Source organism: Puniceibacterium confluentis (assembly GCF_007923445.1).
Lineage (GTDB): Bacteria > Pseudomonadota > Alphaproteobacteria > Rhodobacterales > Rhodobacteraceae > Puniceibacterium > Puniceibacterium confluentis.
This window is the reverse complement of the sequence record NZ_VOJI01000022.1, coordinates 1-48,231: the sequence shown is the minus strand read 5'-3', so window position 1 is coordinate 48,231 and position 48,231 is coordinate 1. Positions and strand designations below refer to the sequence as shown.

Sequence of the window (48,231 nt, the reverse complement as noted above, 5' to 3'; positions counted from 1 at the left end):
CGCGCGGGCTGCGGGCTGCGGCGCGGCGCGGCTGGTGCGGCCGCCGGTGACGGCTGTGGCGCCGCCGTGGTTTCCACATCCACCGTCGGCAGGACGATCACGCCTCCGGCGGTGTCCTGCCCGTAGGCAGCTCCGGCAAAACAGGCCAGCGACAGCGATGCCCCCAGCAGGCCGGTGTTTGTCAGGATGCGGGCGCGCCCGCCTTGGCGTGCACGTGGTGCGTCGGTCGAATTGCGCATTTCTGGTCCCTCGGTCTTGTTATGGAATGACAGCTCCGGGCAATGCCGGGCTCGCGCAGGTGGCTGTCTGGACCGAAACGTCTGGAGGGCTGCACGCGATTGCAGGGACCGCTTAGTTTACTATTTTAGTCATGTAAAGGCCGTCAGAATTTTTTCCGAACTATTGCTGAGGGTTGGCACGCCGATAGCGTTACCCCGGCGGAATATTGTGCCGATGCCCAATTGCTGTGCAGACGGCAACGTTGTGTCGCTTTTCGACCTACCGACATTCGGAAAGAGTGTCGCAGCAATGCCGCGATTTGCAGGCATCGTCGGGTCCGGGTCTTTGCCACTTGTGGCGGTGCCGCTTTATCCCTACTGTTTCACTAAGGTAATAATCCCCATCCCAGCCACCTTTCGGAAGCCAGGAGTTGAAACCCGCGAAAGGAGTGCGCGATGACCCTGCGCCATAGCCTGCCAGAACCCGAAGATGTCCATTGGACGGACCTGCTGTTTGCCGCGTTTTCCGGCTGGAGCCTGACCGAGCAATCGCTCGAATCGCTGATCGACCGGATCGGGCGTGTCACATGAATGCTGTGCCGCGGACCGCCCCGCTCGGAACCGTCGTGCCTGACGACGTGCCCACATTCGATGTACGGGATCTGATCCAGGACGGGATACAGGCCCGACTGGTGCTTGACGGGCAAACCTATACCCTGCGCATCACCCGCGCTGGCAAGCTGATCCTGACCAAGTGATCGGTCGCGGTCCGGGCGCGAATGTCGCAGGTGCCCGGGCTTTTCCAGCCCACCGCAATGCAGATATGGTCGCGCCATGATCCTGCGCGCGCTTCGCATCGTTCTTTGCCTTGGTGTCCTTGCGGGCGTCCTGCTGCCGAAGACATCGGTGGCGCTGGTGCAGCTTGGGCTGATCCGGGGGCAGGTTCTGGTGATCTGCACCGGGCGCGGGCTGGAAACCGTGGTGCTGGACCGGGACGGCCGCCCGGTCGGGATCAGCCATGCCGATCATCCCTGTCTGCTGACCCATGCCGCCGATACCGCGACTGCCGTCCTGCTGCCGCCGATCACGGTCGGCTTTGCGATGCTTGGACCACTGCCCCATGCGGCGGATCATCCCCCGGCGATGCGCCGTCCGCATGATGCCTGCCCCAGGGCCCCTCCGGTCGTCTGATGTCAATGCAACAGACAACCCACCACGCCTTTCGCGGGGCCGGACTCCCCGGACCGCACCCACCGGAGACACCTGATGAAACTGCTTTTTGCCGCCGCGCTGCTCTGCAGCCTGCCCGCCCTCACCCTGGCCCAGGAATACACCCTGGGCCCGATCGCGGTGGACCACCCGCATGCCTTTGAAGCCCCGCCCGTGGCCCGGACACTGGCGGGCTACATGAGCATCACCAACCACGGCACCCACCCCGACACCCTGATCGCCGTCGAAGCCGATTTTCCGCGGGTGACGGTGCACCAGTCCCAGGACTCGGACGGGGTCGCCAGGATGAGCCCGGTCGAGAGGCTGGACCTCGCGCCCGGCCAGACCGTGACGTTTGCCCCCGGCGGCCACCACGTGATGTTCATGGGGCTCGACGGCAAGCAACTCGACACCGGCTCCGAGATCGCGGCGGTTCTGGTGTTCGAAAATGCCGGTCGACTCGACGTTGTGTTCAGCATCGAGGCGCGCCCCACGGCCGACGGCGGTCACGCCTCACATTAACGGGGGTGCCACCCGGCACTTGATGGCCAAGGCGGTCCTGGCTGGGGTCCGGTTTCGCGCACAACTGAGTGCGGGACAGAAACCGGATCCGCCGAGAAGGTGAGCGGCGCCGGCCCATACCGGAGACACCTTCGGACCGACCGCATCGGCTCTGGACAAGCGGCGCGCTCGGGCGGTTTCCCGGCCCCGGCATTGTTACAAGACACCGGCGCATGTAACCGCCCCCGGCGCACAGGCCACCGCGCCTCGGGTCGGCACGCCGCCCGGCAGGTGATGCAGACAGGGAACCCCGCCGACACTGGCACAGCCCGCCTCCGGCATTTCCACACACACCGGTAGCGAACGCCGCGATACGGTCAGCCGCCGGGTCCAGAAGCCGTCTTTGCCCGTCCTGCGGCTTTTCCGGCCATTTCCCCATGCGCCGTTACGCTGTCGCCGTGCAGGTCGGCCCAAGCCGACAGCAGGGTCTTGACCGGGCTGCCGGAGGTGTGTGTCGGCGGGTCGGTCTCGTTTCCACGCTTCCAGCCATCCGCCGAATGCACCCGGTCACTATCTGCCAGTCCGGGCGGCAGCTCGCGTGATTGGCAAAATGATCTCGTGACCCTCCATTTTATGTATATACATATTCGAAGCCGCTCGGTATGATGACGGCGAAAACTGGCAATTGGTGAGCGCAAATGACCAGCAACAGCACTGTCTTTGTTGATGTAAACGCCGCGACGATGGGCGAATCGCAACCGGCCTATGGTCTGATCGAAGATGCCGCCATAGCGGTGTCGGGCGGGATCATTGACTGGGTCGGGCCGCGCGCAGACCTGCCCACGCGTTTCGACGACCACCCCCTGACCCGTCTCGGCGGCCGCCTGGTCACCCCAGGGCTGATCGACTGCCATACCCACATCGTTCACGGCGGAGACCGCGCCGTGGAATTCGAGATGCGGTTGAACGGGGCCAGCTACGAAGAGGTCGCGCGCGCGGGCGGCGGCATCGTGTCCACCGTCACCGCCACCCGCGGCGCCACCGAAGCGACATTGCTGGCAGACGCGCTGCGCCGGGTTGACGTCCTGATTGCCGAAGGCGTGACCGGCATCGAAATCAAATCGGGCTATGGCCTGGATATCGAAACCGAACTGCGCATGTTGCGCGTTGCCCGCGCCGTCATGCAACACCGCCCAATCCGGGTGAAGACCACGTTTCTCGGGGCCCACGCGACCCCTGCCGAATACGCCGGGCGTGACGATGCCTATATCGACGAGGTGTGCATCCCGGCGCTGCGGGCGGCCCATGCAGAGCGGCTTGTCGATGCGGTCGACGGCTTCTGCGAAGGCATCGCCTTTCAGCCCGAACAGATCGCGCGGGTGTTCGATGTGGCGGTCGCTCTCGGCCTGCCGGTCAAGCTTCACGCCGAACAATTGTCCAACGTGGGCGGCGCGAAGCTTGCGGCCAGCTATGGCGCGCTCTCTGCGGACCATATCGAATATCTCGACGAGGATGGCGTCCGTGCCCTGGCCGATGCCGGAACCGTTGCGGTCATCCTGCCGGGGGCGTTTTACACCCTGCGCGAAACTCAGGCGCCACCGATTGACCAGTTGCGCAAACACGGCGTCCCGATGGCGCTGGCGACCGATATCAACCCCGGCTCATCGCCACTCAACTCGCTGCTGCTGACACTAAACATGGGCTGCACCCTGTTCCGCATGACACCCGAAGAAGCCCTGCGCGGCGTCACCTGCCATGCGGCGCGCGCCCTTGGCCTGACCGACACCGGCACCATTGCCCGCGGACTGCGGGCTGACCTCGCGGTCTGGGATGTCAGGCACCCCGCGGAACTGGCCTACCGCATCGGCTTCAATCCTCTGTATTCACGCATTTTTGGAGGCACGTCATGCCGACATTGACCCTTGCGCCCGGCGCCGTCACTCTGGATGACCTGGCGCAGATCTTCTGGAACGAGGCACCGGTGCGGCTTGATCCCGCGTGCCATCCGGACATTGAGCTGGCCCATGCCCGCATTGCCAAGGCCGTCGCCGGAACCGATGCCGTCTACGGCGTGAACACCGGTTTCGGCAAACTGGCCTCGGTCAAGATTGCGGCGAAAGACACCGCAACGCTACAGCGCAACCTGATCCTGTCGCATTGCTGCGGTGTGGGCCCCGCAGTTCCGCGACGGCATGCGCGTCTGATGATGGCGCTCAAACTGCTCAGCCTCGGGCGGGGGGCCTCAGGGGTGCGGCTCGAGGTGGTGACCCTGATCGAAGCGATGCTGGACAAAGGCGTGACGCCGGTGATTCCGGCGCAGGGCTCGGTCGGGGCCTCGGGCGACCTGGCACCGCTCGCGCATATGGCGGCGGCGATGATGGGCCATGGCGAGGCCGAAATCGGCGGCAGGGTGATGCCCGGCGGTGAGGCGCTGGCGGCCGCGGGGCTGACCCCGGTGGCGCTTGGCCCCAAGGAAGGGCTGGCGCTGATCAACGGCACACAGTTTTCCACCGCCTTTGCCCTCGCCGGACTGTTCGGCGCCTGGCGCGCGGCGCATTCGGCGCTGGTGACCTCGGCGCTGTCGACCGATGCGATCATGGGCTCGACCGCGCCGCTGCAACCCGAGATCCACGCCCTGCGCGGCCATCGCGGCCAGATCGAGGCGGGCGAGACCATGCGCGCGCTGCTGGCGGGATCCGAGATCCGCGACAGCCATATCGTCGATGATGCCCGGGTGCAGGATCCTTATTGCATCCGCTGTCAGCCGCAGGTGACGGGGGCGGCGATGGACGTGCTGCGCATGGCCGCGACGACACTGGAGATCGAGGCCAATGCGGCAACCGACAATCCGCTGGTGCTTGTCGGCGCCGATCTGATCGTCTCGGGCGGCAATTTCCACGCCGAACCGGTGGGTTTTGCCGCCGACATGATCGCCCTCGCCATCGCGGAAATCGGCGCCATCGCACAGCGCCGCGTCGCCCTGATCGTCGATCCGGTGCTCAGCTTCAACCTGCCCCCCTTCCTGACGCCCAATCCGGGGCTGAATTCTGGGTACATGATTGCCGAGGTCACGACCGCCGCCCTGATGAGCGAGAACAAGCATCTGGCAAACCCCTGCGTGACCGACAGCACGCCGACGTCGGCCAACCAGGAGGACCATGTCAGCATGGCCGCGCACGGGGCGCGGAGGCTGGGCCCGATGATCGAGAACCTCAACCGCATTCTGGGGGTCGAACTGCTCTGCGCCGCGCAGGGCATTGATTTCCGCGCGCCGCTGGCCACCAGCGAAACCCTGCAACGCGTCGTGACCCGGGTGCGTCAGGACGTTGCCACACTTGGCGAGGACCGCTACCTGGCACCGGATCTGGAGCGTGCCGCAGCCATGATCGCCTGCGGAGATATCGTCACCGCCGCGGGCGTCGACATGCCGGAGCTGGGCGCATGATGCCGGTCGAAACCCGCCGGGGCGACAGCCCCATCGTTCTCGGGCTTCCACATACCGGAACCTTTGTGCCTGACAACATCCGCGCGGGTCTGAACAGTCGGGGAAGAGGACTGGACGACACCGACTGGCATATTCACACGCTCTATGACGGGCTGTTGGCCGGGGCGACCACAGTTCGCGCCACCTTCCACCGCTATGTCATCGACGCAAACCGCGACCCGTCCGGAGACTCGCTTTATCCCGGACAGAACACGACCGGACTGGTGCCGCTGACGGATTTCGACGGGCGCGACATCTGGGACCATGCGCCGACCGAGGCAGACATCGCAGAACGGCGCAAAACCTTTCATGCGCCCTATCACGCGGCGCTGCAGGCCGAACTGAGCCGGGTGCGCGATCTGCACGGCGTCGCGATCCTTTATGATTGCCACTCGATCCGCTCGAACATCCCGTTCCTGTTTGGCGGCACCCTGCCCGACTTCAACATCGGCACAAATCTGGGCAGCACCTGCGCCCCTGAAATCGAAACCTCCGTGCAAGCCGCCTGCGCCGCCGCAAAGGGCCATACCGCCATCACCAATGGCCGTTTCAAGGGCGGATGGACCACGCGCCACTATGGCCGCCCCGCCGAGGGCCTGCACGCCATTCAGATGGAACTGGCACAAAGCACCTATCTGCGCGCCGAGACCGCGCCCTGGGCCTATGACCGCACCAAGGCCGCGCGCCTGCGGGCACATCTGAAAATCATTCTGACGAAATTGGCCGATCTGGCCCCGACCTTGAAAGGCACATCATGAGCGATCCGCGCAAGAACACCCGTGACGTTTATCCTGCCACCGGCACCGGGCTGACAGCCAAAAGCTGGCTGACCGAAGCGCCGCTGCGGATGCTGATGAACAACCTGCATCCGGATGTCGCGGAAAACCCGCATGAGCTGGTGGTCTACGGCGGCATCGGACGCGCCGCGCGGACCTGGAAGGATTTCGATCAGATCGTCGCCTCGCTGCGCGAGCTGGAAGAGGACCAGACGCTGCTGGTGCAATCGGGCAAGCCAGTCGGCGTGTTCCAGACCCACAAGGACGCGCCGCGCGTGCTGATCGCCAACTCCAACCTCGTGCCGCACTGGGCCACCTGGGACCATTTCAACGAACTGGATAAGAAGGGTCTGGCGATGTACGGCCAGATGACTGCCGGGTCGTGGATTTACATCGGCAGCCAGGGCATCGTTCAGGGCACCTACGAGACCTTTGTCGAGGCCGGGCGCCAGCATTACGGTGGAGACCTCACGGGCAAATGGATCCTCACCGGCGGTCTTGGCGGCATGGGTGGCGCGCAGCCGCTGGCGGCGGTGATGGCCGGGGCCTGCTGCCTGGCAGTCGAGTGCAACCCCGACAGCATCGATTTCCGTCTGCGCACCCGGTATGTCGACGAGAAGGCCGAAACGCTGGACGAGGCGCTGGCGATGATCGACCGCTGGACCGCCGCCGGCGAGGCAAAGTCTGTCGGCCTGCTGGGCAATGCGGCGGATGTGTTCCCCGAGCTGGTCAGGCGTGGCGTGCGCCCGGACATCGTCACCGACCAGACCTCGGCGCATGATCCGGTCAACGGCTACCTGCCGCAGGGCTGGACCATGGCGCAATGGAAAGACAAACGCGAGACCGCCCCCAAGGAGGTCGAGAAGGCCGCCCGAGCCAGCATGAAGGTGCAGGTCAAGGCGATGTGCGACTTCCACGCCAACGGCATCCCCACGGTCGACTACGGCAACAATATCCGCCAGATGGCGCTGGAAGAAGGGCTGGAGAATGCCTTTGACTTCCCGGGGTTTGTGCCCGCCTATATCCGGCCGCTGTTCTGCCGGGGCATCGGCCCGTTCCGCTGGGCGGCTTTGTCGGGCGATCCGGAGGACATCCACAAGACCGACGCCAAGGTGAAGGAGCTGGTGGACGATCCGCATCTGCACAACTGGCTGGACATGGCGCGCGAGCGGATCGCGTTTCAGGGCCTGCCGGCGCGGATCTGCTGGGTTGGCCTGGGCGTGCGTCACAAGCTGGGGCTGGCCTTCAACGAGATGGTGCGCAATGGCGAGTTGAGCGCGCCGATCGTGATTGGCCGCGATCACCTCGATTCAGGCTCCGTCGCCTCCCCCAACCGCGAGACCGAGGCGATGAAGGACGGCTCGGACGCCGTGTCCGACTGGCCCCTGCTCAACGCCCTGCTCAACACCGCCTCGGGCGCGACCTGGGTATCGCTGCACCACGGCGGCGGGGTTGGCATGGGGTTCTCGCAGCATTCCGGCATGGTGATCTGCTGTGACGGCTCCGAGGATGCCGACCGCCGCATCGCCCGGGTGTTGTGGAACGACCCGGCCACCGGTGTGATGCGCCATGCCGATGCGGGCTATGACGAGGCGCTGGAGTGTGCGCGTGAAAACGGGCTGAACCTGCCCGGGATTCTGTAGCTCAGGGTATCCGCTGCCCTGCGCCCGGGACAGGTCCGCAGCCCGGGCGCGCTGGCTGCCAGGAATTTCACATTGGCGAAAAGTCCCTGACCTTCAGCGACTTGCGAGACGGTCTTTCAGCAAGTTCAGAACTGCATCCCTCGGCACGTCCGCCGTCACGAAGGCAGAGCCGATGCCGCGTGCCAGAATGAACCGAAGCTGACCGTCGACCACTTTCTTGTCCTGTCCCATCAGCTCCAGCAGCGTGCCCGCGTCCGGCAATTCGGCGGGAATATCGGCAAGATCGGTCTTCATGCCCATGGCCGACATATGCGCGCGCACCCGGCTGGGCACCTCCTGGGCACACAGCCCCAGACGCGCCGAAAGCTCGAAGGCCAGCGCACAGCCGATGGCCACCCCCTCACCATGCAACAGCCGGTCAGAATATCCCGTCGCGGCCTCCAGTGCATGGCAGAAAGTATGCCCAAGGTTGAGCAAAGCCCGGTCGCCCTGCTCGGTCTCGTCGCGGACCACGATCTCGGCCTTCATCTCGACGGAACGGCGCACCGCATAGGCGCGCGCCTCAAGGTCCCCGGCCGCCATGGCCGGGCCGTTCTGTTCGAGCCAGTCAAAAAACGCCGCGTCGCCCAGCAGCCCGTATTTGACCACTTCGCCACACCCGGCCAGAAAGTCGCGCGGGGCCAGCGTGCCGAGGGCGCCGATATCGGCCAGAACCAGCGCGGGCTGGTGAAAGGCACCGATCAGATTCTTGCCCTGTGGCGCATTGATTCCGGTCTTGCCGCCGACCGAGCTGTCGACCTGCGCCAGAAGCGAGGTCGGCATCTGCACAAACCGTACCCCACGGCGCAGCACTGCGGCGGCAAAGCCGACCAGATCTCCGATCACGCCCCCGCCCAAGGCCACGACGACATCGCGCCGCTCGATGCGCTGCTCCAGCAACCATTCCACCGTGCGGGTGAACTGCGGCCAGCCCTTTGTGGCCTCTCCCGCGGGCAGGATCAGCGCTTCGGACTCGATGCCTTCGCCCGCAAGTGCCGCCCGCACCGTTGCCAGGTGCAGGGCAGCGACATTCGCGTCGGTCACAATGGCGACCCGGGGCCGGTGCAGCAGCGGTGCGATCTCGGCCCCCGCACGCCCCAGAAGCCCGGCGCCTATCCGCACGTCATAGGCGCGATCGCCAAGAGGAACATGGACCGTATCGCTCATTTGCCAGTCTCCAGCACATCGGGCCGCGTGAGCAGCGAATCGAACACTTCCCGGGCCATGTCCTCGACGGAATATCGGGACCGGGCCCGCACCGACAGATCGGCCAGCGCATAGACCGGCACCCGGGCGTCATACAGCTTTTGCAAGGTGCCGCGCGGGTCGGCTGTGCGCAGCAGCGGTCGGCTGTCCTTGTGCCGCACCCGGCTCCAGAGCAGGGGCATGTCAGCGTCCAGCCAGACCGAAATCCCCTTGGCCGAAATCATCCTCTGGTTGGCATTGCTCATGAAGGCGCCCCCGCCGGTCGACAGCACCGACGGCGGTGCCTCGAGCAGCCGGTCGATCACCTGGCTTTCCTTGGCCCGGAAGAACGGCTCGCCATCCCGCTCGAAAATTTCGGCGATACTGCGGTTGGCCGCTTCCTCTATCGCGGCGTCCGAATCACGAAAGGGAACCTCAAGCAGACCGGCCAACGCCTTGCCCACTGCGGATTTGCCCGCGCCCATCATCCCGACCAGAACAACCGTTTTCTTCAGTTGTGCCCGCATTGCCCTTGTTCTTCGGCTTTCAGCCGCCAATTTTAACATACGCTGCGTGAATGACGTGATCTTGTGAAAAAGGCTAGGTATAAGTTGGAAAAAACACGGGGCATGGGATCATCATCGAAATGGGGCGACTTCTCAAATGGCTATTCTACCTTCTGGTCCTCGCCACGCTTGTGCTGGCGGGCTATGCCTATATCGGCCCGTTCTTCGGGGCTGACTTCTCGCCGCCACAGACCGAAATACGTCAGCCGGTCACCCTGGATGCGAATTAGCGCGGCCGCCCTGATCTTTTGCGGCGCCCCCGCGCTGGCACAGTCGCCGCTCTCGGCGATCGACTGGCTTGAAACGCCGACGGCGGTTCCGCAGATCCTCGGGCCGCGGCTGAATGACCCGCAGATTGCCAAACCGGCCCGCCCCGGACCCGACACTGCGGCGGACGAGCCTCCCACCGCCTCGTCTGTCACCGTGCCCGAGGTCGAGGTACAGTCGTTGGGCGCCCCCAATCCCGAAGCTGTCGGACTGTTGCCGATGCAGGTCACCGGCCTGCCGCTGAGCCTGTGGAAGACATCGGACATCCCGACCCTTGTCGAACTGATCACCGCGGTCGATCCCGCTGTTCCGGAACTTTCCGCCCTGCTGCACACGCTGCTGCTGGCCGAGGCCGACGCGCCGCTGTCCGCCCAGCGTGGCGCGCCCCTGCTGGCGGCGCGTCTCGACCGGCTGATGGCCCAGGGCGTGGTCGAGCCGGCCGAAGCGCTGATCGAGCGGGCCGGTGCCGCAACTCCGGCCCTGTTCGAGCGCTGGTTCGACCTGTCGCTTCTCACCGGGCATGAAAACGCCCCCTGCGAGGCGCTGGCTGCGCAACCCTCGCTCAGCGAGGATCTTGCGACCCGGGTCTTCTGCACGGCGCGCACCGGCGACTGGGTCGTCGCGGCAACGGTTCTGGACACCGGGCTGGCGCTTGGCACGCTCAGCGCCCGGGATGCGGATCTGCTGGCACGGTTCCTCGACCCGGAGACCGCCGAATCCCGCGCCCCGTTGAACCCGCCTGCCCGCCCCAGCCCGCTGACCTTCCGGCTGTTTCAGGCCATCGGCGAGCCCCTTGCCACCGCCCCGCTGCCGCGCAAGTTCGCCACGGTCGACCTGTCCGGCGACACCGGCTGGAAAGCCCAGCTAGACGCGGCGGAACGGCTGGCCCGGGTCGGAGCCATTTCCGAGAACCGGCTGCTGGGGATCTACACCCAGCGCAAACGGGCCGCCTCGGGCGGGATCTGGGACCGGGTCGAGGCGCTGCAACGTTTTGACACCGCCATGACCACCGGCGACCCGTCGGCGATCGGCAGTGCGCTGGAAAAGGTCTGGCCGCAGATGAGCGCGGCCGGCCTTCTGGTGCCCTTTGCCAACCTCTACGGTGCCCGCCTGCTGTCCTATCCCTTGACCGGCCGGGCGCTGGACATGGCGCGCAAGGCGGCGTTGCTGTCGCCCGACTACGAGGAGGCAAGCGTTCGCATCGGCACCCCGACACCGGAATACACCTTGCTGGGGGCCATTGCCCAAGGCACCGCGCCTACAGGATATTCGGATCAGCCGCATGCCGAGGCACTTGCGGCAGCCTTTGGCGATGCGCCGCCGCCACAGTCCCTGCGGAGCCAGCTGAGCGAAGGCCGCCTGGGGGAGGTGATCCTGCGCGCCATCGCCCTGTTCTCCAGCGGGGCTGACGGCAATTCCGACGATCTGGCCGATGCCCTGGCCACGCTGCGGTCAGTCGGGCTCGAGGATACCGCGCGGCGTGCCGCCCTGCAGTTGGTGATCCTGCAGGACGAAGGCGCGCGCAGATGAACGACCGGCACTGGATCTCGGCTTTTCTCGAAGCTCAGGCCGCAGAACGCGGTGCCGCCCACAACACCCAGCTGGCCTATGCCCGTGACCTGCGCGACTACGCGGACTGGCTGACGGCGCGGGGCGACAGTCTGGCCGGGGCCTCGCGCCAACAGGTTGAAAATTACCTTGTACACACCGACGCACAGGGCCTGTCAAAAGCCACCCGCGCCCGCCGGCTTTCGGCGATAAAGCAGCTGTACCGCTTCACCTTCGAGGAAGGACTGCGCCCGGACAACCCGGCGATCCAGATCAGCGGTCCGGGCCGGGACAAGCGCCTGCCCAAGACACTGTCCACCGAGGAAGTGGACCGGCTGCTGGACGCCGCCACCCGGCACGGACGCACCCGCGAGGACTGCCTGCGCAACACCTGTCTGATGCAACTGCTCTACGCCACGGGTATGCGGGTGACCGAGCTTGTGTCCCTGCCGCTGAGCGCGGCCAAGGGTGATCCGCGCATGTTGCTGATCCGCGGCAAGGGCGGCAAGGAACGCATGGTCCCGCTCAGCCCGCCGGCACGCGAAGCGCAGCGCCTGTGGCTTGCGACGCGGGAAGAAATCGAGACCGCCGCCCGCGCCAAGGGCAAACCGAACTCTGCCTTCCTGTTCGCATCGCGCGGCAAGGCCGGACACCTCACGCGCCACGCCTTCTATGTCCTGATCAAGGACATCGCCGTGGCGGGCGGCGTGTCACCCGCCAAGGTCACGCCACACACGTTGCGCCATGCCTTTGCAACGCATCTTCTGGCCAATGGCGCCGATCTGCGGGCGATCCAGACATTTCTGGGCCATGCCGATGTCGCGACAACCGAAATTTACACCCACGTGCTCGAAGAGCGGTTGCGCGAACTGGTGCTGGAACACCACCCGATGGCCAAGGACTAGAGCCCTTGCGCCGTGCCGGACACCCGGCCGGGCGTCCGACGGATATGCAAACCCGATGAATTGCCACAGCCTGCCCCTTGATTGACTGGCCAAGCGCCACCATAACCCACCAAAGCATAAGGACTGCACACACATGGACCTCTCTGCCCTGGATTCTGCCTTCTGGGTCACCGCATCGGCGATCCTGGCGCTGCTGGTGCTCTCGGGGTTCTTTTCCGGATCGGAAACCGCGCTCACCGCCGCATCCCGGGGCAAGCTGCATGCCGCGATGGACAAGGGCTCCAAGGGCGCCGAGCGCGCGCTGCGGATCACCGAAGACAACGAACGGCTGATCGGCTCGGTCCTGCTGGGCAACAACCTGGTCAACATCCTTGCCACCTCGCTGGCCACTGCCCTGTTCACCCGGGTCTTCGGCGATTCCGGCGTGGCACTGGCAACGCTGGTGATGACCCTGCTGGTGCTGATCTTTGCCGAGGTGCTGCCCAAGACCTACGCAATCACCAACCCCGAAGTTGCAGCGGCCCGGGTCTCACCGCTGATTGCAGTGGTGATTCTGGTGTTTTCCCCGATGGTCAGCGCCGTGCGCCTGCTGGTGCGCGGAGTGTTGCGGATCTTTGGCGTGCGCACCGACCCTGACAGTCACATCCTTGCCGTGCGCGAGGAAATCGCCGGCGCCCTGCAACTGGGCCATTCCGAAGGCGTGGTTCAGAAAGAGGACCGCGACCGCATCCTGGGCGCGCTGGATCTGGGTGACCGCACCGTCGAGGAGATCATGCTGCATCGCTCGGCGATCGAGATGATCGACGCCGACAACGACCCCAACGAAATCCTGTCGCAGTGCCTGGAAAGCAACCACACCCGCCTGCCGGTCTATCGCGACGATGTCGAGAACATCATCGGCGTGATCCACGCCAAGGATCTGCTGCGGGCGATGTACAAGCTGATTCAGGGGCCGGACGCAGCCAAGGACGGCATCAAGGGCTTCAAGATCGCCGATGTGGCGATGAAACCCTACTTTGTGCCCGATACCACGTCGCTGGATGACCAGATGCGGCAGTTTCTGCGCCGTCGCACACATTTCGCGCTGGTGGTCGATGAATACGGCGCGTTGCAGGGGCTGATCACGCTCGAGGACATCCTCGAAGAGATTGTCGGTGAGATCACCGACGAATTTGACCCCGCCGCGGAAAATCCGATGAAGAAGAGCGATGACGGCCACTACTGGATCGACGGCCAGATGACGATCCGCGATTTCAACCGCGCCACCGACCTGTCACTGCCGGATGACGAAGCCAATACCGTCGCAGGGCTGGTGATTCACGAGGCACAGATGATCCCGACCGTCGGCCAGGTGTTCAGCTTTCACAACTTCCGTTTCGAGGTCACCGGCCGCGAGGGCAACCGCATCACCCGGCTCAAGGTGCGGCCGCTCTGAGCGCCGTCACCTCCTGTTCGGCGGGGTGGTTGAAGTCGAGGACGAGCCTGTAACCCTCGGTGCCGGCCTCCAGCGTCATGGTGCCGTTGATCTGTTCCGCGGCAGTTTCCATCAACCGCTTGCCGATGCTCACAATTTCCGATTCCTCCGCCTGCACGGCCACAGCGGTGCCCACGCCGTTATCCTGGCAAACCAGCCGTAACGCGCCGTTTTCCAGCTGCAGCAGTTCCACCCGGATGCGCCCGGGGCGTCCGTCCGGAAAGGCGTGTTTGATCGAATTGGCGCAGAATTCCGAGATGATCATGGCCAGGGTCGCAGCTTTGCGCGAATCCGTGCTGACCTGGGCAATGCTGGTTTCGATGCGCACATTCACCGTCGCGGAGCCCTGCAACAGCCGCGCGACGCGATCAAGGTAACGATCCAGCCGGATCATGTCGAAATCACGGGTCTGATACAGTTCGGAATGCAATTGCACGATGGCGTCGACGCGGCGCCCGATGGCCGCCAGCGCATCCTTGGTTTCCGGCTGCCGCGACCGGCTCGCATACAGGCGGATAAAGGACATGACCGTCTGCAGCGAATTCTTGACCCGATGGTCAATCTCGTCGCGCAGCACCGCTTCGGTGTGCAGGGACCGGCCCAGTTCCAGCTGTCGCATCACCTGCCCGGCCAGCACCCGCAGCGTCTCGCGCTGAAGATCGTTCAGTTTGCGCGGCTTGATGTCCAGAACGCACAACGTCCCCAGCTTCAGTCCGGACTCGGTCAGCAGCGGCGCGCCGGCATAGAAGCGGATCGGCTGGTCCAGTTCCACACACAGCGGATTCGTCGCAGTGCGCGGGTCCTGCAGGGTGTCTTCGATTTCGAGCAAACCTTCCAGCAGGATGGCGTGGCTGCAAATCGAATGGGTCAGCGGTGTCTGGTCGTCTTCGAACCCGAACCGCGCCTTGAACCACTGCCTGTCACGGTCGACAAGGCTGACCAGAGCGACCGGCGTCTCGCAGATCCGTGCGGCAAGTTCCACAACCTCTTCGAAACCCTGTTCCGGCGCAGAATCCAAAACTTGAAAGCTGTCCAGTTCGGCCAGTCTCTCGGTTTGAGTCGAGGGTGGCGGCGCGATCATGAAAACCTCGAACGTGTCTGTAGGCGAAAGGCGCACAAAGAGGCAAATTTTTCCGCGATGTCAATTCAAAATGGGGAAACTCATCCCGTCGGCGGGGGTCAACCGACCAATCAAGCCCAAATTCCGGGATCCGGCACGGGCGCGGCCTGACGGAAGCGGGAAAGCGTCAGGCATCACTCCCTTCGGCAGGCGCGCCTTGATGTCCCGGCGGCGTGCCAGGTGATTTGGCGCCAGGACGCCGGAATTTCGCCGGAGCAAACTGCGGCTGTCCCGGCCTCAATGGCTTTGCCCCGTTCCGGAAAGACGCCGGGTTCGCTGGTCGCCCTGTCACCGGGCGGAACGTGCCTCATCACCTGCGCACTGTCGGTGCGCGGTTGTCGCCGACGCCGACGCTGCGGGCATGGGCGCAGGACAGGCTCGCGTCGCACATCGAAGCCCCTGGCGAGATGCGCAACGCGACTTGGTGCGGGCGGCGCTGTTTGACGCGGACGGGGCGCGGATGCGCGGCTAAGGTGCGGCCATGACCGTTGCTATCCTGATTCCCGCTGCCGGCTTCGGCACCCGCATGCGCGGTGCCGACAAGCTGCTGCAAATCGTTGACGGCGTGCCGCTGCTGCGCCGTCAGGCGGCACGCGCACGGGCGGCCGCTCCGCTTGTCCTCGTCACGCTGCCGAGCCTGGACGGCCCCCGGGCCGAGGCGCTGTCCGGACTGGACCTGCGGTTGCTGGCGGTGCCAGATGCCGCCCAGGGCATGGCCGCCTCGTTGCGGCGCGGAGCGGCGCAGGTGCCGACGGATTCGGCGGTCATGATCGTTCCCGCGGACATGCCTGATCTGACCTCCGACGATTTCACAAAACTTATCCGGGCCTACTGTGCGGACCCGGTCAGGAACCTCTGCCAGGGCACCGCTGCGGACGGCACCCCGGGCCATCCGGTCCTGTTTCCGCCAGATTGCCTTGCCGCCTTTGCGGATCTGAGCGGAGATCAGGGCGCGCGGGACATCCTGAGCGCCAACAGGCACCGGTTGCGCCGCATCCCATTGCCGGCCCGCAATGCCCTGACCGACCTTGATACGCCCGAAGCCTGGGATCACTGGCGCGCGGGTCGCTCGGAACCGTGACCTCGGCATACACATCCCCGTCTGGTCATGGAATCCATGCGCGTCCATCATCCGCCGAGAGATCTGCATGAAAAACGGGGCGGAAAGACCGCCCCGTTTCTCGTCCCGTTCCGGCTGAGGGTCACAGCCGGAACAAGTCTGGAGTGCCTGCGTACCGATGACCCTTACTTGGTAATCAGGTGTGCCTCGTGCTTTTTCAGCGACCGGCGGGCGGACTGGTAGGCATTCAGCCCCTCGGCATGTTCCAGTTCAGGGAACAGTTCGAGGATCTCGTCGCGCTGCGCGTCACCGATGCCGTTCAGGCTGTAGTCACCGGGCTGGAAGCTTTCGGTCCAGGCGCCGTTGGACAGGACCACTTCGTGACTGTCGAACATGAAGTGGATGTAGCTCACCCCAAGCGTGCCGACCTCGTCCACACCCTCAAGTCCGGTGAGGTGCTTGGCCGCGGCCAGCACTTCGCGTTCCTCGAAGTAGAGCGCCGTCTTGTCGTTGTTCACCAGCACCCGGTGATTGGGCGAGAGCAGCAGATCATGTTCGGGCAGACCGTTGCCGAGCGATCCCTTCTGAACCAGGATCGGGCGCATGTGCGGCTTGCGTGACAGCATATGCCCGGTCAGATCCTTGCGACCGACCCAGCGGATTTCCTGAATGCCGTTGTCCCGGGTGATGATCCTGTCGCCTTCGCGCAGATCCTCGACCAGACGCTCGCCCTGGGGCGTGGCGATCAGGGTTCCCGGGGTGAAACAGGGCACGACCTCTTCGATGTTGAAGAAGTCCATCGTGCCGGTGACGGTTCCCGAGCCGTTGAGGAATTCAACCGTGCCGTCGATGCCGTTGGGTTCGCGGTCCGGGCCGTCGTCATCCAGCCTGACGTTGGTCAGGCGCCAGTCGACGCCTTCGGCACCGACGCCGCTGAGGTCGAGGATGTCATAATCGTCGCCTTCGCTGCCGCCATGTACCACGTCGCCGGTGCCATCGGCCGCCGAGTCCACGATGATCACATCGCGATCCGCACCGCCGTCGATCGAGTCGACACCGGCGCCGCCGTTCAGGGTGTCGCCCCCCTGACCGCCGATCAGCGTATCGTTGTCGTTGCCGCCGTTAAGGATGTCTTCGTCGATGCCACCATCAAGATAGTCATCGCCAGAGCCACCAATAAGAGTGTCATCATCGTCGCCTCCGATAAGGGTGTCGTTGCCGAGACCGCCAAAGATGCTGTCGCGGTCGTTCTCGGTATTAACGTCCACTGCATCGATTTGTTCCAGGAAGGCAGGCGCCGAGCCGTCGATGTAATCGTGGCCCTGGCCGCCATCCAGCGAATCCGAGCCGTGGCCGCCGAGGATGCTGTCATCACCGTTGTTGCCACGGATGGTGTCGTCGTCGATGCCGCCGTCCAGCGTGTCGTTGCCGTCACCACCGGTGATGCTGTCCGCGTCGTCGCCGGTCTCGATGTAGTCGTCGCCGCCTTCGCCATGCACGGTGTCCATGCCGTCGGTGGTGTTGGGATCAGACAGGAACGTGGTTCCGCCGATGGTCAGCGGCATGCTGGGATCGTCACCGACATAGTCCGAGAAGGTGTTGACGCCGGCAATGATCGTGTCATTGCCCTGGCCGCCGGTGATGCTGTCCGCGCCCTGTTCGTCGGTGATCAGGTCGTTGCCGCCGCCGCCGTCAATGACATCGTCGTCGATGCCACCTTCCAGCGTATCGTCGCCCGCACCGCCGATGATCGTGTCGGCGTCATCGCCACCGTCAAAGCTGTCCGGGCCGTCGGTGCCCGTGAAGGTGTCGATGTTGTCGGTGGTGTCCGGGTCCTGGTCGAGACCGTCGAGCGGGTCAAAAGGCTGGTCCACGGCGGGCACCGGAAAGACGTCGGTGTCGATGCGCGGATCACCCGACTCTGGCGGCGAGACCGTCACAACCCAGTCGCCGGTGTCGGTACCACCCTGGCCGTCACTGATCGTGTAGGTGATCGTGTCGTCCCCGGTGAACCCGGCGTCCGGCGTGTAGGTCACAGTGCCGTCGTCATTGATGGTGGCGGTGCCGTTTGCCGGGTCGCTGACCAGGGTCACGGTCAACGGATCGCCGTCCGGGTCCGTGTCGTTGGCGGTCACGTCCTGAGTCAGCGGCACCCCGACAGCCGTCACGCCGGTGTCGTCGAACGCCACCGGGTCCTGGTTGCCGTCGTCATTGGCCACGGTGACAATCAGAACCGCGCTGTCCGACAGGCCGCCGTCATCGGTGATGGTATAGCTGACGGTATCGTCCCCCAGGAAGCCGTCATTCGGCGTGTAGGCAACGGTTCCGTCGCCGTTGTCGGTCACGGTGCCGTTCGCGGCCGTCAGCGAGGTGATCGTGAACGGGTCGCCGTCCGGGTCGCTGTCGTTGAACAGGACCGGAATGTTGGTCGTCACCGCAGGCGGGGCGGTGCCGGTGTCGTCATTGGCAATCGGCGGCCGGTTGCCGGTATTGTCCAGTCCGACCGAAACCGTGACCATGCCGGTGTCGGTGGCTCCCGCGGGATCGGACACGGTGTATTCAAAGGTGTCGGTGCCGGTGAACCCGGCGTTGGGCGTATAGGTAAAGGTGCCGTCACCATTGTTCGTGACCCCACCGTTTGCCGGTGCGGTGTTGCCGGTGATGGTCAGCGTGTCGCCATCCGGATCACTGTCGTTGCCCAGCGCGTCGACAACAACATCGGCATCGACATCGGTCGACACTTCGTCATCGACGGCAACAGGCGGGTTGTTGCCATTTTCGGCGTCCACCGTGCTGAATTGAATGTCCGAAATCAGCGCCCCCTGCGACTGGTCGCCGCCGTTCTCGTAGATCACTTCGATCCGCGAAATCGGGCCGGCGATCTCGACCAGGACGGACCCGGCCGGTTCGTCGAAATCGGTGATCGACGTGCCGATGGCCGTGTTGCCCGACACCGCTGCAGTGCTGGCGGGGGTGAGGCTGACAGGCACGGGGTTGCCCGCCGCGTCATAGGCGAGAACGGTCACATTGTCCTCGAAGCTGAAGGTCGCCGGATCCGCGGGGCCGAACAGGTCCTCACCGGGGCCGCCGTCAACGTCGTTCAGACGAAAGCTGACGTTCTGGATCGAGCTGGAGTAGAGCGCCGTGTCGGTCGCGCGGAAATCAATCACCGTGCGCGATGTCGGCGAGACCACACCGCCGCCTGCACCGCCTTCTCCGAACACCTTGAGATGCGAGTTGGGATCAAATGTTTCGCCCGGAGCGACATAGCCGTCGGCGCTGAACGTGAAGGCCTGCGACCCCAGATCCTGCCCGGTAAAGGTCACATCCGCGGCGACGCCACCGGTTTCAATCGTGACAGAGCCCCCGCCGAATGCCGTGTCGGGCATGTCGGTGCCGTACGGACCCAGCGAACCCCAGTCTAATACCAAATCAGCCATATTCTAGACCCTCTTAAAATTCAGACGGGGCGTGCCCGTTGCCGCAGCAGCGCGGCGGCAATGCACGCGCATCACCAGTTTCACTTTGCTCGTCATCCCAGAGAAATGCGGTGTAACGCGGCGCATCCTTGCTGAAATCAGCAGGAAACAGCACCATAGCGGCTTTGCCGGCATTCACCGGTCCACGCGTCACCTCGCATCCTCGCAGATGCCTGACAGTTCAGCGGCCGCCCCCGTGGCCAGCAGACTTCACCCCCCCAGTGGGCTTGGAAAGATTAATACTTGCGAGGCTGCCGCGCACAAAGCAGAAAATGACGAGACCTTGTTCCCGCTGGTGCTGCCGGTGCAGCAAATGAGCGGGTTTTGGCCCGCTTTTTCAGTGCTTTCCCCCGGCATTGTTTCCAAACACCCAGCCCTTACCCGCGAATAATCGCGAAACAGGCAGGAAATCAGGAGCCGAAAGCGCCCTTTGCTGTCGAAGGCGCCCGGATTATCCTGAAAACCGCAACAATCCGAAGCGCGCGAATTGTGGCACTGGCGTGCCGAGCGGCTTTTTCAAATGTGGCGAGGTTTGTGTCTGGGCAAGAACCAATCACAGGGCCCCGACTGGATTGATGCGGCGACCATGGGCGATATGGTGAACGGAACTCGAATCATTCGACTCAAACTGACGCAATTTCGCCATGAACCCTCTGACACAAAGCTGCCCGATTCCGCACTGCAGAAAGTGCGCACGGGCGGTTTTCCAGGATCGGGATCATGTTCACGGGTCGCCGTCTGCCCCGGGGCCTTCACGCGGGTGAAAGTCGTCACGAACCGCAGCCTTTGGTCGGTAGTGTCAGAACGCCACAACGATTCGATGATGCCTTGGCGGCCGTTTTCGATTAATGTTTCGATCTAAAAGGGAGGAAGAAACATGTGCCAGGTCTTTGCGGGACAGGATCCCGAACGCTATGCCTCGACCACGCGACGATTGCGGCTGAACGGCCAAAGCACGTCCATCCGGCTGGAAAATGCCTTTTGGGCCATCCTTGATGAGATCGCCGAACGGGACGGAACCTCGACTCCTCTGTTCCTGTCGACGCTGCACAGCGAAGTGCTCGAACTCAAGGGTGAACCACAGAACTTCAGTTCGGTTCTGCGCACCACATGCCTCATTTTCCTGTCGAAACAGACTGTTCCGGACGGGTCAAAATCCGAGGACGTGATGATCGCGGCCGAGTGAGGCCAGAGTAAAAATCTCTTTGTCGGACAATGTAGTAATTCCCTACTACCCGACCCGTTTTCTCGGCCTCTAACGTGGATTGCAACAACCACATCAAGGGGGCGGACATGGCAAAGGCCATCCACAGCATGATCCGCGTTCTGCACGAGGATCGTGCAGTCGCATTCTACGATACGGCCTTCGGCCTCAAGATCGCCGACAGGCTGGATTTTGACGACTTTACCCTGATTTACCTGTCAAACCCCGAAACCGGGTTCGAACTTGAACTGACGGTGAACAAGGGCCGCACCGAGCCCTACGACCTCGGGGATGGCTATGGCCATCTGGCCGTGTCGGTCGCGGATCTCGATGCCGAGCACGCCCGTTTTCAATCCGCAGGGCTGAACCCCCGCAAACTGGTGGAATTCGCGCCCGGCGGCACCCTGGTGGGGCGGTTCTTCTTTGTCGCGGACCCCGACGGTTATCAGATCGAGGTGCTCGAACGCTCGGGACGTTTCAAATGAGACATTTCTAAACGGGCGCCGGGCGCGCAGGAGGATCGCGCCCGGTGCCATCGGTCATAGGGAGGAACCGGAGATGACCAAGACAACAGACCTGAAGGGGCTGACAAGGCGTCAGCTTCTTTCGCGCGGTGCGGCCGCGGGGGCGAGCTTTGTGATCGGGACAAATTTTGTCTCGGGGCGCGACGCCGCCTGGGCCACCGAACTGAACGCACTGAAACCCGACACCATGGCGACGCTGATCCAGATGGCGCGCGACATCTATCCGCATGACAAGGTGGCGGACGAATTCTACGCCGCCGCGGTCAAGGGGTATGACGTCCCCGAGGCGGTGGACGAGACCGAGGCCGGGATCGCGATGCTGAACGGTGTCGCCCAGGGCAAGGGGCATGACAGCTACCTCGCAATCGGCTGGGAACGCGACCGCGTCGACATCCTGCGCAGCATCGAGGACTCGGCGTTTTTCCAGAAGGTGCGCGGCGGACTGGTGACCGGGCTCTACAACCAGAAAGCGGTCTGGCCGATCTTTGGCTACGAGGGCGAGTCCTATTCGCAGGGTGGCTATATCAATCGTGGCTTTGACGACATCTCGTGGATCGGCTGAGGGAGGACGAACAAAATGGCTGCACCTTTTGACAAGACAGACGACAGCGTCGTCGTCATCATCGGCACCGGCGCAGGCGGGGGCGTTCTGGCCAACGAGCTCGCCCAGCGCGGTGTATCGGTGGTATCACTCGAGGCCGGCGGGCGCTATCTGCCCGAGGACTACATCAATGACGAATGGGACAGCTTCGGGCAGCTTGCCTGGCTCGACCCGCGCACCACATCGGGTGACTGGCGCGTGGCCCGGGACTTTTCCGGCCTGCCCGCCTGGATCGTCAAGGCTGTGGGCGGCACCACCACCCACTGGGCCGGGGCGTCGTTGCGGTTTCAGGATCACGAGTGGAAGGCCAAGAGCACCTATGGTGACGTGCAGGGCGCGAACCTGCTGGACTGGCCCATCGACGGCGCCGAAATGGCGCCCTGGTACGAAAAGGCCGAAACCAAGCTGGGCGTGACCCGCACAGGTGACCGCGCGGGCCTGCCCGGCAACAACAACTTCAAGGTGTTCGAGGCCGGGGCCAAGAAGCTGGGCTACGAAGAGGTCCATACCGGGCGCATGGCGATCAACTCGGCGGATTACGACGACCGCATGGCCTGCCAGCAGACCGGGTTCTGTTTCCAGGGCTGCAAATGGGGCGCCAAGTGGTCCGCCGCCTATACCGACATCCCGCGCGGCGAGGCGACCGGCAACCTGGAGGTGCGCGAGCGCGCCCATGTGCTGCGGATCGAGCATGGCGAGGATGGCCGTGTCAACGCCGTGATCTACGCCGACAAGGACGGTGTCGAACACAAGCAGATGGCGCGGGTGGTCTGCGTCGCCGGCAACTCGATCGAAAGCCCCCGGCTGCTGCTGAACTCGGCCTCGGCGATGTATCCCGACGGGCTGGCCAACAGCTCGGGCCAGGTCGGGCGCAACTACATGCGCCACCTCACCGGCTCGGTCTACGGTGTCTTTGACAAGCCGGTCAAGATGTGGCGCGGCACAACCATGGCGGGCATCATTCAGGATGAGGCGCGGCACGATCCGCAGCGCGGCTTTGTCGGCGGCTACGAGCTCGAGACGCTGGGTCTGGGTCTGCCCTTCATGGCGGCCTTCCTTGATCCGGGCGGCTGGGGCCGCGAGTTCACCTCGGCGCTGGACAGCTACGAGAACATGGCCGGGATGTGGATTGTCGGCGAGGACATGCCACAGGAAACCAACCGGGTGACACTGAACCACGACGTCAAGGATCAGTTCGGCATGGCTGCGCCGAACGTGCACTACTCGGACCATGCCAATGACAAGGCGATGCGCACCCATGCCTACGCGCGCGGTCAGGCGATCTATGACGCGATGGGGGCGACCCGCACCCTGCCGACGCCGCCCTACCCGTCTACTCACAACCTCGGCACCAACAGGATGTCCGAGAATCCCCGTGACGGTGTGGTGAACCGCAACGGGCGCAGCCATGACATCGAGAACCTGTTTGTGTCGGACGGCTCGCAGTTCACCACCGGAGCGGCCGAAAACCCGACACTGACCATTGTCGCCCTGGCGATCCGTCAGGCCGACCATATCGCCGGGGAACTGAGCAGGGGCAACCTGTAACTCACCGGCGTTTGCACCGGAGGCGGGCCGTCCGCAGCGGCCCGTCACCAGCCACTGGGGGAGGAGAGAAACAATGACCAAGCTGCTGACTTCGATCGCCGCACTGGCGATGACCACAGGCTATGCCGCGGCCCAGAGCGCCGATCTGCCTGCCAACATCGAACGGCTGCAAAGCATGCAGTCCACCGGCGTCAAGGATTTCGCCGTTGTCGACCAGTCCGGCACCTATGCCGACGGAATCAAGAAGACGCTCGAGCGGATCAAGATGCCCGACGGGTTCAAGATCGAGCTCTACGCCATCGTTCCGGATGCCCGCCATATCGCGGTCGGCCCGCAGGGGGTCGTCACCTTTGTCGGCACCCGAAAGGACAAGGTCTGGGCCGTCACCGACCGCAACAAGGACCGCGTTGCCGACGAGGTCAAGGACTTCGCCCCGTCGCTGACCTTCACCATCCCCAACGGCGTCTGCTTCAGCCCGGACGGGTTCCTCTATATCGCCGAGCAGAACCGGGTCCTGGTGTTTCCCGCCGCCGAGTTCTTCTACGAGTCGCCCGATGTCGCGGTCGGTCAGGTGGTGCCCCAGGGCGAGCTGATCCCTGCCTCTGAGGAAAGCTTCAACCACACTGCCCGGGTCTGCGACATCGGCCCGGACGGCAAGCTCTACATCTCGCTGGGGCAGCCGCACAACGTCGCCCCGCCCGACAAGCTCGAGCTTTACGACGAGACCGGCATCGGCGGCATCATCCGCATGAACACCGATGGCACCGGGCGCGAGGTCATCGCGCGCGGTGTGCGCAACTCTGTCGGTCAGGATTTCGACCCGGCAACCGGCGATCTGTGGTTCACCGACAACCAGGTCGATGGCATGGGGGACGACATTCCGCCGGGTGAGATCAACCACATGACCGAGGTCGGGCTGCATTTCGGCCACCCCTGGTATGGCGGCGGCGACACCCGTACCAACGAATACAAGTCCGAAGAGGTCCCGGTGGACGTCACCATGCCGGTCTCTGCAACCGTCGCCCATGCCGCCGATCTGGGCATGGTGTTCTACACCGGCAAGCAGTTCCCGGCCAAGTACCAGGGCGCGATCTTTTCGGCCCAGCACGGCTCGTGGAACCGCACCACGCCGGTGGGTGCGCGGGTCATGGTCTCGACCGTGGATGCAGAAGGCACTGTGACCACCGTGCCCTTTGCCGAGGGCTGGATTGACGAGAACGGCGAATATCTTGGCCGTCCGGTCGATGTGGCCAATCTGCGCGATGGCTCGATCCTGGTGTCCGACGATCTGGCCGGCGCGCTGTACCGGATCAGTTACGAGCAATGATCAGAGCGCTGTTCCTGGGCCTCGGCGGGGTGATCCTCGCCGGGGCAGTGTCCGCCGAAACCGCCGCGGATCCGGCGGAGGGTCGCAAGCTGGCCGGTCAGTGCCGCACCTGCCACGGCATCGACGGCTTTGCCAAGATCCCGATTGCCCCGCATATCGGCGGCGAGCCCGCCGGTTATCTCGCCGCGCAGCTGACCGCCTTTCGGGACGGCAGCCGCACCCACGAGATGATGAGCGTTGTGGCCCAGTCGCTGTCGGATCAGCAGATCGCCGATCTGGCCGCCTGGTTCGCCAGCCACACCGCGACCGCAACGCTGACCGCCGATGCCTCGGACGCTCCTGACCTGTGTGTCGCCTGTCACGGCGCGGATGGCATCGGCCAGATGGACGACGTGCCGAACCTGGCCGGCGAGACCAACATCTATATCGAAACCCAGCTCAAGGCGTTCCGGATCGGCAAGCGCACGCACGAGGTGATGTCTGCCATCGCCGCCGACCTAACAGATGCCGAGATCCGCGCCGCCGCCGACTGGTACGCCGCGGTCAGGATCGAGATTTCGACCGCGCCGTGATCCCGGTCGGCACCGGACCCGCCGCTGGCTGCGGGCGGCGGCGCTGTGCCGACTGCGGCCTTGCCCGCGGGGCGGTCTGCGCCGGACGGCACGGTTGCCGTCTTTCCGTTGCAACCACGCCTATCTGAACGTCCCCGGCATCAAGGCCCGTGGCAGCCACAGGGCGATTTCCGGAAACAGGATGATCAGGATCAGGATCAGCAACATCGGAATCAGGATGATGACCACGTCGCGCATCACCTGTACCACGTTCATCCCGCCAATCGCCGCCGAGATCAGCAGGCACAGGCCGTAGGGCGGCGTCACCAGCCCAAAGGCCAGGGACACGATGCCGATGATCGCAAAGACCACCGGGTGGATCTCTGCCGCTGTCGCCACCGGCAACAGAACCGTGCCCAGAATGATGATGGTGGGGATCGCGTCGATGAACAGCCCGAAGAACAGGAACAGGCCGGCAATGACCATGGCGGTGCCAAAGCTGCCGAACTCAAGCGTCGTCATGAAGGTCACGATCAGACGCGGCACATTGAAAAACGCCAGCATCCAGCCAAAGGCCGAGGCGGTGCCAATGGCGAACAGGGAAATCGACGCGAACCGGCCCGTGTCATAGAAGATATGGCCCAGATCGCGCACCGTCACCGTACGGTAGACGAACATGCCGAGGATCAGCGCATAGGCCGCCGCGATGATCGCGCTTTCGGTCGGGGTCACGATGCCGCCGACAATGCCGCCAATCACCAGAACCGGGGTCATCATCGCCAGGCCGGCACCGCGCAACGCGTGCCAGAACTCTGCCCAGTTGGGGCGGCCTGCGGTCGGATAGTTGTAGACCTTGGCATAGCCATAGACCGTAGCCATCAACGCAAGTCCGATCATCAAACCGGGAATTGCACCGGCGAGGAACAGCGCGCCGACGGAGACCTGCATCACCCCGCCCCAGACCACCATCAGGATGCTGGGCGGAATGATCACCCCCATCACCGACGAACAGGCCGTGATCGCGATGGCAAAGCGGGTGTCATATCCTTCCCTGACCATCGCCGGGATCAGGATCTTGCCACAGCCCGCCGCATCGGCGGTTGACGAGCCGGAGATGCCGGCAAACAGCATCGACACCGCCACGTTCACATGGCCCAGCCCGCCCGGCATCCAGCCGGTCAGCACCCGCGCCAGTTCGATCAGCCGGTCGGTAATCTTGCCCGAATTCATCAGGTTCGCTGCCAGCAGGAAGAAAGGCACCGCCAGCAGGATGAAGGAGTTGTAGGACTGGAACATCCGGTCCAGCACGATGAACGGGGTCAGGCGGATGTCGAGCAGAACGATCGGCACAGTTGCAATGCCCAGGGCAAAGGCCACCGGCACCCGGATCAGCACCAGGAACAGAAACCCGCCGACCAGAATGGCACAGGCAAGGCCGGTTGAAACGATCATGAGGTCACCTTCCCGGATGTACGGTATTCGCCGAACGCTTCGGCAAGTCTGTAAAGGGCGAACACCGCCCAGACCGCGCCGGAAATCGGTACGGAGATGAATGTCACCAGCTTGTTCACCTGCATCATCACCGACTTCTGCAGGGCGCCGAATTCGGCGTATTCGATGCCGTACCAGGCAAAAACGATCCCGAAGGCGGCAATCAGCACCAGCACCACAGCCTTTTGCAACAGGATCGAAAGGGGCCGGGTCGCATCGGGAATGACACGGACGTCGAAATGGCTGCCGTCCCAGACCGCGATCATGGACCCGATCATCACCACCCAGACAAAGATGAATGTCGAAAGCTCTTCGGTCCAGAGATAGACCGGGATCACTCCGGTATAGCGGGCCAGCACCTGCATTCCGACCGGAATGGCAAGGGCGGCCACCAGCACCCCCAACAGAATCCGCAGACCCTGGCAAAATGTCTCGAGTACTCGCCCCATATTCACGCCCTTCATGGTGTTTGCCGCTTTCCGCCCCGACAGGACGCACCCCGGGAGCAGCTCCCGGAATGCGTGCTTTTCAGATCGGCATGCTTACTTGGCGCGAATGGCGCTCAGCAGGTCCGTCGCACCGATTTCCGCCGCATAGGCATCCTGAACCGGGACGACCATTTCCAGCAGCATTTCACGGTTCTCGAAATCCTGCACCTGCAGCTGACCGGCGTCGACCATTTCCTGAAGCTTCAGCGCATCTTCGCGGGATTCCAGTTCCCGCCCGAAGGCCCCTGCCTCGGCGCCGGCCTTGAGCACGGCCGCCTGCAGATCCTCAGGCAGCTTGCGGAAGGTCTTGCCGCTCATCACGATGGGGCGCACGGTGATGGTGTGCTTGGTCAGGGTGAGGTTCGGTGCAACTTCGTAGAACTTGAGGTTCTGGATGCTGGCCGCCTCGTTTTCGAAACCGGCGATGACCCCGGTCTGGATCGCGTTGTAAACTTCGTTGTAGGCGATGGCCGATGGGGCCGCTGTCAGGGCCGAAAAGATCTGCGCCTGGATCGGGGCGCCCATGACGCGCATCTTGTGGCCGTTCAGTTCGTCCAGATTTCCGATCGGCTGGCTGGAAATCAGGTTGCGGACGCCGCCGCCGGTATACCCGACCACCATGATGTCGGCTTTTTCCAAAAGCTCGTCTTCCAGCGGCTTGAGAACGTCGCTGGACAGCACCGCCTCCCAATGGGCCGGATCGCGGAACAGGAACGGCATGTCCATCAGCGGAATGGACGGTGCGAAGGTGGCCATGTTGGACGGTGCCATGATGGTATAGTCAATCGCGACGCCCTGCTGAAGGAAGGTCACGTAATCGGATTCGACACCAAGCTCGCCGTTCAGGCGCAGGTCGAATGCGACTTCGCCGTCATAATTTTCGTCCACAAGTTCGGCAAACTTGACCATCGTCTTTGTAAAGGCGTGGTTTTCATCAAACATGCTTGCGCCACGCAGCGTCACGTCCTGCGCGCTGGCGGCGGAAATTGTTGCGGCGACGACAGCGGCAAAGCCGGCGCCCTTCACCAGACCTTTGGCGGCGTTGAATAGTTTCATGTGTTCCTCCCTGGAAACGTTTCGTGGCGTGCGTGATGCGTTCAGGCACAAGACGTCGGTATTGTGAAGTCTGCCTGGCCGTCCCGTTCTGCGACGCTGGCACTTTGCAGAATCTCCCGCAATTCGGTTCTTACCAGAAGGTATTCTAGTATACTAGTTATTAATAATGAGAAGTGTGGACGTGCCTTACTGGGTCAAGGGCCCGAGGGCGGTCGCGGCATGCCGCCCGCCTGGCGCCACCAGAAAACGCAAGAAGCCCGACGCCGACATCGGCACCGGGCGATTTCCGTCGTTGCTCCCGGCGGGGCGGTTCACTGCACCGGATTATACAACCTTGACCGAGAGATCGTTCAGTCCGGCGATCGAGACAAGCATTTCGTCCCCGCGCGCCACGGGACCCACACCCGACGGAGTACCGGACATGATGACATCGCCAGCCGCCAGTTCGAAAAAGTCGGAGAGATAGGAAATCATTTCGGGAACCTTCCAGATCATCTGGTTCATGTCCCCTTCCTGCCGCACCTCGCCGTTGATCTTCAGCGCGACCCGGCCGGTGTCCAGATGCCCGACATCCGCAACCGACTGGAGCGGCCCGACCGGGGCCGAGCGCTCGAACGCCTTGCCGATTTCCCAGGGGCGTCCCATTTTCTTGGCCACGCCCTGAAGGTCGCGCCGGGTCATGTCCAGTGCAGGCGCATACCCCCAGACGTGGTCCAGCGCATCTTCGACCTTGATGTTCGTGCCACCGGATTTCAGCGCCACCAGCAATTCGATCTCGTGGTGCACGTCGTCGCTTTGATCCGGGTACGGAAACGATCCGCTGGAATCCAGGTTGTCCGGGTTCTTCTGAAAGAAAAACGGCGACTCGCGATCCGGGTCATGCCCCATCTCGACGGCATGGGCGGCGTAATTCCGACCAATGCAATAAACGCGGCGCACAGGGAACGCACCGCCCCCGGCGACGGGAATCGATGCGACAGGGGGCGTTGGTATAACAAAATCAGACACTTATATCCTCCCAGAGTTATCTTTACAGCAACTTGATAGCCGGGCTCTCGCGACAGATCAATCCCAACCAATCCGATTTTGGTTGATATACATGGTTCGATCAGCAATGATTTTCACAGTTGCCTTGGAATCAGGCCGAAATTGATCAACCATTGGGAGTGACGATGCTCCAGTCGAACAAGCCTTTGAAAGCCACGCAGTCCATCAAGCGGGTCCGCAGCTTTATTGTCGATGGCGGGTATGAGGCCGGCGACCGCCTGCCCGCCGAGCGCGAGCTGACCGAGCGCCTCTCGCTGACCCGGACGGAACTGCGCAAGGCCCTTGACGCACTCGAGCGTGAAGGCGCACTCTGGCGGCGTGTTGGCAAAGGCACCTTCGTGTCAGACGGTGCTCATGGGGACGAGCCTGCGGACACCATAATCGAGCTCGGCCGCAAGCTGACCCCGTTCCGGATGATGCGCGCGCGCCTGGTCATTGAACCGGCTATTGCCCGCGAGGCCGCGGTAAACGCTTCGGGCGAACACATCCGGCTGATGCAGGCCGCAATGGCGCGTGCCCGTGCCGCGACAACCTGGGCTGAATACGAAGAACAGGACGATCTGCTGCACCACCATATCGCCCGGGCGAGCGACAACCTGCTGCTCGTGTCGCTGTTCGAACAACTCAATCTGGTGCGCCGCGCGGTGTCCTGGGGAACTGTGGTGCGGGCCTCGACCCGCCCTGCACCGTCGCACACCAGCTTTGCGGAACACGATGCCATTGCAACGGCCATATCAGAGCGCAACCCCGAGGCCGCCTACGAGGCAATGCGCACCCATTTGCGGTCCGTTTCGGACCGCCTGTTTGCAGACGTTTGAAACACCACGACAACGACCGGGGACAATAACAAAAAACCCATACCCCGGCACACTTGCAAAGACCAATGTTCAACGGGAGGAGAACCATGAAACACTTTGTCAAACACCTGGCCTCGACCATGCTGGCCGCACCGCTGGTCCTGGCGATGGCGGTCACGGCCCAGGCCGAAACCCTCAAGATCGCGCTGGCGGAAACCCCGTCCGACGAGCTGGCCGCGTTCTTTGTGGCGCTCGACCGGGCCAAGGCCAACGGACTGGACTACGAATGGACCGCGTTTTCCGACGAGGAACTGGCGATCCAGGCCATTCTGAGCGGCCAGATGGATATCGGGTTCGGCACGCCCTACTCGGCCATGCAAAGGTCGCGCGCACCGCTGCGCATCATCTTTCAGCTCTCGAAACTGAAGTTCTTCCCTGTGGCTGTCGAGAAATACACCGACCTCAAGCAGCTGGACGGACAGCCGATCATGCTGCATTCGCGCGGCGGTGGCACGGATTCGATTGCCAACGTGATCGAAGAACGGGTCGGGATCAAATTCGGCGACCGCTCCTATGTGCCCGGGTCGGCAAACCGGGTGGTGGCGATGCTCGCCGGTCAGGCCGAGGCCACGATCCTGGACCTGTCCAACAAGAACAAGATCATCGCTGAAGCCGATGACCGCTTCAATGTGCTGCCGATGTTCGACGTCGACGCCAGCGACGAGGCGCTGTTTGCCAACCTCGACTGGATCAAGGCCAACAGCGAACAGGTTGACATCCTTGTCGCGGCGCTGCTCAGCGTCTGGCGCGACATGGCCGAGGACCCGACGATCATCAGCCGGGAAACCAATCCGGACGGCCCCATAGGCCAGTTGCCGGCTGAAATTCTGGCCGAACTGGACGGGTTCTACACCGAAGCGGTCGAAGGCGGGCTCTATGATCCCAATGGCGGCGGGCGCAAGGCGGCCATGGCCGATCTTGAATGGTACACGGCGGCCGGCCAGCTGGATGGCAACCCGGCGGACATGAACATCGAAGACTTCTGGTATCTCGCGCCGCTCGACGCCGCGACCCAGTAATCACCAGTGCTCACCGGCCGCGCCCTGCGGCCGGTGAGCCCCGGGATCACTCATTCAGAGAGCCGATATGACAAACCGATCCTTGATGTTGAAACTCCTGTCCGCGTTTCTGGTGTTCGGTGCCTGGGAAATCGCGGGTCGGATACCGATCAGCTATGCCTTTCCGACCTTTGTTGAATCCATGGCCGCGCTGGCGCGCATGACCTTTGACGGCAGCATTTTCCATGCCTATGGCGAAACCCTGAAGCCGCTGATCGTCGGAGTGGCAATCTCGACCGTGCTGGGCATCGGGCTGGGTCTCTGGATCGGCCTGAGCGAACGGTTCGAGTGGCTGTTCTCACCGATCTTCATCGTCATGCAGGCCGCGCCGCTGGCGGCCCTGATCCCGCTGCTGGTGATGGCCTACGGCATCGGCCTGACGTCAAAGGTGTTCGTGGTCTGCATCATGGCAATGCCGGTGATCGTCCTGAGCACCAGCAGTGCCGTGCGCAACACGCCTGCGTCGCTCAAGGAGATGGCGACATCCTTCCTTGCCAGGGATCACCACGTTCTGCTGAAAATCGTCATTCCCGCCGCCTCTCCGGTGATCTTTTCCGGGCTGCGGCTGGGGGTGTCGGCGGGGTTTATCGGTGCCATTCTGGCCGAGCTGAAAATCACCCCGACCGGAGTGGGCGACATCATCACCTACAGCCGTTCGATCGCCGACTATCCCAGCATGTATGCTGCGATCTTCTCCATCATCGTGCTCGCGGTTCTGTTCCTGAACCTGCTCGAGAAAATCGAAAACCTGCTCTTCAAAGGAAATGATCGTGGTTATGTCACAGACTAACAAAGCCTTTTCGGATGCCCGGCCGCTGGATCAGGAAATCGCCGTCTCCGTGCGCGGTGTCTCAAAGAATTACGGGTCGGTTGTCGCGCTCAAGGATATGACACTGGAATTCCCGCGCGGGCAGCTCACCTCGCTGCTCGGGCCTTCGGGCTGCGGCAAGACCACCCTGCTCAAGATCATTGCCGGACTGCTGAAGCCCGACTCGGGGGAGATCATCGTCAACGGCAAACCCGTGGTGGGCCCCGGCCCGAACCGATCCTTCGTGTTCCAGGATTTTGCGCTGCTGCCCTGGGCCAACGTGATGCGCAACGTGGCCTTTGGCCTGGAATTGCGCGGCGTCGCCAAGTCCGAGCGCGAGGCCAAGGCGGCAAAGTACATCAAGGATGTCGGCCTTGGCGGTTTTGAAAAGGCCTACCCGCACGAACTCTCGGGCGGGATGCGCCAGCGCGTCGGCCTCGCCCGCGCCCTGGCCGTGGATTCCAGGGTTCTGCTGCTGGACGAGCCGTTCTCGGCGGTCGACGAACAGACCCGCCGCAAGTTTCAGGAAGACCTGCTCGCGCTGGTGGCCAACGAGAACAAGACCTTCATCTTTGTGACCCATTCGATCGAAGAGGCGGTCTATGTCTCGGACCAGATCGCCATCCTGCTGCCGCGTCCCAGCCGGGTTTCGGAAATCATCCGCCCGACCAGTTTCCGTTCGAAAGGTGTCGAGAACATCCGCCGCGACCCGGAATATCTCGACATCGTCGATGAAATCTGGGCGTCGCTGCGCAGCTACGTCGAATAGGAGAGCACCATGTGGATCAAGGGATACAAGCTGCCCGCGATGTCGTCGCTGCTGATCTGGGGGCTGCTGTGGGAAATCATCGGCCAGCTCGACCTCACGTTCTTCGTGCCGCCACTGTCCAATGTTTTTGCGACCCTGTTCGTGATCATCGGCTCTCCGGCATTCCTGAACGCCCTTTGGGAAACCGCCCAGGCCTTTCTGGCCGGGGTGTTCTTTTCCATCGTCATCGGCATCCCCGTCGGGATCTTCATGGGGCGCAGCCGCCTGCTCGACGAGCTGCTGTTGCCTTGGGTCAACATCTTTGTCAGCGCGCCATTGACCGCGCTGGTGCCGGTGTTGATGGTGCTGTTCGGCTTTGGCATGAAGTCGATCATCATCACGACCACCCTGTTCGGGATCTGGATCATCATCCTCAACACCCGCGCCGGCGTGCGCCAGATCAACCGGTCCCTCGTCGAAATGGCGACAAGCTTTGGCGCATCGCCGCTGGATGCCTTTGCCAAGGTGTATTTCTGGGCCGCCTTGCCGGAAATCCTCGGCGGCGTGCGCATCGGGGTGATCCGGGCGGTCAAGGGCGTGATCATCGGCCAGTTGCTGATCTCGATCGTCGGGTTCGGCGCATTGTTTGAACTCTACGCGTCCAACTTCCTGATGAGCCATTTCTGGGCCGTGCTCATCGTGCTCTTCGCCCTGGCCTTTTCGATCTCGGAATTCCTCGGATACCTGGAACGGAAGGTGTCCTACTACGCGGCAAGCCGCTGAGGCAAAGGCGCGGTCCGGCGAGGTCGGCGGCGGTCGGTGCTCAGCGCAGCATTTGCAGGCGGAAGGGACCGGTCTTCAGGTCGATTTCCGCCAGCGAGACCTTGCCGTCCGGCCCCGAGACATAGGTAAGGTCCATGCCGAGCCTGGTGATCCGGATCGGCGACAGATGCCCCGGACCGGCGATCACCCGGTACGTGCCGTGGCAGGTCCGGCGGGGCCCGTTGACGTCCGACGACGTGAAGGAAATCTCGACAACCCGCCGACCATCATAATAGCGCAACGCTTCGGGACAGGTGCCGGCCGACACGATGCGGTCCAGCGCCATCGCCGGGTCGATCACCCCGGCGGGGACCTTTTCGGGGTTGGACAGCGCTGTCCGTTCGCCCGGCGGCGCGACATCGGTCTGAACCACCCGGCCATTTTCCAGCAGAAACGAAATCACCCGGTTCTTGCGGCCGGTGGCGCTGTGGCTTTCATACTGCTGCACAGCGCGCCCTTCCGCGGTCTGCGCGGGCTGCGACACGCTCTGAAACTTGCCGTCAGCCAGCCCCAGCGGCGTGTTGTCCAGAAGCGCAAGAAGGCTGCCCTGAAACCCGGTGCTGCGCCCGTTTGACCGCAGATCGAGCCTGCCCATGTCGCGGCCATCGAGCAGCAGCCGAAAGCTGGCGGATTCCGCCAGGCCGGAGGTCGCAGACCCCAGCAGGCACAGGACACCGATGCACACCAGCTTTCGCAACATCATGCTCTCCACATGTTTACCCGAGCGCGACGCGATCCCCCGGCCCTGCCGGACCCATATCACCGATGCAGCAGGATGTGGACAACCCGGTTGCGGTCGCACCGCAGCCAGCCGACCCGGTCCTGGGCCGCGCGCCTCGGCGAGGTGAACATTCGACATAACGGATTGGAAAAGGATGGTGGTCCCGGCGCGATTCGAACGCGCGACCTCTCGCTTCGGAGGCGAGCACTCTATCCAGCTGAGCTACGGGACCATCTGACTTCGGGTGTCTCATAGCAGACCCGAAACGGTCCCGCCATCAACATCCCGATGTATATCTTACCTTTCAACGCTTGCAACCACTGCCTTGCGCCATCTGGCGGTGCGGCCTTGTCCAGCCGGGCCGTGGGTGCCTGAGCGGCGTCATAGGACAAAGTCACAGCGCTCGCAATCAGAAATCTGCCGCGGCGGTGCTAGGCGAACAGCTCGTGCGCCAGCTCCAGCGCGTCGATCAGCACATCGACCTCTTCCAGCGTGTTATATAGCCCGAACGACGCACGGCAGGTGGCAGTCAGCCCGAGGTGATCCATCAGCGGGCCGGCGCAGTGCTGACCGGCACGCACTGCCACCCCCTTTTTATCCAGAATGGTCGAGATGTCGTGCGCATGCGCCGCGCTGTCGAGGGTAAAGGAAAAGATCGCCGCCTTGTCCGGCGTAGTGCCCTGCACCTGCAACCAGTTCAACCCGTCCAGCCGGCTACGGGCATAGTCGCGCAACTTCCCCTCGTGCGCGGCGATATTCTCCATCCCCAGAGCCATCATGTATTCCAGCGCCACACCCAGACCGATGGTCTGCACGATCCCCGGCGTGCCGGCCTCGAACTTCATCGGCGGATCGTTCCAGGTCACCTCGTCCTTGTGGACCTCGCGGATCATATCGCCGCCCCCAAGGAAGGGGCGCATCTGATTCATGCGCTCGCGGCGGATGTAGATCGCACCGGACCCGGAGGGCCCGTACAGCTTGTGGCCCGTTATGGCGTAGAAATCACAGCCGATGTCCGGCACATTCACCGGCATGTGCACGGCGGCCTGCGAGCCGTCGACCAGAACCGGCACCCCCTTGGCACGTGCGCCCTCGCAGATCGCCTTGACGTCCACCACCGTTCCCAGAACGTTGGACACCTGCGTGACGGCCACCAGTCTGGTCCTTGGCCCGATGGCGTCGATCACCGCCTGCGGATCAAGCGCCCCGGTGCTGTCCACATCCACCCATTTCAGCACCACACCCTGCCGTTCGCGCAGGAAATGCCAGGGCACGATGTTGGCGTGGTGTTCCATCACCGACAGCACGATCTCGTCGCCGGGCTGCATCTGCGGCATGGCCCAGCCGTAGGCCACGAGGTTGATGCCTTCGGTGGTGCCGGAGGTAAAGATGATCTCGTCCTCGTCCGCCACCCCCAGAAAACGCGCGATCACGCCACGGGTGGATTCATATTTCTCGGTCGCAAGGTTCGACAGATAGTGCAGCCCGCGATGCACGTTGGAATATTCTTCGGAATAGGCCCGCGTGACCGCATCAATCACTATCTGCGGTTTTTGCGCCGAGGCGCCGTTGTCCAGATAGACCAGAGGCTTGCCGTTCACGCTGCGGCTCAGGATCGGAAAATCCCGGCGGATTTCTGTGACGTCATACATACCCGTTCAGTCCCATTGTCGTGGCCCCAATCAGGGACAGAAAAAGAGCAAGGCCAAGGGCCGTGCCCGTGACCCCCAGCAGCAGCACCAAAAGCGCGCGCAGCGGGCTGGCAAAGTGGTGCGCCTCGTCAAGAAAATGCACCAGGATCCACACCCCCGCCGCCGAGGCCGCGACCACCAGCAGAGCCGCCAGCCCGGTGCTCAGCGGCACAATCACCAGCATCGCGACCTGCACCACCAGGCGCAGTGCCTGCATCCAGATCAGCAACAGGGCAATGTCCTCGATCCGGGCCCTGCCGCCCAGCGCCCGGCCGGTCCAGGTCAGCGCCAGCACCGTGGCCCCCAGTGCGCCGCTCAGGGTGAGCAGAAAGATCACCGGGCTGATCATCACCAGACCCGTCCCCGCCGCAGAGGGCGACAGCAGGGTCGCAGCGCCAAAGACCAGCGCATTCAGCACCACCACCAGGGCAAACCCCAGCAGCAACACCTCGTGGCTGGGCCGCAGCGACAGCAAAAGCCGCGCCACCTCGCGCGGGGCAATGACGCTGTGCCATCCCAGTTGCAGCAGGGCGCCCGGTTTCATGACACCGCTCCGGTCCGGCGCTCGGATGCCAGCAGGCAGCTGATCCAGAACCAGAGGAACACAGCGCACCACAGGATACCGACCAGGGTCAGCGCCGCGCCCTGCCCGACCAGTCCGGCCACCAATCCGTTCAGCAACACCAGCGGCGTCGCTGCCAGCAGGCTCCAGAACAGGGCCAGCCGCGCGCCGTACCAGCTTCCCCTGCCGCCGAAGGCCCTGGCGACCAGATGGCTCAGCGCCGCCAGACCATAGAGCAGCAGCGGCGCAAGAAAGATCCAGCCGAACAGCGCGCCCGCAAGCAACTCGTTCAGTTCGCGGCCCTCAAGGTGCGCCTGCCGTGACAGGGCCGGCCACTGCGCAACAAAGATCAGCCCACAGGCCGCCATGAGGATCGCAAGCGCGCGGTCCTCCCGCGGGCCAGACGCCAGCAGCCGTCGCATGACAGCACCCGGCCCCCGATAGGAGGCCGCAATATCACGGGTGACCGGCATCCCGTCCTCAGCTGCGCCGCCGAAGGAGCCAACCCTCGATCCGGGCATTGATCTCGTCCGCGAGCGCCGCGTCCTCGATTTCCATCACCGCCTCGGCCAGAAAGGCGATGGTCAGCAAGTCCGTCGCCTGGCCCTCGGGCACGCCACGCGACCGCAGGTAGAACAACCCCTCTTCGTCGATCGCACCCGAGGTCGAGCCATGCGAGCAGGCCACATCATCGGCATAGATCTCAAGTTCCGGCTTGGCGAGGAACTGGCTGTCCCCGTCCAGCAGGAGACTCTGGCTGATCTGATAGCCGTCGGTCTTCTGCGCGTCCTTCTTGACCAGGATCTTGCCCTGAAAGACGCCGGTTGCGCCGTTGCGCAGCACCTTCTTGAACACCTGACGGCTTTCGCAGTTCACCGCGTCATGGGTGATGAAGATGGTGTCGTCGTGGTGGAAATCGCCGTCGCCGACGCAGGCCCCCGCCACATGGGCGATGGCGTCGTCACCGGTCAGCTCGATGACACAGTCGTTGCGCGTCATCACACCGTTCACGGTCAGCGTGAAGCTCTTGAAGGCGGACTCACTGCCCAGGCGGGCAAAGATATGCGTCGCCGCGCGGCGTTCGTAGTCGCGGCCCTGGGCGCGGACATGGTGGAACCGGGCGGTGTCGGCCACGTCGACCTCCATCACCTTGTTGAACCGCGCCGCCGCCGGGCCGTTTTCCAGCAGCGTCATCTCGGCTCCGGCATCCAGCTTGACCACATGGTGCAGGATCGCGTCCGATGTCTCTGATCCGTGGTGATAGATCAGGTTGACCGGCTTGCTGACCTTGCCGGTGACATGGATCAGCAGACCATCGGTGGCAAAGGCGGTGTTCAGGGCTGCCAGCGGCCGGTTCACCGGTGTCTGGCCATTGGTTTCCAGACGGCCATACAGATCCTTGGCCCAGTGGATGTCGGCGCGACTGGTGGCCAGCCGTTCGATGCTCAGCCCCTCCAGGCTCAGATCATCCGAGGCGTCGGCATCGAACACGCCGTCGACAAAGACCACCTTGAGCCGGTCGATTTCGTCGAAGATCGGTGTCTCCTCGCCCTCAAAGACGGCGGCTTTCGGCGTCTCGACCTGGGTCAGGCTGTCGGGGCGGGTATATTTCCAGTATTCGTCCCGCCGCGTCGGCAGGCCCATCAGACGCAGCCGCGTCAGGGCGTCCGCGCGCGGGCCGTCGCTCCAGCCGCCCGTGGGCAGCGTCAGCGCGGCGATGCGGTCTTCGGTCAGATCCCGTTTTGCTTGCGGCAGGGCCATTACGCCTCCTCCGTCACGATGTCTGCATACCCGTTGTTCTCGACCTCGAGCGCCAGCTCGGGGCCACCGGTCTTGACGATGCGGCCATCGGACATGATGTGCACGACGTCCGGCTGGATGTGGTCCAGCAGGCGCTGGTAGTGGGTGATCACCAGGAACCCGCGCCCTTCCGAGCGCAGCGCGTTCACGCCGTCGGCGACCAGCTTCATCGCATCCACGTCCAGACCGGAGTCGGTCTCGTCCAGGATGCACATCTTGGGTTCCAGCATCGCCATCTGGAGAATTTCGTTGCGCTTCTTCTCGCCGCCGGAAAAACCGACGTTGACCGGGCGCTTCAGCATCTCGGCGTCGATCTTCAGATCCTTGGCACGGGCGCGGATCTCCTTGAGGAATTCGGTCGACGACATCTCTTCTTCGCCACGCGCCTTGCGCTGGGCGTTCACCGCCGTGCGCAGGAAGGTCATGTTGCCGACGCCCGGGATTTCAACCGGGTACTGGAACGCCAGGAACAGGCCGGCAGCGGCGCGCTCTTCCGGTTCCATGTCCAGAAGATCCTCGCCCAACAGCGTGGCGGACCCCTCGGTCACCTCATAGCCCTCGCGGCCCGACAGCACATAGGACAGGGTCGATTTGCCCGAACCGTTCGGACCCATGATCGCATGCACCTTGCCGGCCTCGACCGTCAGGTTGACACCCTTGAGGATCTGCTTGTCCTCTTCTTCAAGTTTCACGTGCAGGTTTTTGATTTCCAACATGTTTCGTCCTCTTTCAGTCCTTGGTCGCGCGCTCAGGGGCGCACCGTCAATTGCATGATCCGCAGCAACCGCTTCGGCGGTATGGCTTGCGGGGTGATCTCGAATCTGGCCATGCGGCCAGTGATTTCCGGCTGGCCAAGGAACTCCTCGACCTGATGATATTGCTGGCGTCCGACGTAGTCGTCGAACAGCAGCGTCAGCGGACGTTCCGCCAGAAAGGCCGCCGCCAAAGCGCAGCCTTCGCGGAACCGCCCGTCGACCAGCACCACGTCCGGGTGGCGAAAGTCCTTGAGCTGCCAGACTTGCAGCGGGTAGCGCGAATAGCGGCGCCATTCGCTGTCATCCACCGGGCGTCCCCAGTCCTTGGTCGGGCCGACATCGGACCAGATGATATCAACCTCGGTGCCCGGCGCGGGCGGGTTGGACGCCAGCCAGTCGCGCATCATCTGCGCCCAGTCCGGATCGGATTCCACCGAGAACACGGTCTTGCCCGGCATCTCCGACGCCAGAACCGTGGACCCGCCGCTGCCATATTCGAGGATGACATCCGCCCGCGCATAAGACGCGCGCAACAGCGCGGCCTCAGGCTCGGGCAGGGTCAGCTCGGGGCGCTGCAGGGCCATCTGTGACATCAGTCGATCACCACCGCAGTGCCCGAGACAGAAACCATCAGCATGGATTCGCCAACCACTTCATAGTCGATATCCACCCCGACCACCGCATTGGCGCCCTTGGCCGCTGCCCGTTGCTCGAGCTCGCGCATGGCGGTGTCGCGGGCATCCTGCAGCTTGGATTCATAGGCGCCCGAGCGGCCCCCGACGATATCCGTGATCGAGGCAAAGAAATCACGCACGAAGTTGGCGCCCATGATCGCTTCGCCGACCACGATGCCCTTGTAGGCCGTGATCCGGTGCCCTTCCAGTGTGGGCGTCGTCGTCAGGATCATCGTTCCATCCCCAGGTATGTCACCACCATCATCACAGCCAGCCCGAGAAGCCCCGCCGCCAGCGCCGTCAGCGGCACGGACCCCGCCAGCAGACCTTCGGTCCTGCCCTTGCGACTGCGGATCCCGAGACCGATCAGCGATCCCAGAAAAATCCCCATGCCGACACCCGCCGACTTGACCAGCAGATACTCTAACATATGCGGTCCCTCACTTGCGGCCCCGGGTCACGATCTGCGCGAACAGATTGCCGCAAAACCCTGAAACAAAAGAGATTCCCGTCACCGTGAGCAGACCCTTCATGCCCACCGCAAAATCCACCGCCACCGCGAAACCGGCGCAGAACACCCCGGTCAGCAGGGCCGGAAGCAACAGCAGTCTGGTCATCGGGCCCCCTTTCCGTCCTGTCCCGGCGTCCTAGCCGACCGAACCTTCCAGCGAAATCGCCACCAGCGCCTGCGCCTCCATGGCGAACTCCATCGGCAGCGCCTGCAACACCTCCTTGGCAAAGCCGTTCACGATCAGGGCCACGGCCTCTTCCTCGCCGATGCCGCGCTGGCGGCAATAGAACATCTGGTCGTCATCCACCTTGGATGTCGTCGCCTCGTGTTCGACCCGGCTCGAATTGTTGCGCACCTCGATGTAGGGCACCGTATGCGCCCCGCACTTGTCGCCGATCAGCAGGCTGTCGCACTGGGTGTAGTTGCGGCTGTCCTTTGCCTTGGGGTGCATCGACACCAGCCCGCGATAGGTGTTCTGCGCCACGCCGGCGCTGATCCCCTTGGAGACGATGCGCGACTTGGTGCGCTTGCCCAGATGCACCATCTTGGTGCCGGTGTCGGCCTGCTGGTGGTTGTTGGTGATGGCGATGGAATAGAACTCGCCCTGGCTGTCGTCGCCGCGCAGGATGCAGGACGGATATTTCCAGGTCACGGCAGAACCGGTTTCCACCTGCGTCCACATCACCTTGGCCCGGTCACCGCGGCAGTCGGCACGCTTGGTGACAAAGTTGTAGATGCCGCCCTTGCCGTTCTCGTCGCCGGGATACCAGTTCTGCACCGTGGAATATTTAACCTCGGCGTCTTCCTCGATGATGATCTCGACCACTGCGGCGTGCAGCTGGCTGATGTCGCGCTGCGGCGCGGTGCAGCCTTCGAGATAGGACACGTAAGAGCCCTTGTCAGCGATGATCAGCGTGCGCTCGAACTGGCCGGTGTTCTCGGCGTTGATGCGGAAATAGGTCGACAGCTCCATCGGGCAGCGCACGCCCGGCGGGATGTAGACAAACGAGCCATCCGAGAAGACGGCCGAGTTCAGCGTCGCATAGAAGTTGTCCTGCACCGGCACCACGGTGCCAAGGTACTTCTTCACCAGCTCCGGGTGTTCCTTGATCGCCTCGGAGATCGAGCAAAAAATGACTCCGGCCTTCTTCAACTCCTTCTGAAAGGTGGTGCCGACCGAGACGGAATCAAACACCGCGTCCACCGCGACCTTCCGTTCGGGCACCTTGCCGTCCGCAGGCGCGGCATCGGCGCCTTCGACGCCGGCCAGAACCATCTGCTCTTTCAGCGGGATCCCCAGCTTCTTGTATGTTTCCAGCAGCTTGGGATCCACATCATCCAGCGACTTGGGCTTTTCCGCCATGCTCTTGGGGCGGGCGTAGTAATACTGATCCTGAAAGTCGATCTCGGGATAGTCGACCATCGCCCAGTTCGGCTCTTTCATTTGCAGCCAGCGATTGTAGGCGCCCATGCGCCATTCGGTCATCCACTCCGGCTCGCCGTTCTTTTCGGAAATCAGCTTGACGATGTCCGGCGTCAGCCCCTTGGGGGCATAGTCCATCTCGATCTCGGTGTTCCAGCCGTACTTGTACTTGCCGCCGACCTGCTGAACCTTGTCGACCGTTTCCTGGTCGACGCCATCCTTGACGGTGACACCGCTGTCGCGTGTCGGATTGTCCAAAGCTGCCATGTCAGACCCTTCTTTCATATGTCTTGCGCTCTTTGCGCCTGTTCTGTGTCACGCGGCCCGCGCGCGGAATTTCTCGTAGTGGCGCAGCCAGTTCTCGGCAAAGCGCAGCACGTCCGTCTCTGTCGTCTGCGGCCCGAGACTAACGCGGATCGCACCGCTCGCCGTGGCCGCGTCATAGCCCATCGCCTGAAGCACGCGGCTGGCACGCACCTTGCCGCTGGAACAGGCGCTGCCCGCGCTGATCGCAAAGCCCGCCAGATCCATCTGCATCACCTGCGTCTCGCCCTTCCAGCCCGGCACGGCAAGGCAGCAGGTGTTCGGCAGCCGGGGCGCCGTATTCCCGACAAAAATAGTATCTCCGGCAGAAGCCTCAATGGTCTTTTCTAGAATATTTCTAAGTTCGGCAACCCCGTCCCAGACTCCGGCGTCCAGATCGCGGGCCGCCGCCTGCGCTGCGGCGCCAAAACCGGCGATTCCGATGACATTCTCGGTGCCGGACCGCCGTCCCATCTCCTGCCCGCCGCCGCGAATCTGCGCCGACAGCTCTGTTCCGCGCCGCAGCACCAGCGCACCGATCCCCTTGGGACCACCCAGCTTGTGCGCCGAAATCAGCGCCATCTCGCACCCGGCCCAGTTGAAGGCAAACGGCACCTTGCCGAAAACCTGCGTCGCGTCGACCACCGCCAGCCCCGGCGGCAGATCCTGCACCACCCCGGTTTCGGAATTCGCCGCCTGCAGGACCGAGCGTTCGGCCTCGGCCACTGTCACCTTGCCATCACGCGCCACCGGCAACACTGCATCGACCCAGGCCACGACCGCATCGTGTTCGATGTCCGCCCCCAGCAACCCGCGCCCGGCACAGGCCAGGGCCGCCGCCTCGGTCGCGCCGGACAGGAACACCACATCCGCCCCCTCTGCGCCAAAGGCGGCGGCGACCTGCGCGCGCGCCGTCTCGACCAGCGATTTGGCCGCACGCCCTTCGGCATGCACAGACGACGGGTTGCCCAGAAGGTCCATGGCCGCAACCATTGCGGCCCGCGCCTCGGCCCGCAGCGGCGCCGTTGCATTCCAGTCGAGATACACCCTGTTCACAGCACCCCCACCGTCTCTGGAGGCAAAACATCCCGGGGAGTGCGAGGGGCTGGCCCCTCACTCCGGCGCCGGTCAGGCGATGCGACGGCGAAAAGGCTCATGTCTCGTCCACCACCGCAAACAGGTTCGGCACCGCCGGGCACGGCGCCAGGGCATTCTCGACCACATCCGACAGCCGGGTCTGGTGCAGGAACACATAGACATGGGCCGACAGCCCCTGCCACAACCGATTGCTCAGCGACTGTGCCCGGCTGCCCGACAGACCACCCGAGGCCCCGGCCCCCTGGTGCATCGCATTCACGGTCTCGTCCACCGCCGCGAGAATGTCGACCACACGGATCTGCTGGGTTGGCCGCGACAGCCGATACCCGCCACCCGGCCCGCGCACCGAAGCCACCAGCTCCGCGCGCCGCAATTTCACAAACAGCTGCTCCAGATAGGGCAACGAGATGTCCTGGCGCCGCGAGATGTCGCTGAGCGTCACCAGGGCCCCGTCCGGCTGCAGCGCGATATCCACCAGTGCCGCCATCGCATATCGTCCCTTGGTACTCAGCTTCACCGCAACACCTCATTGATCCCTGAAAACCATGGCGCAAACCCACGCCAGGCGAACCGACCGATTGACCTTGATCGCATCTGAGCCTATCTGCCTCAGATGCGCATCCCGGAGCAATCCGGATTTAGAACCGTTCTAAGGTGCTTGAGAGAATTCGTCAAGAATTCCCGGCACCGTTAAGGAGCTTGCCCGCCCCATGCCCGAGGTCATCTTTCCCGGACCCGAAGGCCGCCTTGAAGGCCGCTATCACCCGCAAAAAGACCGCGACGCCCCGATCGCCATCGTGTTGCACCCGCACCCGCAGTTCGGCGGGACGATGAACAACAAGGTCGTCTACAACCTGCATTACGCCTTCTACAACATGGGCTTTACGGTGCTGCGGTTCAATTTCCGCGGCGTCGGGCGCAGCCAGGGCGAATACGACCAGGGTGTCGGCGAGTTGTCCGATGCCGCCTCGGCGCTCGACTACCTGCAATCGATGAACAACAATTCCAAGCATTGCTGGGTTGCGGGTTTCTCCTTCGGTGCCTGGATCGGCATGCAGCTGCTGATGCGCCGCCCCGAGATCACCGGCTTTGTTTCGGTCAGCCCGCCTGCGAACATGTATGACTTTTCCTTCCTGGCGCCCTGCCCGGCCTCGGGTCTGATCATCAACGGCACCAACGACCGCGTGGCCCCGCCCGCGGACACCCGTTCGCTGGTCGGCAAGCTCAAGGAACAGAAGGGCATCACCATCACCCATGACCAGATCGACGGCTCGGGGCACTTCTTCGAAGAGCCGCACATGGGCACGATGATCGGCACGGTGACGGACTATGTGAAACGCCGCCTGACCGAATCGACCCGCTGACCCGGAAACCGCTGAAAGGGATTGCTGCATGTCCATCGTGACGGAGATTGCCGAAGAACTGGCCAAGGACACTCTGGCGGCCATGGACAAGACCGGCGAAGACCGCCTGTTCATTCAGGTGGCCAAAGAGCTTGCCGCCTCCTCGACCACGCTCGAGGAGGCCTTCCTGACGGCCATCCGTGTGCGCATGGCCGCCCGGCGCGGCCGCGCCTTTCTCGAACGCTTCAACGCAACCGGAGAGCAGGGCGACCGCGACTGATGTCGGCTGACGACCGGATCACTGCCCAGATGGCCTTTCTGAGCGAAGCGGACAGGCTGAAGTCCGTGCTGCGGGCCACCACGCTTGGCGACGGCTCCCGCCAAGAGAATTCCGCCGAACACAGCTGGCACGTCGCACTCTATGCGCTGGTGCTGGGCGAACATGCCCCCGAAGGGGTGGACGTGTCCCGGGTGATCAGGATGCTGCTGTTGCACGATCTGGTCGAGATCGATGCCGGTGACGCGCCGATCTTCGGCACGCATGACGCCGCGGCCCTGGCAGCGCGCGAGGCGGAGGCCGCAACCCGATTGTTCGGTCTGCTTCCCGGCGACCAGGGCACAGACCTGCGCGCGCTCTGGGACGAGTTCGAGGCCAATGCCACGCCGGATGCCCGCTTTGCCAAGTCGCTCGACCGGTATCAGGCGCCGAACCAGAACCTTGCAGCGGGCGGCGGTTCCTGGCTGAGCTACAACGTCGGCTATGACACGGTGCTGTCGCGGGTCGGATCGAAGATCGCCGACGGCGCCCCGGTTCTGTGGAACTGGCTGCAGCCACGGGTGGCGGCGTTTTTCGACCGACTGCACTGAGCCTGCGACCGAAGTGGGGGCCAGCCCCCACACCCCCGGAGTATTGGCAAAGAGCAGAAATCACCGCATCCGGCACACCGGCGCGACTAGTGCCCGCAGCGGCTTGCAGGCGTCGCCACTGGTTCCAGTGAGCGCTTCCGGCGCGACTGGGAGCGATGGGTGGGCAGAACTGCGGCCGGGCGCTGCGCTTTTATTTTCTGCGGCGGACATCGCTCTGGAGAGCCGGGGATGCCTGCCGCGTCGAGCAGCGGGACAGTTGCTTTCCGGTTGCGGGAAGGTCTGGGTGTCGGCGGTAGCGCCAGCTGGCAGACGTTCCGCTCTCCCGTTGCAAGGGCGGACCGAAAGAGGCGCGGATTTCGCTGTCTGCACCTGACGGCAAGCGGCCCGCGATCAACGCCCCGGAGTGGCTGCGGGCATCGGCGGGGTTCCCGGCCCATGCAGGCGGTCGCGGGTTACCTGCCGGGAGGTGCGTGCAAAACGCGACCCGGGGAAAACGCGCCCCCGGGTCCGTTCAAGTCGGTGCATGGCCGGAGTCGACCGGCGTCAGGCCGATTCCTGCAGTTCGCGGAGCGTGCGACCATAGCCGCCCGAGGCGACATAGGCCTGTTCATTGCGGGTGAGACCGCGCGACAGGGCTTCGTTGCGGGTCGGGAATCGGCCGAACTGGCGGATCACCTCGCGGTGCGCGCGGGCGTGCAGCAGATTGCCGGCACCGGACCCGGGCATCCGTTCATGCATGAGCCGGATGCAGCGGTCCTGATCACACAGGTTCTCGGAATGCATCAGCGGCATGTAGAAGAACTGACGTGCCGGTTCGTCGATCCGCAGGTCCCACCCGCGCCCGATGGCCTGCTTTGCCGCCGCCAAAGCGATCCGGTCCGACGCAAAGCTCCGGCTCGTGCCGCGGAACATGTTGCGGGAAAACTGGTCGGTCAGGATGACATAGGCCAGCGCCCCGCTGGGATAGGTCAGCCAGAGGCCGAAACGCCCTTCCATCGCGTTGGTCCAGGTTTCTTCGAACCGCGCGCGCACCTCGGCGTCCAGATCAGGATCGCTCTTGTACCATCCGCTCTGGCCAACCTCGTCAAGCCAGAACTTCAAAACGTCTTCGGGTGTCACTTCGGACCTCCTCTTTCACCACTTTCGGCTGTCGTCTCAAGGACGTTACATAAGGTTAAGTTGTGTTGCACAGTAACTTTTCATGTCAGATCGTCACAGCGTTGCCCTGCAGCCACGGCGCGCTCAGGCCGCGGCGTCACGCTCCTCTTCCGCGGCCTCGGCCTGTTCGATCGCGATCTCCTGGGCCACCGCCATGGCCACCGGCGAACCGGTTGGCGACAGCGGCGACATCGCACCGGTCATGTCGGCGGAGGGCGCCGGTCGACGGGTCATCCGGTAGAGCGCATAGAGCGTCAGTGACAGCATCAGCGCCGCGATGAGGATGAAGTATCCCGACGGCCCCACGTGCTGCATCACCCAGCCGGTGATCAGCGGCCCCGAGATGGCGCCCAGGCCGTTGATGAACAGCAACCCTGCCGATGCGCTGGCCATGTCTTCGGTGGCAAGGAAGTCGTTGGTATAGGCCGCCAGCAGGGAATACAGCGGGTTCGAGGCGCCTCCGATCAGAAAGGCGGCCGCGAGCAGGACATAGTAATTGCTGGCCGAGAATACCGCGACGGTTGCCGCGATCCCGCCCGCCGCAGCGACGACGGTCACCAGCCGGCGCCGGTCCATGCGGTCCGACAGGTACCCCAACGGGTATTGCAGCACCATGGCGCCGATATAGAACGAGGACACGAACAGCGAGATCTGCCCCAGGCTCAGCCCGGCCAGCGTGCCGTAGACCGCCGACATGCCGAACTGGGCGGCGAACACGCCCCCCAGCAGGAACATGCCGACGCACCCCAGCGGCGAAGTGTGGTAGAGCTGAATCAGGCTCATGCCCTTGGTCGTCTCGAAGGCCGGGGTCGGGCTGATCGACAGCAGGATCGGCGCAAAGGCGATCGACACCAGCACCGACGGGACCACGAACAGCAGGAACCCGCTGGGGTCCGGGATCAGCAGCAGACCCTGTGCGGCAATGATGCCGACCGTCTGCACGATCATGTAGAGCGACAGCGCCTGGCCGCGGTTCTCGTTGCTGGCCGAATTGTTCAGCCAGCTTTCCGCGGTCACATAGACGCCGCAGAAACAAAAGCCGATGGCGACGCGGCCAAGGGCCCAGACCCAGGGATTGGGCCAGGCCGGGTACAGGATGATGATGGCCGAGATGAATGATCCGAGGGCTGCGAACACCCGCACATGGCCGACACGCCGGATCATCCCCGGTGTCATGCGGGACGCGAACAGGAAACCGGCGAAGTAGGCCGACATCACGACTGACATTTCGAAGGCGGAAAACCCTGCCGCACCGCCACGCACCCCCAGAAGAGACCCCTGAAGTCCATTGCCCAGCATCAGCAGCAACATACCCAGCAGCAACGCCCAGGAGCTTCTCAGAACTTGCAGCATGATGCTCTCCAGTAACTGTGCGCGGGCTTCGCGGTGATCCTAGAATCGGGACGGGCGGAAAACCTGTCCCTTAGCGACATTGCCGCGCCTCTTCACGCCTGTGCCCCGTCAAGTCAATGGCTTGGCGCCCGTTGCCGGCCAAGGGTGGCGGACTGCCGCCGTCCCGTGACCCGCCGCGCGCGCGTTGCCGCCAGGGCATGTGCCCATTCCGTCCGACACCAGCACGTCGCGGACTGATTTGAGGATCTGAACACAAGAGGATCTCCGGTTCAACCAATCCTCCGAGGCGCTTGACCTTCCCCCGCGGTTAGGGCCGGTTTGATCTGGAATCTTCCGGTTGGGTTTGAGTGTTGAGCGGCAGCGTGGAG

General features: G+C 63.7%; 52 protein-coding genes and 1 tRNA gene. 27 read left to right on the top strand and 26 right to left on the bottom strand.

Annotated features, from left to right (window positions below):
• A partial coding sequence (locus FOY53_RS18585; protein ID WP_439332553.1) for a hypothetical protein occupies positions 1–239 on the bottom strand: 239 nt, incomplete at its 3' end.
• Between the two features lie 435 nt (positions 240–674).
• Between FOY53_RS18585 and FOY53_RS23995 the strand changes: the two genes are divergently transcribed.
• The 8 genes from FOY53_RS23995 (at position 675) to hutU (ending at position 7,831) form a co-directional block, all read left to right on the top strand.
• The gene (locus tag FOY53_RS23995) at positions 675–809 is read left to right on the top strand and encodes a hypothetical protein (RefSeq protein ID WP_281289591.1); all 135 of its coding nucleotides are present in this window, start codon (positions 675–677) and stop codon (positions 807–809) included.
• A complete protein-coding gene (gene hemP, locus FOY53_RS18580) occupies positions 806–976 on the top strand; it encodes a hemin uptake protein HemP (protein ID WP_146591672.1) in 171 nt (56 codons plus the stop codon). The genes FOY53_RS23995 and hemP overlap by 4 nt, the downstream gene beginning before the upstream one ends.
• Before the next feature lie 76 nt (positions 977–1,052).
• Complete coding sequence (locus FOY53_RS18575) at positions 1,053–1,409, top strand: hypothetical protein (protein WP_146591670.1); 357 nt, start codon at positions 1,053–1,055, stop codon at positions 1,407–1,409.
• Positions 1,410–1,484: 75 nt separating this feature from the next.
• Entirely contained in the window at positions 1,485–1,949 is a 465-nt protein-coding gene (locus FOY53_RS18570; RefSeq protein WP_146591668.1) for a copper chaperone PCu(A)C, read from the top strand.
• A 677-nt stretch (positions 1,950–2,626) separates the two neighbouring features.
• Positions 2,627–3,847 carry an imidazolonepropionase gene (gene hutI / locus FOY53_RS18565; protein ID WP_146591666.1) on the top strand — a complete coding sequence of 407 codons (1,221 nt, stop codon included), beginning with the start codon at positions 2,627–2,629 and terminating at the stop codon, positions 3,845–3,847.
• Positions 3,835–5,373 carry a histidine ammonia-lyase gene (gene hutH / locus FOY53_RS18560; protein WP_146591664.1) on the top strand — a complete coding sequence of 513 codons (1,539 nt, stop codon included), beginning with the start codon at positions 3,835–3,837 and terminating at the stop codon, positions 5,371–5,373. Before hutI ends, hutH begins: the two co-directional genes overlap by 13 nt.
• Positions 5,370–6,170, top strand: a complete 801-nt coding sequence (gene hutG / locus FOY53_RS18555) for an N-formylglutamate deformylase (RefSeq protein ID WP_146591662.1) — start codon at positions 5,370–5,372, stop codon at positions 6,168–6,170. Before hutH ends, hutG begins: the two co-directional genes overlap by 4 nt.
• Entirely contained in the window at positions 6,167–7,831 is a 1,665-nt protein-coding gene (hutU, locus tag FOY53_RS18550; RefSeq protein WP_146591660.1) for a urocanate hydratase, read from the top strand. Before hutG ends, hutU begins: the two co-directional genes overlap by 4 nt.
• 93 nt (positions 7,832–7,924) lie before the next feature.
• On the opposite strand, the gene aroB is transcribed toward hutU, so the two are convergent.
• Positions 7,925–9,037 (bottom strand): 3-dehydroquinate synthase, encoded by a 1,113-nt coding sequence (gene aroB / locus FOY53_RS18545; RefSeq protein ID WP_146591658.1) that lies wholly within the window; start codon positions 9,035–9,037, stop codon positions 7,925–7,927.
• A complete protein-coding gene (locus tag FOY53_RS18540; protein WP_146591656.1) occupies positions 9,034–9,621 on the bottom strand; it encodes a shikimate kinase in 588 nt (195 codons plus the stop codon). The genes aroB and FOY53_RS18540 overlap by 4 nt, the downstream gene beginning before the upstream one ends.
• A gap of 80 nt (positions 9,622–9,701) precedes the next feature.
• Between FOY53_RS18540 and FOY53_RS23210 the strand changes: the two genes are divergently transcribed.
• The 4 genes from FOY53_RS23210 (at position 9,702) to FOY53_RS18525 (ending at position 13,776) form a co-directional block, all read left to right on the top strand.
• Positions 9,702–9,851: a hypothetical protein gene (locus FOY53_RS23210; RefSeq protein WP_186766664.1), complete on the top strand. Its 150-nt coding sequence runs from the start codon at positions 9,702–9,704 to the stop codon at positions 9,849–9,851.
• Positions 9,841–11,418, top strand: a complete 1,578-nt coding sequence (locus FOY53_RS18535; RefSeq protein WP_146591654.1) for a hypothetical protein — start codon at positions 9,841–9,843, stop codon at positions 11,416–11,418. The genes FOY53_RS23210 and FOY53_RS18535 overlap by 11 nt, the downstream gene beginning before the upstream one ends.
• Positions 11,415–12,341: a site-specific tyrosine recombinase XerD gene (locus tag FOY53_RS18530; protein WP_146591652.1), complete on the top strand. Its 927-nt coding sequence runs from the start codon at positions 11,415–11,417 to the stop codon at positions 12,339–12,341. Before FOY53_RS18535 ends, FOY53_RS18530 begins: the two co-directional genes overlap by 4 nt.
• Positions 12,342–12,474: 133 nt before the next feature.
• Positions 12,475–13,776, top strand: a complete 1,302-nt coding sequence (locus FOY53_RS18525) for an HlyC/CorC family transporter (protein ID WP_146591650.1) — start codon at positions 12,475–12,477, stop codon at positions 13,774–13,776.
• Here the strand turns inward: FOY53_RS18525 and FOY53_RS18520 are convergent.
• Positions 13,757–14,896, bottom strand: a complete 1,140-nt coding sequence (locus FOY53_RS18520; RefSeq protein ID WP_146591648.1) for a sensor histidine kinase — start codon at positions 14,894–14,896, stop codon at positions 13,757–13,759. The two genes, FOY53_RS18525 and FOY53_RS18520, sit on opposite strands and share 20 nt — an antisense overlap.
• A 520-nt stretch (positions 14,897–15,416) precedes the next feature.
• Between FOY53_RS18520 and FOY53_RS18515 the strand changes: the two genes are divergently transcribed.
• On the top strand, positions 15,417–16,016 hold the full coding sequence (locus FOY53_RS18515) for a nucleotidyltransferase family protein (RefSeq protein ID WP_146591646.1): 600 nt from the start codon (positions 15,417–15,419) through the stop codon (positions 16,014–16,016).
• Between the two features lie 164 nt (positions 16,017–16,180).
• Here FOY53_RS18515 and FOY53_RS18510 read toward each other — a convergent pair whose 3' ends face one another.
• The gene (locus tag FOY53_RS18510; RefSeq protein WP_146591644.1) at positions 16,181–19,435 is read right to left on the bottom strand and encodes an Ig-like domain-containing protein; all 3,255 of its coding nucleotides are present in this window, start codon (positions 19,433–19,435) and stop codon (positions 16,181–16,183) included.
• A 13-nt stretch (positions 19,436–19,448) separates the two neighbouring features.
• Positions 19,449–19,628 carry a hypothetical protein gene (locus tag FOY53_RS23205; RefSeq protein WP_186766663.1) on the bottom strand — a complete coding sequence of 60 codons (180 nt, stop codon included), beginning with the start codon at positions 19,626–19,628 and terminating at the stop codon, positions 19,449–19,451.
• 723 nt (positions 19,629–20,351) lie between these two features.
• Between FOY53_RS23205 and FOY53_RS18500 the strand changes: the two genes are divergently transcribed.
• From FOY53_RS18500 to FOY53_RS18475, 6 genes are all read left to right on the top strand, one after another.
• Positions 20,352–20,660 (top strand): ribbon-helix-helix domain-containing protein, encoded by a 309-nt coding sequence (locus FOY53_RS18500; protein ID WP_146591640.1) that lies wholly within the window; start codon positions 20,352–20,354, stop codon positions 20,658–20,660.
• Between the two features lie 107 nt (positions 20,661–20,767).
• Positions 20,768–21,163, top strand: coding sequence for a VOC family protein (locus FOY53_RS18495; protein ID WP_146591638.1), 396 nt, complete (start codon positions 20,768–20,770; stop codon positions 21,161–21,163).
• 73 nt (positions 21,164–21,236) lie between these two features.
• Positions 21,237–21,764 carry a Twin-arginine translocation pathway signal gene (locus FOY53_RS18490; protein WP_146591636.1) on the top strand — a complete coding sequence of 176 codons (528 nt, stop codon included), beginning with the start codon at positions 21,237–21,239 and terminating at the stop codon, positions 21,762–21,764.
• Positions 21,765–21,779: 15 nt separating this feature from the next.
• A complete protein-coding gene (locus FOY53_RS18485; protein ID WP_146591634.1) occupies positions 21,780–23,351 on the top strand; it encodes a GMC family oxidoreductase in 1,572 nt (523 codons plus the stop codon).
• 73 nt (positions 23,352–23,424) lie between these two features.
• A complete protein-coding gene (locus FOY53_RS18480; protein WP_146591632.1) occupies positions 23,425–24,678 on the top strand; it encodes a PQQ-dependent sugar dehydrogenase in 1,254 nt (417 codons plus the stop codon).
• Entirely contained in the window at positions 24,675–25,250 is a 576-nt protein-coding gene (locus FOY53_RS18475) for a c-type cytochrome (protein WP_146591630.1), read from the top strand. Before FOY53_RS18480 ends, FOY53_RS18475 begins: the two co-directional genes overlap by 4 nt.
• Before the next feature lie 120 nt (positions 25,251–25,370).
• Here the strand turns inward: FOY53_RS18475 and FOY53_RS18470 are convergent, their stop codons facing one another.
• From FOY53_RS18470 to FOY53_RS18455, 4 genes are all read right to left on the bottom strand, one after another.
• Positions 25,371–26,681 (bottom strand): TRAP transporter large permease, encoded by a 1,311-nt coding sequence (locus tag FOY53_RS18470; protein ID WP_146591628.1) that lies wholly within the window; start codon positions 26,679–26,681, stop codon positions 25,371–25,373.
• On the bottom strand, positions 26,678–27,169 hold the full coding sequence (locus FOY53_RS18465) for a TRAP transporter small permease (RefSeq protein WP_146591626.1): 492 nt from the start codon (positions 27,167–27,169) through the stop codon (positions 26,678–26,680). Before FOY53_RS18465 ends, FOY53_RS18470 begins: the two co-directional genes overlap by 4 nt.
• 93 nt (positions 27,170–27,262) lie before the next feature.
• The gene (locus tag FOY53_RS18460; protein WP_146591624.1) at positions 27,263–28,264 is read right to left on the bottom strand and encodes a TRAP transporter substrate-binding protein; all 1,002 of its coding nucleotides are present in this window, start codon (positions 28,262–28,264) and stop codon (positions 27,263–27,265) included.
• Between the two features lie 324 nt (positions 28,265–28,588).
• Positions 28,589–29,272, bottom strand: a complete 684-nt coding sequence (locus FOY53_RS18455; protein WP_146591622.1) for a fumarylacetoacetate hydrolase family protein — start codon at positions 29,270–29,272, stop codon at positions 28,589–28,591.
• A 164-nt stretch (positions 29,273–29,436) separates the two neighbouring features.
• On the opposite strand from FOY53_RS18455, the gene FOY53_RS18450 reads away from it, so the two are divergent.
• The 5 genes from FOY53_RS18450 to FOY53_RS18430 all read left to right on the top strand — a co-directional run bounded on the left by FOY53_RS18450 (position 29,437) and on the right by FOY53_RS18430 (position 33,565).
• Positions 29,437–30,129 carry a FadR/GntR family transcriptional regulator gene (locus FOY53_RS18450; protein ID WP_146591620.1) on the top strand — a complete coding sequence of 231 codons (693 nt, stop codon included), beginning with the start codon at positions 29,437–29,439 and terminating at the stop codon, positions 30,127–30,129.
• 86 nt (positions 30,130–30,215) lie between these two features.
• A complete protein-coding gene (locus tag FOY53_RS18445) occupies positions 30,216–31,187 on the top strand; it encodes an ABC transporter substrate-binding protein (protein ID WP_222435288.1) in 972 nt (323 codons plus the stop codon).
• 85 nt (positions 31,188–31,272) lie between these two features.
• Positions 31,273–32,016 (top strand): ABC transporter permease, encoded by a 744-nt coding sequence (locus tag FOY53_RS18440; RefSeq protein WP_222435287.1) that lies wholly within the window; start codon positions 31,273–31,275, stop codon positions 32,014–32,016.
• Positions 32,003–32,803 carry an ABC transporter ATP-binding protein gene (locus FOY53_RS18435; RefSeq protein WP_146591616.1) on the top strand — a complete coding sequence of 267 codons (801 nt, stop codon included), beginning with the start codon at positions 32,003–32,005 and terminating at the stop codon, positions 32,801–32,803. Before FOY53_RS18440 ends, FOY53_RS18435 begins: the two co-directional genes overlap by 14 nt.
• Before the next feature lie 9 nt (positions 32,804–32,812).
• Entirely contained in the window at positions 32,813–33,565 is a 753-nt protein-coding gene (locus FOY53_RS18430) for an ABC transporter permease (RefSeq protein ID WP_146591614.1), read from the top strand.
• A gap of 40 nt (positions 33,566–33,605) precedes the next feature.
• Here the strand turns inward: FOY53_RS18430 and FOY53_RS18425 are convergent, their stop codons facing one another.
• The 14 genes from FOY53_RS18425 to iscR form a co-directional block, all read right to left on the bottom strand.
• Positions 33,606–34,304: a hypothetical protein gene (locus FOY53_RS18425; RefSeq protein ID WP_146591612.1), complete on the bottom strand. Its 699-nt coding sequence runs from the start codon at positions 34,302–34,304 to the stop codon at positions 33,606–33,608.
• 176 nt (positions 34,305–34,480) lie between these two features.
• Positions 34,481–34,557: transfer RNA gene (locus FOY53_RS18420), tRNA-Arg, on the bottom strand.
• Positions 34,558–34,756: 199 nt separating this feature from the next.
• A complete protein-coding gene (locus FOY53_RS18415; RefSeq protein ID WP_146591610.1) occupies positions 34,757–35,977 on the bottom strand; it encodes a cysteine desulfurase in 1,221 nt (406 codons plus the stop codon).
• Entirely contained in the window at positions 35,970–36,560 is a 591-nt protein-coding gene (locus FOY53_RS18410; protein ID WP_146591608.1) for a YIP1 family protein, read from the bottom strand. The genes FOY53_RS18415 and FOY53_RS18410 overlap by 8 nt, the downstream gene beginning before the upstream one ends.
• Positions 36,557–37,051, bottom strand: coding sequence for a YIP1 family protein (locus FOY53_RS18405; RefSeq protein WP_146591606.1), 495 nt, complete (start codon positions 37,049–37,051; stop codon positions 36,557–36,559). Before FOY53_RS18405 ends, FOY53_RS18410 begins: the two co-directional genes overlap by 4 nt.
• A gap of 7 nt (positions 37,052–37,058) precedes the next feature.
• On the bottom strand, positions 37,059–38,339 hold the full coding sequence (locus FOY53_RS18400) for a SufB/SufD family protein (RefSeq protein WP_146591604.1): 1,281 nt from the start codon (positions 38,337–38,339) through the stop codon (positions 37,059–37,061).
• Positions 38,339–39,094 (bottom strand): Fe-S cluster assembly ATPase SufC, encoded by a 756-nt coding sequence (gene sufC / locus FOY53_RS18395; protein WP_146591602.1) that lies wholly within the window; start codon positions 39,092–39,094, stop codon positions 38,339–38,341. Before sufC ends, FOY53_RS18400 begins: the two co-directional genes overlap by 1 nt.
• Positions 39,095–39,126: 32 nt before the next feature.
• The gene (locus tag FOY53_RS18390; RefSeq protein ID WP_186766662.1) at positions 39,127–39,726 is read right to left on the bottom strand and encodes a hypothetical protein; all 600 of its coding nucleotides are present in this window, start codon (positions 39,724–39,726) and stop codon (positions 39,127–39,129) included.
• Entirely contained in the window at positions 39,726–40,040 is a 315-nt protein-coding gene (locus tag FOY53_RS18385; protein WP_146591600.1) for a heavy metal-binding domain-containing protein, read from the bottom strand. Before FOY53_RS18385 ends, FOY53_RS18390 begins: the two co-directional genes overlap by 1 nt.
• Positions 40,037–40,237 (bottom strand): hypothetical protein, encoded by a 201-nt coding sequence (locus FOY53_RS18380; protein WP_146591598.1) that lies wholly within the window; start codon positions 40,235–40,237, stop codon positions 40,037–40,039. The genes FOY53_RS18385 and FOY53_RS18380 overlap by 4 nt, the downstream gene beginning before the upstream one ends.
• A 10-nt stretch (positions 40,238–40,247) precedes the next feature.
• The gene (locus tag FOY53_RS23200; RefSeq protein ID WP_186766661.1) at positions 40,248–40,424 is read right to left on the bottom strand and encodes a hypothetical protein; all 177 of its coding nucleotides are present in this window, start codon (positions 40,422–40,424) and stop codon (positions 40,248–40,250) included.
• A 30-nt stretch (positions 40,425–40,454) separates the two neighbouring features.
• Complete coding sequence (sufB, locus tag FOY53_RS18375; RefSeq protein WP_146591596.1) at positions 40,455–42,008, bottom strand: Fe-S cluster assembly protein SufB; 1,554 nt, start codon at positions 42,006–42,008, stop codon at positions 40,455–40,457.
• Between the two features lie 48 nt (positions 42,009–42,056).
• On the bottom strand, positions 42,057–43,100 hold the full coding sequence (locus tag FOY53_RS18370) for a cysteine desulfurase family protein (protein WP_146591595.1): 1,044 nt from the start codon (positions 43,098–43,100) through the stop codon (positions 42,057–42,059).
• Between the two features lie 97 nt (positions 43,101–43,197).
• Positions 43,198–43,659, bottom strand: a complete 462-nt coding sequence (iscR, locus tag FOY53_RS18365; protein ID WP_146591593.1) for a Fe-S cluster assembly transcriptional regulator IscR — start codon at positions 43,657–43,659, stop codon at positions 43,198–43,200.
• 193 nt (positions 43,660–43,852) lie between these two features.
• Between iscR and FOY53_RS18360 the strand changes: the two genes are divergently transcribed.
• From FOY53_RS18360 to FOY53_RS18350, 3 genes are read left to right on the top strand one after another with little or no spacing between them, the layout of a single operon-like run.
• A complete protein-coding gene (locus FOY53_RS18360; RefSeq protein ID WP_146591591.1) occupies positions 43,853–44,506 on the top strand; it encodes an alpha/beta hydrolase in 654 nt (217 codons plus the stop codon).
• A gap of 28 nt (positions 44,507–44,534) precedes the next feature.
• Positions 44,535–44,765, top strand: a complete 231-nt coding sequence (locus tag FOY53_RS18355) for a hypothetical protein (protein WP_146591589.1) — start codon at positions 44,535–44,537, stop codon at positions 44,763–44,765.
• On the top strand, positions 44,765–45,352 hold the full coding sequence (locus FOY53_RS18350) for an HD domain-containing protein (protein WP_146591587.1): 588 nt from the start codon (positions 44,765–44,767) through the stop codon (positions 45,350–45,352). Before FOY53_RS18355 ends, FOY53_RS18350 begins: the two co-directional genes overlap by 1 nt.
• A gap of 543 nt (positions 45,353–45,895) precedes the next feature.
• Here FOY53_RS18350 and FOY53_RS18345 read toward each other — a convergent pair.
• Entirely contained in the window at positions 45,896–46,471 is a 576-nt protein-coding gene (locus FOY53_RS18345; RefSeq protein WP_146591585.1) for a DUF924 family protein, read from the bottom strand.
• A 123-nt stretch (positions 46,472–46,594) separates the two neighbouring features.
• The gene (locus FOY53_RS18340; RefSeq protein WP_146591583.1) at positions 46,595–47,863 is read right to left on the bottom strand and encodes an MFS transporter; all 1,269 of its coding nucleotides are present in this window, start codon (positions 47,861–47,863) and stop codon (positions 46,595–46,597) included.
• Positions 47,864–48,231: the final 368 nt, after the last annotated feature.

Excerpts from the sequence above, each read along its gene's own strand:
- FOY53_RS23995 (WP_281289591.1), top strand. The coding sequence starts at position 675 with ATGACCCTGCGCCATAGCCTGCCAGAACCCGAAGATGTCCATTGGACG.
- hemP (WP_146591672.1), top strand. The coding sequence starts at position 806 with ATGAATGCTGTGCCGCGGACCGCCCCGCTCGGAACCGTCGTGCCTGAC.
- FOY53_RS18575 (WP_146591670.1), top strand. The coding sequence starts at position 1,053 with ATGATCCTGCGCGCGCTTCGCATCGTTCTTTGCCTTGGTGTCCTTGCG.
- FOY53_RS18570 (WP_146591668.1), top strand. The coding sequence starts at position 1,485 with ATGAAACTGCTTTTTGCCGCCGCGCTGCTCTGCAGCCTGCCCGCCCTC.
- hutI (WP_146591666.1), top strand. The coding sequence starts at position 2,627 with ATGACCAGCAACAGCACTGTCTTTGTTGATGTAAACGCCGCGACGATG.
- hutH (WP_146591664.1), top strand. The coding sequence starts at position 3,835 with ATGCCGACATTGACCCTTGCGCCCGGCGCCGTCACTCTGGATGACCTG.
- hutG (WP_146591662.1), top strand. The coding sequence starts at position 5,370 with ATGATGCCGGTCGAAACCCGCCGGGGCGACAGCCCCATCGTTCTCGGG.
- hutU (WP_146591660.1), top strand. The coding sequence starts at position 6,167 with ATGAGCGATCCGCGCAAGAACACCCGTGACGTTTATCCTGCCACCGGC.
- aroB (WP_146591658.1), bottom strand. The coding sequence starts at position 9,037 with ATGAGCGATACGGTCCATGTTCCTCTTGGCGATCGCGCCTATGACGTG.
- FOY53_RS18540 (WP_146591656.1), bottom strand. The coding sequence starts at position 9,621 with ATGTTAAAATTGGCGGCTGAAAGCCGAAGAACAAGGGCAATGCGGGCA.
- FOY53_RS23210 (WP_186766664.1), top strand. The coding sequence starts at position 9,702 with ATGGGGCGACTTCTCAAATGGCTATTCTACCTTCTGGTCCTCGCCACG.
- FOY53_RS18535 (WP_146591654.1), top strand. The coding sequence starts at position 9,841 with ATGCGAATTAGCGCGGCCGCCCTGATCTTTTGCGGCGCCCCCGCGCTG.
- FOY53_RS18530 (WP_146591652.1), top strand. The coding sequence starts at position 11,415 with ATGAACGACCGGCACTGGATCTCGGCTTTTCTCGAAGCTCAGGCCGCA.
- FOY53_RS18525 (WP_146591650.1), top strand. The coding sequence starts at position 12,475 with ATGGACCTCTCTGCCCTGGATTCTGCCTTCTGGGTCACCGCATCGGCG.
- FOY53_RS18520 (WP_146591648.1), bottom strand. The coding sequence starts at position 14,896 with ATGATCGCGCCGCCACCCTCGACTCAAACCGAGAGACTGGCCGAACTG.
- FOY53_RS18515 (WP_146591646.1), top strand. The coding sequence starts at position 15,417 with ATGACCGTTGCTATCCTGATTCCCGCTGCCGGCTTCGGCACCCGCATG.
- FOY53_RS18510 (WP_146591644.1), bottom strand. The coding sequence starts at position 19,435 with ATGGCTGATTTGGTATTAGACTGGGGTTCGCTGGGTCCGTACGGCACC.
- FOY53_RS18500 (WP_146591640.1), top strand. The coding sequence starts at position 20,352 with ATGTGCCAGGTCTTTGCGGGACAGGATCCCGAACGCTATGCCTCGACC.
- FOY53_RS18495 (WP_146591638.1), top strand. The coding sequence starts at position 20,768 with ATGGCAAAGGCCATCCACAGCATGATCCGCGTTCTGCACGAGGATCGT.
- FOY53_RS18490 (WP_146591636.1), top strand. The coding sequence starts at position 21,237 with ATGACCAAGACAACAGACCTGAAGGGGCTGACAAGGCGTCAGCTTCTT.
- FOY53_RS18485 (WP_146591634.1), top strand. The coding sequence starts at position 21,780 with ATGGCTGCACCTTTTGACAAGACAGACGACAGCGTCGTCGTCATCATC.
- FOY53_RS18480 (WP_146591632.1), top strand. The coding sequence starts at position 23,425 with ATGACCAAGCTGCTGACTTCGATCGCCGCACTGGCGATGACCACAGGC.
- FOY53_RS18475 (WP_146591630.1), top strand. The coding sequence starts at position 24,675 with ATGATCAGAGCGCTGTTCCTGGGCCTCGGCGGGGTGATCCTCGCCGGG.
- FOY53_RS18470 (WP_146591628.1), bottom strand. The coding sequence starts at position 26,681 with ATGATCGTTTCAACCGGCCTTGCCTGTGCCATTCTGGTCGGCGGGTTT.
- FOY53_RS18465 (WP_146591626.1), bottom strand. The coding sequence starts at position 27,169 with ATGGGGCGAGTACTCGAGACATTTTGCCAGGGTCTGCGGATTCTGTTG.
- FOY53_RS18460 (WP_146591624.1), bottom strand. The coding sequence starts at position 28,264 with ATGAAACTATTCAACGCCGCCAAAGGTCTGGTGAAGGGCGCCGGCTTT.
- FOY53_RS18450 (WP_146591620.1), top strand. The coding sequence starts at position 29,437 with ATGCTCCAGTCGAACAAGCCTTTGAAAGCCACGCAGTCCATCAAGCGG.
- FOY53_RS18445 (WP_222435288.1), top strand. The coding sequence starts at position 30,216 with ATGAAACACTTTGTCAAACACCTGGCCTCGACCATGCTGGCCGCACCG.
- FOY53_RS18440 (WP_222435287.1), top strand. The coding sequence starts at position 31,273 with ATGTTGAAACTCCTGTCCGCGTTTCTGGTGTTCGGTGCCTGGGAAATC.
- FOY53_RS18435 (WP_146591616.1), top strand. The coding sequence starts at position 32,003 with ATGTCACAGACTAACAAAGCCTTTTCGGATGCCCGGCCGCTGGATCAG.
- FOY53_RS18430 (WP_146591614.1), top strand. The coding sequence starts at position 32,813 with ATGTGGATCAAGGGATACAAGCTGCCCGCGATGTCGTCGCTGCTGATC.
- FOY53_RS18425 (WP_146591612.1), bottom strand. The coding sequence starts at position 34,304 with ATGTTGCGAAAGCTGGTGTGCATCGGTGTCCTGTGCCTGCTGGGGTCT.
- FOY53_RS18415 (WP_146591610.1), bottom strand. The coding sequence starts at position 35,977 with ATGTATGACGTCACAGAAATCCGCCGGGATTTTCCGATCCTGAGCCGC.
- FOY53_RS18410 (WP_146591608.1), bottom strand. The coding sequence starts at position 36,560 with ATGAAACCGGGCGCCCTGCTGCAACTGGGATGGCACAGCGTCATTGCC.
- FOY53_RS18405 (WP_146591606.1), bottom strand. The coding sequence starts at position 37,051 with ATGCCGGTCACCCGTGATATTGCGGCCTCCTATCGGGGGCCGGGTGCT.
- FOY53_RS18400 (WP_146591604.1), bottom strand. The coding sequence starts at position 38,339 with ATGGCCCTGCCGCAAGCAAAACGGGATCTGACCGAAGACCGCATCGCC.
- sufC (WP_146591602.1), bottom strand. The coding sequence starts at position 39,094 with ATGTTGGAAATCAAAAACCTGCACGTGAAACTTGAAGAAGAGGACAAG.
- FOY53_RS18390 (WP_186766662.1), bottom strand. The coding sequence starts at position 39,726 with ATGTCACAGATGGCCCTGCAGCGCCCCGAGCTGACCCTGCCCGAGCCT.
- FOY53_RS18385 (WP_146591600.1), bottom strand. The coding sequence starts at position 40,040 with ATGATCCTGACGACGACGCCCACACTGGAAGGGCACCGGATCACGGCC.
- FOY53_RS18380 (WP_146591598.1), bottom strand. The coding sequence starts at position 40,237 with ATGTTAGAGTATCTGCTGGTCAAGTCGGCGGGTGTCGGCATGGGGATT.
- FOY53_RS23200 (WP_186766661.1), bottom strand. The coding sequence starts at position 40,424 with ATGACCAGACTGCTGTTGCTTCCGGCCCTGCTGACCGGGGTGTTCTGC.
- sufB (WP_146591596.1), bottom strand. The coding sequence starts at position 42,008 with ATGGCAGCTTTGGACAATCCGACACGCGACAGCGGTGTCACCGTCAAG.
- FOY53_RS18360 (WP_146591591.1), top strand. The coding sequence starts at position 43,853 with ATGCCCGAGGTCATCTTTCCCGGACCCGAAGGCCGCCTTGAAGGCCGC.
- FOY53_RS18355 (WP_146591589.1), top strand. The coding sequence starts at position 44,535 with ATGTCCATCGTGACGGAGATTGCCGAAGAACTGGCCAAGGACACTCTG.
- FOY53_RS18350 (WP_146591587.1), top strand. The coding sequence starts at position 44,765 with ATGTCGGCTGACGACCGGATCACTGCCCAGATGGCCTTTCTGAGCGAA.
- FOY53_RS18340 (WP_146591583.1), bottom strand. The coding sequence starts at position 47,863 with ATGCTGCAAGTTCTGAGAAGCTCCTGGGCGTTGCTGCTGGGTATGTTG.